Here is a 53,260-nt window from a genome sequence, read left to right on the forward strand (position 1 = left end):
CCCGCGGAGCGGGATACCGCGCGGCAAGCCGCGCGGTAGTGACGGCTCCGCTGGCGCTCCGCCTAATTCCCGCGCAAGCGCGGGAATGGAATTCCGCAAGCGGAATTCAGAACGGAATGCAATTCGCGCAAGCGCGAATTGGAGGCGACCGCGCAAGCGCGATCACCGGGGCTGGCTACGAGGGGGGTGCATCACGCGCGGGCCTGTGTAGGGCTTGGGGTTCCTGCCCACTACCCCTGCAACGAGAGTGACGGACCGTCGGTCCGATCGAGTGCCGGCCCCCACCGCAGTGACGGGCTCCGCTGCGCTCCACCCTGACCACTCCTCCACCCTCTAAACCGGCGAATCACGTTCACCAATACCCCGCCAGCATACCCTGTGAACCGTACTAGCGGGCGAGATTCAGTCAAGTATCAGCCTACAGGGGGAAGCTGCCGCGTGGATGATGCATCACTGGTGCTGGGTGTGTAGAGTCTGGGACCAGACACCACCACCCCGGGCCGCCACTTACCGCGCCGGACTCTCATTCATGTTACGCGCCGCATTCCGCGAAAAGGAGAACACGGGAATGGCCGTGAAATTGCGTGAACACCAGATTGAGGCCGTAGCCGCCATCGTGCGCGGCCTCGATATCCCGCCGGGCGGCATTCCCTGGAATGGCTTGCGCGGGCAGGTGCACGCCGCGTGCGGAACGGGAAAGACCATCATCGCGGCGGCCTCCGCAAAGCGGATCGTTCCCAAGGGGCGCGTTCTCGTGGTGGTGCCGACCCTGGATCTCCTGGCGCAGACCGTGAAGGCGTGGCACGGTGCCGGGCACAAGGGGCCGGCGGTCATGGTGTGCTCGCCGCTGGACGACCCGGAGCTGTGGCACCTGGGTGCCCGCTGCACCACCAACCCCGTGCAGTTGGCGCTGTGGCACGGGACCGGGCCGGTGACCATCTTCGCCACCTACCACTCTCTGCCCGTGCTCACGGAGGCGTTCGAGGGCGCTTACGGGCAGAAGCTCGCCCCGGTGGACTTGGCGGTGGTAGATGAGGCTCACCGGACCAGCGGTTCGATGGGTAAGGCGTGGGCGGATATCCATGATCAGACGAAGGTCCCGGCGTACCGCCGGCTGTACCTGACGGCGACGCCGAGGATCTGGCAGGAGCGGCCGCCGCACTGGGAGGTCGCCGAAGGGGTGCGCGACCCGCTGCCGCGTGAGATGGCGGCCTCCATGGACGACGAGAAGGTCTTCGGGCCCGTTCTCTACAAGCTCTCGCTGGCGTCGGCGGTGTCGCGGAAGCTGCTGGCGCGGTACCAGATCATCGTCCTGGAGCTCCAGGACCCGGTCGTGACGCCCGAGCGGCTGATGGGCGAGGAGCGGCACACCGAGGAGGTCCGCGGGCAGCGCCTGGGCGCCCTCCAGGCCGCGTTGCTGCACACCATGGAGCAGCACAACCTCCAGACGTGCATCACCTTCCACCACCGGACGATAGAGGCGCAGGCGTACGCGGAGGGGCTGGAGCGCGTGGCCAAGCGGTTGCACGCCGACCAGCCGGAGCAGTACCCGGCGAAGATCTGGGCGGACTGGCTGTGCGGGGAGCATGTCCCGGAGCGCCGGCGGGAGGTGCTGGGCGAGTTCGGGTCCACCGCCCGGCGGGCGGTGCTGTCGAACTGTCGCGTCCTGGGTGAGGGGGTGGACATTCGGGCGGTGGACTCGGTGGCGTTGCTGGACCCGAAGGGTGCTCCGCACGACATCGTCCAGGCCATCGGGCGTGCGCTGCGTCAGAAACCCGGGCAGGGAAAACTGGCTTCTTTGATCGTGCCGGTGTTCCTCCAGCCCGGTGAAAGTCCGGAGGACATGTTCACGTCGGGTTCGTACCGGCCCCTGGTGAAAGTCCTTGAGGGGTTGCGGGCGCATGACGAGGAGGCCGTCGAACTGCTCGCCATTCCTCAGGAGCCGCAGAAGAATGAGGTGCAGCCGTCCCGGGACATCGGTTCCGAGCCTCGTGACAGTGAGGAGGAAACCCGGCTGCTGCTTCGTTTCGCTGCTCCCAGGGACCCGGTGATGGTCGCGCACTGGGTGTCCTTCAACGTGATCGACACCGAACGGCAGGACTGGGCGCGCGGCTGGGCGAAGCTGAAGGAGTTCACCGAACGTGAGGGGCATGCCCGGGTGCCGTACGAGCACAGGGAGGGCGCGTTCCCGCTGGGGGCCTGGGTCGCGGAGCAGCGGCGGGCGTACGGGGCGGGGCAGATGAACGGCCGGCGCGCGGCGCGGCTGGAGAAGCTGGGCATGGTCTGGAGCGTGGCGGATGAGCGGTTCCAGGAGAACCTGGCCGCGGCCCGGGTGTACTACGAAGGGCACTGGACGCTGTGCGCGCCCCGGTCCGCGTCCGTGCTGGACCGGCCGGTGGGGCAGTGGCTGTCCAACCTGCGCCGTCCCGGAGCGTTGGACGGCAAGCCGGAGTGGGAGGCTGCGCTCCGGGCCGTGGACGAGGACTGGAACCCGTCGTGGTCGGCGGAGTGGCAGCGGCACTACGCCGCGCTGCGCGAGCTGGTGCGCGACGAAGACGGCCCTGCGGTCCTGCCCGGCTTCACCGTGCACGGGATGGACGTGGGGAAGTGGCTGGCCCGGCAGCGGAAACCCGAGGTGTGGGAGGCCCTGGCCGACGGGCAGCGCGAGCGCTTGGAGGCCGTCGGCGTCACCCCGCTCGCCGCTCCGGCCCCGGTGGAGCCGGAGGTGCCCGCGGACCCGTCCACGGCGCCCGTGAGCGCCTTCGAGAGGGGCGTTGTGGCCCTGGCGCAGTACAAGGCCCGCACGGGCTCTGTGACGGTCCCCAGGGCTCATGTGGAGGCGTTGCCGGACGGGACGGAGGTCAAGCTTGGGGTGTTCCTGTCCAACAGCAAGAGCCGACGGGCCAAGCTGCCCCCGGACAGGCTTGACGCGCTGGCCGACCTCGGGCTGGAGTGGGCTGGGGCCTAACAGCGCTCGAGGTGGCGTTTTTCCTCATCGATGCCGGGCACCTGCGATCGCAGGTGCGATCGCACGAAGCCCCCTCACGAGACAGTTGTTACGTTAGAGTGGGGCACCGACTTAGTTGTCAATTAAGTCGCCAACTATGCGCGGTGGGGCCCCCGCCCGGCATGGCGAGAGCCCCTTGCCCGCGCTCAGACGTCGTTCCCAGCTCAGCTGCTCAGAGCTGGGGGCGGCGTCAGTGGTGAGGCCAAGCCCACGTGTGGACGATCTGCCCCACCCAGTACGCGGTGGCCACCACCGGAACCATCCAGAGCCGGATGCTTCTCAGCACCCGCTTCCGCTTCTCCGGCTTCGGCCTTGCGTGCTTCCCCATCGGATCCCCCTCGGGATCGTTGGACCGACACCTGGTGCATCGGACCCCGGATCCGTGGACCCGCCAGTGCGGTCCCTCCGAAGGCTCTTCGCTAGGAAGCGGGCACCAACTTACACGGTGTCAGGGGAAGCCATCGGCGCTTTGAGGAAGGCAAGTTGGCCTTGTGGCACGTGAAGCAGCCCTGTCGTCAGCACAGCGTTACCCGGCCGGGCGGCCGGGCACAGCCCGAAGTGTGAAAACAGTTGGCACTCTAGCGGGTTGACGGGTTCCGACATTTCGGGCGGACAGGCGGCCGGGTGACTCAGCGTAAATGAAATCGCACGAGTGACTCGCATCACATGTTCGGTGCTACTTGCTGTTCGGCACCCGCGTGAAGTTCATCACCGTCAGGCCCCGGGATGGCTGACCTTCCCGGGGCCCGCGGTCTCCGAGGCGGGTCAGATATCTCCGGCCGCCGTGGCGGTGAGCCAGTCGGCGGCTTCGGCGTCGGTAATGAGCGGCACCTGGGCCGGGTGGGCGTCGCCATCCTGGACGACGTGGACGCGCCCTGGGAGCGGGCTGCTCGTGGGATCGGCGCAGACTGAGAAATCGAGCCGCGCGGTGACGGTACCTGGCACTACGGTCCAGGAATGACGACATCACCCTGGCAGCCGCTCTCCGACCGCGAGGCCGGGCTTCCTGTAGACCGGACAGTCCATGACGGAGTTCCCGAGCACCTGGAACCAGGGCTGCGGTCATGGGTACGGGAGGCGGTGGTGACGGAATCCCTTGTCCACCGCGTCGTAGCCGCGTTGAGATTGAGCAGCGAAACCCACGCCTTCGACAACGGCCGTCTCCCGTCGAGCGCACGTGATCTGTCCAGGGTGCCCGTCAACCTGCTTCTCGACGTCGTCGACTGTCTGCTCTACCTCGATGTCGGTGAGGTCGCCCATCACGAGTACCTCGTCAAGCACCCGAACTCAGCCTCTCCCCTGGCGGCAGTACTCTCTAGGCCCCCGAAGTTCGTGGATCCGGTCAACACACTGGACGCGCTCCTCGGTGATGCCGCCTCCGCCTACCAAGTTCGCGAGGCCGACGACGCCTCGCACGCCGGCCTGGAGCGGGTTGTCGACGCCACCGTCGCCGACTCCGCCGTCATGGCCATGCAGCAGGCCGAATCCTCCGGCCGCAACGATGCCAGCTTCTATCTACGCAGCTCCTGGGCCAAGGCGTACGCCCTGCACCCCGACGCAAGTGGCGCTTACGTCGATGCGGTGCGGGCAGTGGAAGATGTCGCGATCCCCCTGTACGCGAGCGCCGATCCCCGGGCGACCCTCGGCTCCGTCATCCGTGAACTGGATCGCAACGCAACGGCCTACTCGATGGTGATCCTCGACAACAATGCGGTCCCCGCCAAGGTCGAAACGATCCTCTCCCCCATGAAACTTCTCTGGCACGGACACCGCGACCGACACCCCGGAGGACAGACCAGCGCACCCATCACCCCGGAAGCCGCCAAGGCCGCCGTCCACATCGCGGTGCTCCTCGTTCAGCTCCTCAGCACTTCCGCGGTGACGAGGAGCCTTCCACCTCAACCGTGACAGCCCACGGCAAGAAGTGAAGCCGCTATCTCCTAGCACTCCGGCCGCCCTGTTTGAGATAACCACGGACGATGGCCTCCTGGCCGCTGCGAGGCCGGAAGTAGACGCGCTGCTGCGCTGCCTCGATCTGAAGCCGGTTGAGAAATCCGACCGTCTCCTCGGTGGCAGTACTCATACCGTTGCGGGGCGTCCTGCCGACCAAGAGATGCTTGGGGCCGAAAGGCAGCACGATCGCGGTGGAGTCACCAATTGCAACAGGGAAAGTGGTTCTGGTTTCACTCTGCTGAATAGCCAGGGCCGGGGTGTCGCCCAGGAGGAACTCCCCAGCGGCGGGCACCAGGATCTCCAACCCTGCGCTGCTGATCATCTCCTTCGCCTTGTCGAAGGTGACCTCGATCCGCGCCCGGAAGTCCGCGCCGTTCTCGAAGTTCGTCAGGTGCGGACTCAAGATCTGGTCCGCCGCCGCAGCCAGGCCCTGCGGTCCGGGAAGGTGAAGTCCGCTGCGTTGCAGTACCGCGAGGCGCAGCAGGTCGGACTGATCGGTAAGCAGGGCCGTGCGATGTTCGGTGTAGACCCTGGCGAAGGTACGTTCATGGACGTTGCGGAAGTGCAGCGAGCGGACCAGATGCAGGGCGATCAGGTCCTTCAGAGTCTGCACATGCTGCTCGTGCTGGAAGACGTCGCCCCGTTCCACCGCGCGCGCGGCCTCGGGTATCCGTGTCTCGAGCTTGCCCCACACCTGTTCCAGGGAGGCGGAAGCGAAGCGGGCGAAGTACTTGACCTTGCCGCACTCGCGCGGACTCGCCACCTTGTGCAAACGGTCGGGGTGGTCAAGGTCGAAGGGCACGAGCTTGAACCCATGGCTGCCAAACGGAGTGGCGAAGCGCTTGAGCAACACCTTAGAGATCACGTGCTGACCGACCACGTGGCGATCGGCCTCGGGCCGCAGTTCCTCGATCCGGGCATCGATCTGCTGCGCCGCCACCAGCCACGGATTGGATGATCCCTCGTTCATACGCCCAGTGTGGCAATCAGGTCCGACAGGCGAGACGCATTTTCCGTCTGCCCTCAGCTCGTGATCGCCCGACAGCCGTAGAGGGAGCCGATGAAACCGGGCTGGCACGCCGTCCGGATCAGCACGGTCAGCAGGAAGCCCTGACGGGGCAGGACGTGCTCCCAACCCAACACCCACCAGTCGTTGTGCATGGCCAGGTCCCGGCACGGCCCGGGAACAGACGTCCTCTCAGTCATCCGCAGCTCTTCCTCGAAGACACCTCGATGCTCGCAGCGTACGCAGCGAGACGCGGCAGGTTCTCACGGACGTCCCACCCACGCCTGGTGCTGGGGGGCGACGTGCAGCTGCTCTCGGAGACGGCCACGCAGGACACCGACGCGGGTGCGGCCCTCCAGGACCTGCAATCCGCTGTTCGCCGGATTCAGGAGGCGCCGGTCGATGAGGAGCGGCGGGCGCAGCCACGTCCCGTGGTCTTCCCAGTGCCGGCCGACTTCCGGGGGTCGCACCTTGACCCAGTGCACCGGGTGCTGTGCGACGTGCTCGATCAGTCCGGCTTCGCTCTCACCAGTCGGCATGGTGTGGAAGTCTACGGTCGGAATCGTCTGAAGCGTCCAGGTGATCGCACTCAGCTCGAGGTGGCCGTAGTCGTCCACGAAGGGGCCGTGGTCGCCGTGCTCGAAGAGGAAGTCCCGCAGCACGTCGTCCGGCCACCGCAGGTTGGCCAAGGCCGGATCAGTACGGAAAAGTTCGAAGCTGCGGCCGCCCTCCTGACGGCGCTCCATCAGCGAGCTGAGGTCGTTGAGGTTCATGCCACCAGATCTACCGGAGATCGCTGACAGTGCTCCCCCTGTTCCCGGTCTGGTGGGGTCTTGTCGGCTGCCTGGCGGCGGTCACGGCTTCTGTGAGGCGGTCCAGCCGGGCGTAGAGGGCCTGTACGAGGCGGGCGCGGTTCTGGACGCAGCGGGTGGTGCCCTGGAGCGGGGCGGCCAGGCGGCCGTCGGCTTCGCGGAGGATGACTTCGGCGAGGGCGCCGCGGCCGTCGCTCTTGGGCAGGGCGGCGGCGAGACGCCGGACGTCGGCGGCGACCGCGCGGGCGTGCCCGGTAAGCTGGAGGGCGATCTGCTCGTAGTCGCAGGGAGCGAGGTCCGGGTCCTTCCACGCGAGGACGGCGGTGACGAGGGCCTCGTGCGGGGCACGGTCCAGGGGCAGTTCGGCGTCCATCAGGCCCTCGGGATCGTGGAGCACGGCGTAGGCCCCGTTCACCGCAGGCCCGCTGCGTCGTCGGCCTGGTCGTGGTCGCCCCTGTCGGCGTCCGGGTCCGGGTCGACGAGGAAGCGGGCGTAGCCGCGTACGGCGCGCTCCAGCAGCGCGGGGGAAGGCCGGCCGAAGTCGGGTCGCTGGAGGCCGGGTCCGTCGGGTGCGGGTCCGGCGGGTGTGGGTGCGCTCATGGGCACCGCCTCCGTGTGCTGAGTGGTCGCGTCGGTGTCGTTCGACGCTACGGACGTGCCCGGTCCGTCTTCAACGAGATTGCGGGAAATTGCGGAAGTTCACCCCAGGGCGTCGATCGCGGCCGTGATGCGTTCGCGGGCGGCGTCGCTGTAGACGGCCATCTCCGCGAGGCCCGCGAACGCCTTGGCGTAGTCGGCGAGCTCGCGCGGCTGCGTCACCTTGATCTCCGCCGTCAGCGTCTCCACCACGGCCACGGTGTCGTCGTGGAGGTAGAACGCCTCCAGCGGCCACACGGTGCGCTGCGCGGTGAACGGGATGATGCCCAGTGAGACCGAGGCGAGCGGCATCACCGCCAGGAGGTGGCGCAGCTGCCCGCGCATCGCCTCGGGGTCGGCGGTGCGGAACCGCAGGACGGACTCCTCCATGAGCACGACGTAGCGGTGGCCGCCCTCGTAGAGGAACCGGGAGCGCGCGACCCGGGTGGCGACGGCTTCGGAGACGTCGTTCGGCGTGCCCTGGAACGTCGTGATCTGCCCCATCAGGGCGGTGGCGAAGGCCGGCGTCTGGAAGAACCCGGGCGGGACGTTGGAGACGTAGACCCGGCAGACGCGGGTCCGTTCGTGCAGGGTGTTCCAGTTCTGCTGGACCTTGCGCATCCCGTCCTTGTGGATGCGGCGCCACTCCAGGTACATCGAGTCGACGGCGCGGGCGGTGGCGATGAGGTCGTCGGCCTGGTCGTCCGCGCCGCACGCCGCGCACCAGGCGCGGATGTCCGCGTCGGAGGGCGGGGCGTCGCCCTTCTGGATGCGGGTGGTCTTCGCCGGGTGCCAGCCGCACCGGGCAGAGAGGTCCCTCCCGGAAAGGCCGGCGTCCTTGCGCAGGTGCTGCAAGCGCACGGCCAGCGCCTCACGGGCGGCCTGTGCACTGGACGATGGGGATGCGCTCACGGTGCTCTACTCAGCGGGCCTGGACGGTGTACTTCTCGTGCGGGATGCCGCGCTCCCACACGGTCTCAAAGGCGGCGTGGCACAGCGCGACGGCGGCCGGGTCGGTGGTGCGTTCCTTGCCGTCCGGTGCCCAGTCGCCGGTGCCGGTGAAGTGGTGGAACTGCACGAGCCGGTCGTCCAGGAGCCAGAAGTCGTTACCGGGCAGAGCGATGTCGGAGGCGCGGCGGCGGGGCAGCCAGCGCACGTCTTCCCCGGCCTGGAGGTTGAGCGGGGTGATGGCGTGCTCGTAGCGGATGTAGTCGGTGACCGGCTCGGAGACGATCCGCGTGCGGCGCATCACCACGCCGCGGGCGACCGCGCCCTGCACGAGCGGCATCCACTGCGGCCAGAACGAGCGGGCCGGGTCGAGGTTCGGGACGCCGGTGCGCAGGAAAATGGCGTAGTCGTCCCTCTCGTCACCGACGGCGTACAGGTCGCGCATCTCCAGGTGGACCGCCGTGTGGTGGGTGTCGGCGAGCAGCTCAGCGAACGTCGCGGTGTTCAGCTGCTGCGCGTTCAGCGGCATCGCACGCCTCCCTCAAGATCTGCACCATGCGGGACGGAATCCGGATCACCCGCTCGTGCGGCGGGATCCCCGTCTTGTGGCCGGCGACCCACTCGGTGGAGCCGACCAGGGACTTGAGGAGGGCGTCGGCTTCTTCGCCCTGGAGGACCAGGTCCGCGCTCTCCTCTTCCACCCAGACCGTCGGTGAACCCTCTCCGCCGGTGTTGGGGTCGATCCCGACGAACCGTAGCGTCATCACGTACTCCCCTGTGAGTCGGTTGCGCGTAGTTGCGCGATGACCGTCCCGCGCTGCGGTATCGGCGTCAAGGGCGCCGACCAGGGCGGGGTTTGGTCCGTCCGGGTGATCAGGGGACGCGACTCCGGTGTCGGAAGGCCCACTCCCCCTACCGTGCGGCCATGGAAGACTCCCAGATGCCTGAGCCTTTGCGGCAGGCGGTTCACCAGCTCGTCTCCGAAGTGGTCATGAACTGCCAGGAGGTGCTGCGCTACACCGAGCCGGACCTCGCACGCGACTGGAAGCGCATGACGCTGATCCGCGCCACGGACGCCTCCGACACGATGGACACGGCGACCATGCTGATCGCCGCGTACTGCCAGCACACCGGCATGGCTCTGGACACCCTCGCGTCATACCTCCAGACCCGGCAGCAGCGCAGCCGGGCGGCCGGCCCGCGGGATGCGGAGCGGCACGAAGTCGCCGGGATGCTCGGCACGCCGCGGCCAGCCGATGACGACCAGGACGCCCAGATGTGGTTCTCGGTCGGCCAGGGCTACGCGGGAGACGGACTGATGTCCGAGCCGGATGAGCAGCGGCTGTTCACTGAGGCGTGCCTGCACGGGCTGCGGGCCAAGCTGTGCAACGACCTCGGGTCGCTGGACCGCTTGCCTCCGGAGATGGCCGCGATGGCCCGCCGGGTCGCGGAGTGCCTCGAAGTGCCGGAGCCGGCTACTGCGTGACGGCGGGGGCCGCAGCGTCGTTGGACGGTGCGACCCCCGAGCCGGGCCCCGGGGACGTCATGGCTGATCCCCCCGGGGCCCGTGGTGTGTCCGGCCTGTCAGATCTTCCCGGCCGCCGTGGCGGTGGCCCAGTCGGTAGCTTCGGTGTCGGTCATGAGCAGGACCTGCGTCGGGTGGGCGTTGGTGCCCTGGACGACGTGGACGCGGACTGGCGCATGCGGGTGCTGGGCGACCAGCTCGGGGACGTGAAGAAGGCGATGAACGACCTTCGCCGCAAGCTGCCCGAGCGGTGACGTCCGTCAGACGGCAGCGGCGGTGCGTACCGTGGGCTCGTGACCACACCCTCCGATGACGCGGCCAGGCCGGTGCCGGTGCGGGTCGTGCTGCCCGCCGACCCGGTACTCGGGCAGCTGGAGCAGGAGGTCGTGGCGCGGTTGTGGCGGCGACGGCAGACCGGGACGGGCTGGGTGTACCTCGTGGGGCTGCCGTCGTACCGGGACCTCGAGGACGGCGGCGTGGAGGCCGCGGAGTACCGGGTGTGGGTCCGGGCGCCCGAGCACGTGCGGCCGGTCGACGGCATCGACTACGACCAGGTCCCCACCGAGCCTCTTCCGTCGGCGCCGACGTCGACGGTGCGCGAGGTCCTTGGGGAGCGCCGGCCTTCGGGCTGGGTCCTGGCGAAGGTGCGCGAGGGACGGGGCCCGGCACGCGGGGTGCTGCACGCCCCGGACTGCGAGGAAGCGCCGCAGGGCGCACCACTGCTCGATGTGCAGCGCGCCCTGGACGTTGCGGAGAACCCGGGGACGCAGCTGTGCACGCTGTGCGGGTGCGCTCAGGAGCTGACGCCGATGCTGTGCGGCTTCGACCACATCGGCGACGCCTGACGCGCGCCGGTCAGGGCGTGTCGCCGGAGTAGCAGAAGCGGCACACCACGCCCGGACCGCCCGATGGGCGCGGGTCGTCGGGGCTCGGGTCGTACAGCGCCCGGCCGCCGGGCCACCGGCCCAGCTCGGTCATCAGGGCGACACCGTCGTCTATCTCTTCCGGCCGCCAGCCCGTGATGTCGAGCAGCAGCCCGTCCAGCGGCCCGCCGACCAGGGCTGCGTACGTCTGGTGCGGCAGTGGGCCGGGGTGGGGGTCGTCGTGGTCGCAGCCGTACACCCGGCCGCGCAGCAGCTGCTCGTCATCGTCGTTCATCCGGCCAGCCTCGCAGCCACCACCGACAACCACCCCGGCCTCCGAGGCCGCCGGCTACCGGCGGCGCCCGATGCCGAACCGGCTGCGCGGCTTCACCGCCGGTGCTTCCGCGGCCGCACCGCCGGACCCCGAGCACTCCCAGGCTACGGGCCCGCCCTGCCCGCGGCATCCACCCAGCCGACGCGACGGGGAGCTGCCCCGGCCCGTATCAGGGGACTGGCCTGTCCTTGTCCGGTCGATGGCTGGCCCGGCCGCAGCCATGGCCGGGCCTGCCTGTACACGGGCGACGCGTCATAGATGGCCACTTCCCGAGAAGACGGTCCGTCGCACTGGCAGGTCCGCTAGAAGAAGAGTCATGACGCAGCCGAGTGATCCTCTTCTGGTCGAGACGATCTGGCGGGCGGCGGACCTGACACGGGCCTACCTGGCCCAGGACCGCGCCCGGGTCGCGGCCTGCCTCGTAGGCCTGGACAGCGGCCTCCTGGACCGGGTCCACGACTGGCTGATCCTCGATCACGACCAACTCTTCCAGCAGCTGGGGGAACCGACCATGACGGTCTCCCGCCTCAAAGCCACAGCAGCCCTCGCACCGGCGGAGATCGAGTTTGCGACGAGCACGGCCATCCACCGGGTCGCCGCAGGAGAGACAGGACTCGCCCTCGCACTAGAGAGCCTGGGGCAGCTGGACCGGATCCACGCCCTCACGGTGTGCATGGCGGTCATGCTGCTGGACGCCTACGGGCGCGGCGGCGCCCTCGCGGAGATCGACGAGATGACCGCGGGCTACGAGGAAAGGGGCTTCCTCCGTCCCTACCCGGCCGTCTGACCGGCCGGGCGTGCCTTGCCGACCCGCCCGGCAACAGGTGGTGCGAGGTCGCCTCGGCCTGATGTCACGAGCCCGGTCTCGGCGGGGGCCCGTCGCCCGGCTGCTGATGCTGTGTTCCTGCTCCTAATGGCGCCGGGCGGCCGGTCCGGCTGGGTCGGCGGCCGCGGCCCTGGGCCGAGCGGGAGATCGGCGTCTCGACGGTGCGCGCCACCTGCGCCGGATGTCCGGAGCGCGTGACGCGCGGGTGCGGACCAGCTCACTGCGCGGTGCGTTGAGTTGCGGACGATGTAACGCACTCCCCACCGGGGGGGCGCACCGAGGAGTTGCACGGCATCGTCGGCGGGCGCGCCGGTCCGCCCGATGCACCGCACCGAGCGCACCGGATGCCGGGATGCTTTGGGCCCCCCACCGGTGGAGCGCACCGAGTGGACCGCTCGATCCCCACCACCGTTGGTCTCCGCTCCCCTCCGTGCACGGCGCGCGGTGGAGTCCATCGCGTCCGCTCACCCCTGACGGCGCCGGCGCAGGCGCGCGGTGCGCCACGGGTTCGGCCGGCCGCCGGGGTACTGCCGGGAGTGGGAGCGGCGCCGGGCGGGTGGCGGCTTCGGCGACGGGTACAGCGCCATACGCAGCCGGGCGGCGTCGGCGAGCTGCTCCAGGCGCTCGCGCTGCTCCGGCGAAAGGTGCGGCGGGGTTGGGGCAACCATGGGGGCCTCCGTGCTTGAGGGGGCGGTCCCTGGCACCGTCACCGCTCCCGGGTGACTTCGGGGATGGGCGGCCGGTCGCATCCCGGCACCTGGCGCGGTGACTTCGTCGTCCGTCCCGCCGTGCGGACCGCGCGTCCCGTCACGGCCGGAGGCCCTGTCCTTGGCCGGGGTCGGGCTGCTGACGCTGCTGCTCGTGCTCCTGGCCGTGGCCGTCGACCGGACTGGCCGGGTCGGCGGCCGGGGCCTTCCGGTCCTCCATGACGCGGCGGCGGGCGTCGGCGGCGCGGGTATAGGCAGCGAGCCGCTCCAGGTTCTTCGGCGTGCGCAGCCACGTCGCCGCATCGGTCGTACGGCCCTCCAGGTACTCCTCGGGCATCGCGGCCTGTTGGTGGGCCTGGACGGCGGCGGCCCGCTGCGCCGGGGACTGGGCGGCGTCCCGGTCCGGGTGGTCGACGGCGTGGGGAGCGGACGCTGTCTCGCCCTCGAGTTCGCGGTGATCGGCGGATGCGGAGACAGCCGAGGTCGTCGTCGCCTCGTTGGCGGTGGCGGTGGCGGTGGCGGTGGCGGTGTCGGCTCGGATGCGGGCGTCGCGGATCGCGTTCTGCACGGCAAGGCTGGCGACCCGGGCGCGCTCGTAGCGGCTTGACTCCCGCGGCGGCGTGCCTCCGGCGGGAGCGATCCACCACCGACTAGGCAGCGGGAAGTCGGCGGTGTAGGTCATCCGGTCCGCCGCCGGCGCTTCCCGGCCGGGCTTGGTGACCGTGTGGCGGCGGGAGTAGCGGAGCAGGGCCCGGTGGGCGATGTAGTCGTCCAGGCCGCGGGTGAACTCGCGGCCGCGCAGTGTCTCCAGCAGGTGCCGGCGCGCTTCGGCCAGGATGTGGCGCCGGGCGAACTTCTCGCGCACGGTGAAGGCGACCGCGGCGACGTCGACGGCGGCGAGCGCCACGTCCACGGTGGGATCCACCCGCGCCCGGATCGCCGCTCCGGCTGCCCGGCACCTGTCCAGGAGGCCGTCGATGAGCTGCTGGCCGAAGCGGAGGATCGCGGAGGCGCGCCACCACGCGAGCAGCTGCGCGAGCGGCTTCGGTTTCTTCTTCGCGGGCCGGGTCTCCTGCGCCGCCCACCAGCCCAGTTGGTGACGGCCGCGCTCGCCGGGCAGGTGGCCGTGGTCCTTCACGTACTGGTCGGTGAGCGTCTCCAGGGCGTCCTCGATGCGCTGGCGGCGGGACGCCGACCAGTTGATGAGGTCCTCGGGCACTCCGGCGATCTCCATGACCGGCCGCAGGCCCGGTGTGACCTCGCGCGGCACGGTCGCCAGTCCCAGGGTTCCGCACACCTCGGTCGTCATCGTCAGGGTGTAGAGCGTCCCGGCGGCCACCACGTTCTGGTAGAGGCGGTAGGTGTCCAGAGCGCCCCAGACCGGATCGCCGTCGGCGCGCAGGCGCTGGACGCGGTTGAGGATCAGGCAGTGCTCGTGCAGGAGCGGCAGTCCGTCGCGGTTGTCGATGTGCCGGAAGGCGGCGACCACGAGCGCCGGTGTCTTCGCGCGGCCGCGGCCTGACGCCCACCGGGTCTCGGCAACCTCATCCTCCAGCCAGCGCAGCGCGGCGTCGACGGCCCGCTCGTGGGCCCGCTCGATGACCCGGCGCACGGTGGCGTCGCCCAGCGCCCACAGCACGACCAGGGACGCCTGCGGCCGGAAGGTGAAGTCCATGCCGAGCAGCGGCGTCTGCTTGCGGGCCTCGATCTCCTCGATCGGCTGCCCCAGCACCGTCAGCCGGCGGGCCGTGGCCGCGTCGACGCCGTCGTCCAGGAGGCCGCGCTCGATGCGGTCGGCGTCCGGGTGCCGGCCCTCGCCGAACAGCAGCTCCAGCTGACGCCCGGACACCTGGCCGCCCTCGGTGAGCCCCAGCGCACGCAGACCACGCCCCAGCCACCGTCCCGGTGGGAGCCCGGCCAGCTCCTGGGCGGCCTTCAACGACTGCCCGGCCGGGCGGCGGCCGTCCCCGAACGCCACTCCGCGTATGTAGTACCGCCACGCGTTACGCCTCTGGATCTTCGCGACACTCAGCATCGCCACAGCACACACCTGCTCTGACCAGCAAAAAAGCGCGATCCCGTGAGACGGGAGACTTCACCGGAACTTCACGGCCGATCCCGCCCGGCGGGCATCCGTGGCGACGCCGTGGCCGCCCGGCGGACACCACCAAGGCCATGTAAATGCTGCGCGGCCCCCAGTCACACGCGCCTCACCACCGGAAACCGTCAGCAGACGACTCCACCGTCAACCAGCGCACATCTACGCACCTCTCCCCCACCCGGCGGCCAAACACGCCGTCCCCCTGAACCACGTCACCGACTCTCCGCCCCCGGCAGTGCCGGGGGCTTCTTGCTGCCTGGAGGACCGACGTGCCGACCTACGAGATCCTGCCCCGCTTCACCACCGACCTGGACCGCCTCACCCCAGAGCAGCGCCGCCGCTTCCGCCAGACCGTGACCGCCTTCGTCGAGGACCTGCGCACCGGCCGCTTCCGCGCCGGCCTCCGCGTCAAGCGTGTCCAGCGCGCGCCGGGCATCTACGAGCTCACCTGGTCCATGGGCGCTGGCCCCGCGGGCCGCGCAACGTGGGAGTACGGGGCGCCGATACTTCCCGGCACACCGCACGTCATCTGGCGCCGCATCGGCGACCACAGCATCCTCACCGGCCCTTGACCCACAACCACGTATCCACGAGGCGCCTGTTTCGCCCCAGCGTTCCGGTGGGATTCCGCGACGGGCACGGCCAAGGTGATGGGCCGCTGTTCCGAGGCACACAAGGGGCCGGTGAGCGACCAACGCCTGCACTACCGATGTGACTTACCCGTCTCACGGGTGACGGGCATACCTGTTCCCGGGCGCGTCGTGCCGCAGGAGCGCTACGAAGATCGCGACCGATCGCGATCTTCGAGAAGGAGTTCCTCATGCGTGGCCGAACCGTGGCCCTGCTCGCTTCACTGACCGGCCTGCTCCTGACAACACCGACTGCCGCGGCCACCGGGCACGGCGCCGGTGCGGTCCCGCACCAGCCGGTGCGGGCGCCGGGGCAGACGGTGACCCTGCCCGTCCGCGACGCCCTGGCCCAGCTGCCCGTGCGCGAGGAGGATCGCACCGGCTACCAGCGCGCCAAATTCAAGCACTGGATCGACGCCGACCGCGACGGCTGCAACACTCGTGCCGAGGTCCTCAAAGACGAAGCTGTCGCTCCCCCCGAACAGAGCCCGAAGTGTCGGCTCACCGGGGGTGTCTGGTACTCCCCCTACGACGACCGCTACATCGAAGGGGCCAGCGGCCTGGACATCGACCACCTCGTCCCCCTCGCCGAAGCATGGGATTCCGGCGCCAGCGCCTGGACGCCCGCGGAACGCGAGGCCTACGCCAACGACCTCGGCGACGACCGCGACCTCATCGCCGTCTCCGCCGCCTCCAACCGGTCCAAGGCCGACCAGGACCCCTCCACCTGGCTGCCCCCGGCCACCGGCTACCACTGCACCTACGTCACGGACTGGATCGCCGACAAGACCCGTTGGAGCCTCACCATCGACAGTCCCGAACAGACCGCACTGGCCGAGGTCCTCGAAGACTGCCCCGATACCCCGATCACCGTCACCCTCGCCCGGTAGAAGCAGGGCCCCTGCCCGCGCCGCGTCGCCGGTGATCCCTCGCCCAGTGACGCGGCGCTGCTGGTCGGGCGGGAACTGCTCTGCGGCCAGTTCTCCAAGTGGGAAGGGGTCTGCGGTTGTCAGTAGTGCTGTTCCCGGTAGACGCCGTCGGTGTCGGTGTCCCGGCTCCAGTCGCCGAAGCTCGTGTTGCCCATCTCCAAGTTGATGACGAAGGAGCCCGCTGCCGCGAGGGTAATCCTGAACGGGGCGTCGTCCTCGCCAGGCAGGTTGTTCACCGCCAGCAGCGCGAACTCCGCCGAGGCCAGGGCCTGTTCGTCGGCGATGAGGAGGAAGGGGTTGTCGGGCCAGTCCTCGTTGTCGCGGCCGACCCGCTCCTGCAACTGCCCGGCGGTGAAGCCCGCATAGGTCGGGTTGTCGATGACGGTGACCGACTCGTAGTGCTCCGAGCCGCCTTCGAGTGACTGGAGAAGGCGCGCCCACTCGCCTGGTTGGTCGAAGGACGTGCGGACCAGGAGGGGGCCGTCGGCCTCCTCGATCACGGGGGCCGTCGGCCCAGGGGTGGCGCCGGTGCGGTCGCCGGGGATGACCTGGATGAGGAAGCGGGGCTTTTTGCCGTCCGTCGAGCGGTCGCTGGCGTGGACGCGGACCAGATACGGACCGGGCCCTGCGGTGGCGAGGTTCTCCTTGCGTACCGGTGTGTATCCGCTGTCGCACAGGGCGAGGAAGCCGGTCGAGGAAGCCACGGTGGTCTCCTCGACCTCGTCCCAGCCGCTCTCGGCCCCCGGGTCGGCGGCCCCTGCGTAGAGAGTGACGACGGGATTCTCCAGGGCGCTTCCGGCGTCGATGAGCAGCCAGTCCTTTCCGGCCGTGAGGAGTCCGCGGCCGTGCGGCTGAGGGTCGCCGGTGTCGGGATCCATGACGGTCAGGTCGCCCCACTCCTTCATCTTCAAAGGGCGGGTGCGGCCCTGCAGGTGCGGCCAGTTGGAGCGCGGCATGGAGAACCCCCGTCGTCTGTGCGGTGCCCGCCGGTCACATGCTGTCGGGTGACAGTCTGGCAGGCGCGGTGCCGGTTCTACTTGATGCGGACGTAGTAGGCGTCGCCGTTCAGGACGCGCTGGCTCTTGTAGAAGCCGCCGAGGCGGGCGCCGGCACTTCGGTTGTCACCCGCGGAGATGATGCGGGTGCTGCCCCGGCTGGGGTTGCCGCCTTCCTTGCTGGCGGCGAAGGGGTACTCGTCGCAGTCGTACTTCTTGGGGTTGGGGTTGTGGACCTTGGCGCACATGGCCTTGCGGTGGGCGGCGATGGTCTTGGCGTCGGTGATGCGGTGCAGGGGTGTGGAGGCGCCCGGGTGGCCGGCGATCTTGCGCTGGGCGTCGTAGATGTGGTTCGCGGACTGCTTCACCTGCCGGTCGGTGCGGGAGAGGGTGAAGGAGGGCGCGAAGGAGGGGAAGACGCAGCCGGGGTTCTTGGTGCGCTTCTTGGCGCCCCAGAAGGTGTCGTCGCAGCGGTACTTGGCGCTGTTGTAGGTGAAGCCGCCGGGCGTGTAGCCGGGCTTGGTGAACGTGAACCGGTAGGAGGCCGGGCTGGTGAGCTGCTTGTTCTTCGCGACGCTTGCGGCGTAGCCGACGGTGCCCTTGCGTGCCGGGCCCAGCGTGGAGCCCTGGGGGAACTTCACGGCGGTCTTGACGCCCTTGCCGCCGCCGACGGAGACGTTGATGCGGACGCCGCCGGCGTTGACCAGTGCGGCTTTGCCGACGGTGAAGCTCTCGCCCCACTTGAGCTTGCTGGACTGCAGCGTCATGGAGTGCTTGATGTCGAAGGTGGCCGAGCCGACCGGCTTGCCGTTCTTCAGGATGTTGACCCGGGCGCCGATGTCCATGCACATGCTCGTGCGGGTGAGGGTGATGGTGTTGATCCTGCAGCTCGCGGCTGCGGCCGTGGAGGTGTAGGCGGTCTTGACCGGGGCGGTCCGGGTGACGGTGATGCTGTACGTGGCGGGTGCGGCCTGCGCGCTGGTGGCGCTGATGCCGGTCAGGAGGAGCGTCGCGAGAGCAGTTCCGACGGCTGCATTTCGTGGTGCGCTGGTCCGCATGAGCATGTCCCCTCGTTGGTGGAAGGACGGCACCGGGTCAGGGCAGCCGTCCGTGCGGCGGAAACACTAAGCGCCCCAACGTCCGCGTGTTCAAGCTTTTTTGGGGATGTGCGCATTTTCGGACATGCTGAGGCTCTGACTCCGCATATGGAGGAAAAGCCCGTTCGGGCACAGCCTGAGATGGAGTGTCCTCCAGGTACGCCAGGCCTCATTCATCCGTCCCAGCACACTTCGGAGCGCGCGGTCACGGCCTCGCGCGGCCGCGGACCGGACCGGATCAGATACCGGGAACACGGCCGAAAAGCCGGTCTTGACGCAGCAGTGAGGTCCCCCGCCGGCGCTCGCCCCACACCGGGCTCCCCTGCCCACGCGCGAGTGGGCCTGGTATCACCGCTGGTACCAGGTGGCGCGATGACCGCCGAGGCCGGCGTCATCTCCGCCAGCAGGCCCAGCGCCCGCGACCAATACGTCGAGGCCGGCGACGCTGCCCAGCCGCCGGGTGACGCTGCGGACAGCGGCTACCCTTCCGATCGGAAATTGATCAGGCGAGCTGGGTAGGGGCTGGGACAGGTAATGAGACGTCAGCAGCGTTGGTGGGGCGTGACGGTGACGGCGGGCGCAGTCCTGGTCGCGGTGGCCGGGTGCTCGGACAGCGGCGTCGGCGGCGCGTCGGCCGGGGCAGGGGACGACAAGCCGTCCGCGGCCCCGACCCGCGGGGCCGGGGGCGGTCGCCAGACGGAGAAGTCGGCGCTGCCCGGTCTGCCCACCGCGTCGGTCGCGCGGAAGGAACTGGCCGGGCTGAAGACGGCGGCGCCGGCGTCCATGCGGGGATACTCGCGGGCGAAGTTCCCGCACTGGGCCGAGCAGGGCGAGCGCTGCGACACCCGCGAGACCGTCCTCGGCCGGGACGGGACCGCCGTGAAGCGTGACGCCCAGTGCCGGGCCGTGTCCGGGAAGTGGGTCTCCGTCTACGACGGCAAGAAGGCAACCGCCGCCTCCCAGCTCGACATCGACCACACCGTTCCCCTGGCCAACGCCTGGCGCTCCGGCGCCGCCGCCTGGACCCAGGAGCAGCGCAAGGCGTTCGCGAACGACCTCGCCCACCCGCAGCTGCTGGCGGTGTCCGCGTCCTCGAACCGGCAGAAGGGCGACCAGTCCCCGGACCAGTGGGCGCCGCCGCTGCGCTCGTACTGGTGCACCTATGCCCGGTCCTGGGTATCCGTGAAGTCCACCTACCGCCTGACCATCACCGCGGCCGAGCGGACGAAACTCAGAGAGATGCTGGACACCTGCTCATGACCCACGACAACCACAGCAGCAGTAGCGACGACACGGTCCCGCCGCAGAACGGCGACCGGCTGGTCGATGGCGTGCAGGCCGGGCCGGGCGGTGCGATGACCGACGAGGTCGGCGTCATCACCGGCGACCTCACCCTCGCCACCACCGCCCTGCCCGACGGCCGGGCCCGCCTCGACATCCAGTACACGGACGCCGACGAGTGGTACACCCTCACCGGCAGCCCCGCCCCCGTCCCGCCCGGCGGACTCCAGGCCCTGCACCACGAGGCACTCAACCGCATCCGCCGCGGCGACGGCGCCCAGGCCCCGCACTGACCCAGCCGCTCGGGCACCAGCACCGGCTCAGCACGTACAGCACGGCAGCGCAGCAGCAGGCACTCGCCCCAGGAGCCCATCAGCGCCGGCGCTCGCCCGCCGCTGTACGTGCTCGTCCGGCGGGAGCGGCCGGGCGCCGGGTTCGCTGCCGGGGCATGCTCGAGGTGAGCTGAGGGGCGGTAGACAGGACGGTGTGAGTCCAGGCGGTGATCTGCCCGATGAGCGTCTTCCACCGGCCGGGGCCATCGGCGGTGAAGGACGTCACCAGCAGGGCCGGCACACTGGCCAGCACGACCGGCGCGATCAGCGCCGCACTCAGCGCAGCGATCAGAGAGCGAGCAGGAAGAGCGGCCAGGCGCAGGAGGATAGGCATCAGTTTGTCCCGTCGGTAGACGACTCGGCCCCGGTCGGGCCTGGCAGCACCATGACCCGCACTCCAGCAGTCCCCTCCCGGGCACGCCCCGTTTCAGGGCGGACAAGCTTCCACCCCGGCATCCGATGCCGAGGGGAAACACAGCGCCAGGGACCGACGACGAGCCGACCAGGCGGGCAGTCACACGTCAGCGTGGACTCGGCGCGCCGACCGGAGCAGTCGTTCACTACGCGCACGGCAGTACCAGGTCCAATGCCAGGACGGCTGTGCCCCGCGCATGCGCCAAGAAGGCAGGGGGCCGAACCAGTGTGCGCGGTGCGGCCCCGGTCTCAGTGTGCTGGTGCGGTGCGGATCCGCGGGCCGCCTCCCAGGAAGCGGTGCAGGTAGTAGGCGAGGGTGCTGCCCCGTCCCTCGGACCGAGCGTCGGTGGTCTCTTTCCAGCACACCGCGCTCGCCTCCTTGAAGAACTGGGGCGCGGACTCGCGGTCGTCGGCGGTGACTTCCACCAGCAGCCGTCGCGGTTCCGCGGCGAACTGCGGCGCAGGAGCGCGTCCGTGAATGGCGTCCGGGGTTGTCCTGTTGGGCAATTCCTCAGCGCGCACTGCCTTGCCGGTACGAGAAGCGGTGGTGGCTGGGGTCGCGGAGGTGTCCAGGACCGACTGGGCTGCGGCGAGGATGACTTGGAGCTGTTCGGCGAAGTGGGTGCCGGGTGCGGGGATTTCGAGGTCGGGGTGGCGGTCGTAGCCGATGGTGACGGCGCGGGAGACGAACTGGATGACGGCGGTTGCGGCCTCGGTGTGCTGGCGTGGGCCTGCCGGGGTGAGGCGGCTGAGGATCCGCAGCAGGGTGGGCACGCTGGTGTCCACGTTGACCACGTTGGAGGCGGGTGAGTTCTGTTCGTAGAAGGAGGCGGTTGCCTCTCCTCGTGCGTACAGGCTGATCTGGGTCTGCCACAGGGCGGCGGCGTGGGCGTCACCGCGGGCGAGGTGGTGCAGGTAGAGGCAGTAGGAGGCGGGGGCGTCGTCCGCGCCGGCTGCGTACTGCCACCAGAAGCGAGCCCCGTCGTCCGCACCGGCGATTCGCAGCACGCACCCGAGGATCCAGGCGGCGCGTGGCTCGGGTACCTGGTCGGTGAGGAAGTCGACGAGCTGTGCGGCGGTGCAGTGGGCGACGGCTGTCTCGCACAGGGCGGCGAGCTCTTTGGCTGCGTCGTGGTCGGCCGGATCGTGACGGGAGTTCTGCTCGGCTCGGCCGGTCTCGTCGAAGGTGTAGTAGGCGCAGTCGTCGTCGTAGGGGACCACGTCGGCGGGCACGTGGGCGTCCAGCAGGCGGGACTGGGCGAGGAGGTCATCGATGGCGCTCATGGCGGGGCTGATCACTCCAGAGTGTCGGTGTCGGTGCCGGTGTCGGGGTGGAGGCTGTGGAGGGCGCCCCGGGCGTGGCGCGTGAGGCTGTGGGTGATTGCCGGGGGCAGGCCGATGATGCCGGGGACCGCCTCCTCGTCGATGTTGCACAGGAAGCGCAGGACGGTGACGTCCATCTGGTCGTCGGGAAGGCGGGACACGGCCTCGAAGAAGATGGTCATCCTGGCTATCCGGTCCATCTGGTCGTCGAGGCTGATGGACTGGGCCACAGCCGTGGTTCGCAGGGCCGTGGCGCGCAGGTCGGGGTGGCCGTCATGGGTCTCGGCGCGTGCCATGACCTTGCTTCGCAAAAGGTCCCAGGCGTGGCGAGGGGTGTTGCTGCTGCTGGTCGCCTCGGGCCAGTTCAGCCACAGGATGTCAAGGGTCTCCGCGACGACACGGCGGGCCCGTCCGTGGGTCTGCAGGAATGCCTGTGCGTAGGCGGTGTAGGGATGGGTCATGACCTGCCGGAACGCGAGGTGTGCGAGGGGCGGGGCTTCCGGGCCCAGCGGCTGAACGGCGTGGATACCGTCCTCGATCCAGGTGTCGTTCTTCTCCGCCTCCCGCGCGGCTGCCGTCCACAGGCGCCGTAACGGCCACGGAGGGATGTCGAGGACCTTGACCACGCTGTAGGTCATCTCCCAGCCCGGGTAGTAGCCCTTGCCTCGCAACAGTTCGGACAGCCTGGTCTTGGAGTATCCGGAACGGCTGACGAGTTCGTCGAGAGTGAGTCCGCTGGCGGCGAGGCGTCGGCGCAACGGTTCCAGCCAGGTGCGGTGCGTGACGCCGACGGTGTCGCAGATGGGCTCCGGAGGGCGTCCTCTGCGGCTGGGAGGTTCACCGTCAGTCTGGTCAGGGATGCGGGGCATGTTCACCGTGACAGCTCCTCGCTCCCGGCCGCCGAGCCGCGCCGTGAAGCGACGCCGTTGCACGCGGAGACGATCTGCTGGATCAGTAGCCCGAGGGAGGGCAGCAGCGCGGCGACTGCCGCGAGATACCCGAGCACGGTCATCAGCGTGCTCCACGCGAGGACCGTTGCCAGGACGGCCACGGTCATCACCTGCCTACTCTTCATGACACCCTTCCGTAGGGAAATGAGTCCGGGAGCTCCCCCGCATCGGTGCTGACGCCTCCGGGGAAGTTGGACCACAGCATGGCGCCCGCGCCTCGCATCACTCAACGTGATCATGAAGTTGCGGAACAATGGCCCCGCGCTCCTGTCACAGCTCAGGGCCTCAACGCATCAACGTCGGACTTCAGCGACACCAAGCGGCCGCCGACTGAACACTTTTGGCGTCCAATCTGTCCTACGCAGCACGGGGCAAGCCGGAAGGCGCACTATGGGGCGTGACGCTCCGGCGTCGCACCTTCCGGTCCGGGAGGTCACGCAGTTCCCTTGTGCTGAAGAACAACCGAAGGGGACCGCCCCGCTTCCGTCCAGCCATCCACGCGCTGGGCGGAAGCGGACCGTGATCGGGCGTTGCCGGAGTCGGCTCCTTGAGCGGGCCTGGGAGCCAGTCCGCCGCAGCGGATCGCCGCGCGACGGCCAAGACCGGCGGAGCGGCCGGAGGAATTGGGGGGCGGAGCATCGCCCCTCCCAGGTGACAGTCTCGGCTGTCGGAGCCGTGCGCTGTCGCAGGCCAGGATCGGCATGTGCCAGGTGACGGCCACTCAAGCTGCCGTGCCCGACTCGTTTGTTGTCCGCGGAAAACAAACGACACCATGCCCGCCTTGCTGTTCCCTCCACTGTGATGGTTAGTAAGGTAGCGCCATGACCGCCCCATACGATTCCGGAGATCGGGAAAAGGTAGTAGCCAAGCTGCCGGCAGAGCTCCGCAAGGAGCTCAAGGTCCGTGCTGCCGAGGTCGACACCGACATCCAGGACGCTGTGACCCAAGGCGTCACCACTTGGCGCAAGGCGAAGACGACGAGCCGGCCTCTCGTTGACACGACGGGTGGAACGTCCTTCGCGACGTATCTGCCGACCGGGCTGTACGACAAGCTGAAGCAGGACTGCAAGGCCCGCGGCATCACCTACAACCAAGGCATCGCCCAGTCGATCCGCCTGTGGCTGGACGAGCACCCCTCCCCGCGGCCCAAACCGCAGCGTGTCACCGGGGCCCGGCGCATCATCTTCGGCAACCAGAAGGGAGGCGTCGGCAAGACCTCGGTCTCCGCCGGCGTCGCCCAGGCCCTCGCCGAGTCCGGCCGCCGCACCCTGCTGATCGACTTCGACCCGCAGGGGCACCTGTCCAAGCAGCTCGGTCACCCGCTCATCGAGATCGACGCCCCCAGCCTCGCCAAGCACATGCTCGGGGAGGTCAAGGACGGGGAACTCGCAGACCTGCTCGTCCCGATAAAGGGCGGTGACTTCGAGGACCACCTCTGGCTGCTGCCGGCCTGCAAGGACGCTTTCCTCCTGGACGCCAAGCTCGCCACGAGCCGCTTCGTCCGCATCAAGGAGACGGCACTGGAGAAGGCTCTGGAGCCGCTCGAACGCGACTTCGACTTCATCGTCGTCGACTGCCCGCCCAGCCTCGGCTACAGCATGGACACCGCCATCTACTACTGCCGCACCCGCGACGGCGAAGAAGACGGCACCTCCGGCATCGTCGTGCCCGTCCTCTCCGAAGACTCCTCAGCCGACGCCTACGACATGCTCGAAGAGCAGATCGAGGACCTGACCGAGGACATGGAGGTGACCATCGGCCAGCTCGGATTCGTCGTCAACATGTACGACAGCCGCAAGGGCTACGTGGCGACCTCCTCCCTCGAGGAGTGGAAGAAGATCGGCGAGCCCCCCGTCCTGGCCATCGTGCCCGAACTGAAGGACCAGCGTGAGGCGGTGCGTCTGAAGGCGCCCTTGCTCGCCCACGCCCCCTACTGCGAGCAGGCGGAAGCAATGCGGACCATCGCACGGAGGATCAGCGGATGAGCGTCGCCGACCGGCTGGGAACCGGCTCCTCGTTCAACAGCGCACGCCGCGGTCGCAGCGCCCGTGGACGTGCCAAGGCCGTCACTCAGGGGGACGTACCCGCCTACGAGCTGGTCAGGCTCCATCTGGACGAGGTCTCCCCCACTCCCCTCAACCCGCGCCGCAACTTCGGCACCGACGAGGACAAGACCCGCTTCGGTGAAGAACTGCGTCAGGCACAGCTGGCCGCGTGCGTCGCCGTGTCCCGCACGGCCTACCTGGCTCTGTGGCCGGACCACGAGGAACAGATCGGCGATGCCGCCCATGTCCTCGTCAACGGCGAGCGCCGCTTCCGCAGCGCCGTCCACGTCGGCCTGGAAGCCCTGGACTTCGTCATCCGCGACGATCTCGCCTCCAGCCGAGAGTCGTTCATAAACCACCTGCTGAAGGAGAACCTCGAGCGGGAGGACTTCGACGTCATCGAACGAGCCCGCGGCCTCCAAGAACTGGTCGCCGTGTGCGCGGAGACCTCGGAGCGCGGTGCGCGCACCCGCGCCGCCGAGCAGCTCGGCCGAGACCGCTCGTGGGTGACCAACCAGCTGGTCCTGCTGGAGCTGCCCGAAGAGCTGCAGCTCATGCTGAGCGCGGGGACGCTCGCGGAACGCGACGGACGGATGCTGGCTCGGTACGCCAAGGACACTCCCGGAATCTCCGCACCCGCTCTGCTTGACCACCTGCAGGCGTCAAAGGAAGCAGCGGCACGGGCGAAAGCCGAGGAACGCAGCCGGCTTGAGGCCCTGCGCGCCCAGGACAGCGGTGCTTTGTTGTCCGCGGACAACAACTCGGAGACAGCCCAGGCCTCCCAGGCGGCCGGCCCCCCGCACGTGGACGACGGCGAACGTTCGTTGTCCGCGGACAACAACAGCAGCACGCCCTCGGCGCAGGAGCAGCCCGGTGAGGGTTTGTTGTCCGCGGACAACAAACCATCGGCCATCACGGCGAAGCCCCCTGCTCAACGCCAGCCCGCTCGCCCCGCGCCTCCTGCCCCTGCTGAAGCGGCAGCCGGTGCTGCGGACCAGGATGCCGCCCCGGCAACGGACGGTAAGGCAATGGGTCCTCGTCAGCTTCCGTACGACAACGCCGCATTTGTCGCGAATCACTTGCACCGCAAGATGGGCCAGCCCGTCTTCACCGAGACCACACGGCTCATGCTTGAGATCCTGCGTGAGCAGCACACTGCCGCGTACGACGACCTGGTCCATCAGCTCGTTGCGCGGGAACAGCAGCAGTCGGCCTGAGCAACGGACCACCGGCTCTACACCGAAACGGGCTCGTGCTCCCGGCGCAGGGAGCACGAGCCTTCACCGTCCCGTCCAGCGGCCTGCGGCCTGCGGCCCGAGCACGACCACCTAGAGCACCCGGGTGATCCTCGTTCCGTATGGCCGTTATCGGAGCCAGCTACGGGAACACGTCCACTGAATCAGCGGGTCAGATTGGCGAGGAACGACTCGGCTGCCGACCACGGGGTCAGTTCGATACCGAAGCCGTCGTGCGCACCCGGCCCCTGAATGTGGACCAGCCGTCCGGACAGGTAGACGACGTCGCCCGTGCGGAACGCCCCGGTGTAGGCACCGAGGTAGCTGCGGAGGTGGGTGATGCGGCGGGCGAACACGGACGGCTCGTCGACCGTGGACTCCGTGACCGTGTCCACCTCGATTCCGTATAGGGCCGGCGTGACCAGCCCCTCTGAGTGATCCGTGATCCGGGCAAGGACAGAGATCGCCCCTACCTCCTTGGCCACCACCCCGGCGAACGTCTTGTCGCCGTCGACCCTGAGCGGCTCACAGTTGATGTGCGCACCGGCCCCTGCGGTCAGGCCCTGCAGCTTGCGGGACTCCTGCCGCATGAGCGCGTCGAAGCTGCCGCCCACCATGTACTTGGCGCGCCGCAGGTACAGCCGGGTCAGGGCCTCTCCCTCGTACGGACGGATGAGGGTGCGTTCGGCGAACAGTGCCTGCGCCGCCTCGTAGCCGCGAGGCCCGTAGCAGACGAGGTCGATGTCGGAGCGGGCGTTGCAGGCACCGACCAGGAACGACCCGGTCACACCGATGACGTCCATGGCGCCGGCCGCGGCGATCCAGTCGATGACGGCGAGCAGGTCCTTGCCGACCGGCGTCGTGTCCAGGAGGCCGGGTGTCTGGTGCAGTGCGGCGAGGGTCTGGCGGCAGGAGTAGTGGGTGGCGATGTCCTCGCGGGGAACGCCGGTGATGACGCATCCCACGGCGGGGGAGTAGAGGTAGCACTCGGGCCGGTCGGCGAGGATGCCGAAGGCTTTGGAGACGACGCTGTTCTGCCGGTAGGTGCGGCCGAACAGCAGGCGGTCGCCGCGGGCGTCCGGGTAGTACTTGACGTAGCCGAGGAAGTGCGTGCCGGGATGGACGTCGCCGATGACCTTGAAGATCACTCCGGCGCGGTCCAGGAGGTAGTCGCGGTCACGGATGGTCGCCAGCGCGGTGCCCAGCGGTGAACTCGTCGAGGCTGGGGAAGAGGGCGGTATCGACCGTCCGGTTGCGCTCATACTGCCCAAGTCCCTTCGCGAAGAGGTGTCGGCGGTACTGCCACTTCAGGTGCTTGTCCGTGCGGGCGGGGTCGGTAGGCCGCATCAGGGCCAGGAAGAACAGGGCCTTGACGAGCAGATAGGGGCCCAGATTCTGGCTGACGGGCTGCCCGGTTGCGTGCCGGCTCGCGTCGTCCAGCGCGGCGAGGTAGCGCCGCCGTTGGCCGGGGTCGGCGGTGTAGCCCTTGGTGCCGCCCTTGAAGGCGATGATCTCCAGGGCCGGCAGGACGTCGTATCCGAGCGGGACCAGACCGTGGTGCTGCCAGTCGATGACGCCTGCCGGCAGGACGTTGGGCAGCCCGTAGTCGAGATGGCCTGGCACCAGCGGAACGGCGGCAAGACGGCCCAGGGCGTCCTCGAGCGCGACGTGCGTCCGGGCGTTGTCCAGGTCGGGGTTCTCCTGGAACACGTTCTGGGTGAAGCCGGCACTGTCCAGCCACTGCCGCAGCGCGCAGGGCGTGGACGGGGCAAGGTGGGCGGCCTGGGCGCGCAGCAGCCGGGCGGCCACCTGCGCGGCGGTGTCGATGATGTCGTCCGCCAGGGCGCGGCCGCCGTCCAGGGCGGCCATCGCCCGCTCGTGCAGGGTCTGTCCTCCCAGCGACTCCTCCACCACGTAGCAGTGGCCGTCGTCGGTGAGGCCTTCCTCCAGGAGGTGGGGGACCGGGTAGTCCAGGGCGGCGATCCGGCGCTGGAAGGCGGCCTCCGCCCGAAGCTCAGGCCCGCCGGTACGCCGGTACCGGGTTCCGTCGGCGGAGACGTACACCGCTCCGTCAGCGGCGGTGCGCTCCTTGACGAACCGCCAGGTGGTCTCGTTCATCAGCTCGCTCCTTCCGGCCCCTGCGCGAAGCCGTGGGTGACCGGGTGCTCAGGGATCGCCAGGGACAGGGTCCTCACGTCCATGACCCAGCGCATATCACCTGCGGCGACACGCCGTCGCAGTTCAGCGAGAGCGTCACTCCCAGGTGCGTCCGGCCGGGCCAGGTGGGCGCGGCGCCAGAACTTCAGCAGCCCCGGAAGCTGTGCCGCAGCGATGCCCGCGCGGGTGTGCAGTGAGCACAGGGGCAGGAACCAGGCGAGGAACAGCTCGCGTTGCGGCGGGCTGACGCGGTGTACCTCGCACCACTGCAGCAGTGCCGCAGTGTCGTCGTACGGGATCCGTCCGTGCAGCGCGTACCGCAGCCGCGTACCGTCATGCCGGCGGTACAGGGCTCCGTAGGCGGCGACGTTCGCCGCGGCGTTCTCGGTGACCGTCATCACCGGCTGCCCGGCTCCGGCCTGGGCGGCCGCGGCCAGCACGGTGACATGCACGCCGGCCCGCGGATCCAGGACCAGGCCGTCGAGCCCGAGTGGCGCGAGACTGATGCCGTGGTCACGGGTACGGGAAAGGACCAGCCGCTGCGGGACGTTGCGCGCGATGGTCAGCAAATGCCTGGGGGTGCTGGCCCGGTGGGCGTGGAAGTCCTCACGTGCGAGCACGGGGGCGGCCGTAGGCCGGTCCCAGACCAGCAGCCGCCGGGTGTGCGGCCGGCATTCCTGATGCCCGCACCTGCGGCAGCCATGCACGGCAGCGCCGGTCATGTGTCCGCAGCGGGCGCAGAGATGAACAGCGGCGGCCCTGACGCTCAGGACGCCGTCGTGCAGAAGGCGTTCGGTCGTCTCCAGCGCGAGGGCGGCCACGACGGGCGCGGTGTCGGTGAGAATGCCACCGGCCGGCGCTGCGTCCGACGCGTACTTGGCGGCGATCGCGCGTTCTTCTCGCTCCTGCCGGCTGGTGTTCTGGTCGGGGGCGTCGCGGTGGCGCTGGTCTCCGGCCAGAGTGACGGTGTTCCACAGGTGCGGGGCCGGCCCGGTGCCGAGAAGGGTGTTGAGTGCTTCGGCCGCGCGGATGCCTGCCGCCTTGCCTGGCCGTCCGGCGATGGTGAACGGCCCGTTCTGCACGGGCCCGTTGAGGTACAGGACGTTCATGGGCTGTCTCGTCTCCTCAGCAGTCCGGGCGGGCGGTGCCGCGGGCGTGGAACAGTCCACCGGCCTGTTCGTAGGCCAGGACCGCGGCGTTGGGTGTCTTACGCGCACGGGCCTCATCGACCAGCTCGGTCACCGGACGGCGCTCCAGGACCGCACGCAGCGCGAGGATCGCGGTGTGGTGCGTGAACGCCACGACATCCCGCTTGGGCGCGGTCAACAGTCCGTCGACGAACGCTGTGGCCCGCCGCAGGACACCGTTGGCGAGCGACTCTCCGCCGCCGGGAGGCGTCCACAGGTGCTTGCGGATCTGCCGGTCCTCCCTGCCCTCGGGGTAGGTGGCATACAGCTCTTGCCTGGTCATGTAGGTGGCTGCCCCGTAGTGCTGCTCGTTGAGGAGCGCGGTCACCTCGTAGGGCGTGCCGGGCAGGGCAAGCGCGGCGGTGTCGCGGGCACGGCGGTACATCCCGGGACAGTGCATGCGCCGCCGGGCCGGTCCACGGACGAGGGTTCTCGTAGAAGCCGGTGTACTTGGTGGCATTCTCGACGGACTCGGCGTGACGAACGAGAAAAAGCATCTTCATCCTCTCTACAAAGACGCGGGTGCCAGCCGACGCCGAGCCCACGCAACGCAGCGGGCGTGACCGCCGCTTACCCGGACGGCCGGGCAGGGCGCACTGGGACATCAGCGGCGGAAGAACCCGTTTCGCGGGTGATCTACGGGGCGTTACGGGTACTCACCCGGCTCAAGCCGTCACGCGCTCGCCCCGTGTCGGCGGCCTCGAGGAGCGTCACGGCGTCGGTCTCGTGTGGGTCGGTGAACAGGTGGTGGTCGCTGACGTCGAACGGCCCGAACCGCGCGGTGACACGGTGGCCGGGCACGAGGGTGGTCTCGCGTCCGTCCAGTGCGGCAGTGATCCGGTCGTGGTCGTGCTGGGCGTGCCGGGTCTGGGTGTACGGGCCGAGGCGCAGCAGGGTGTGGCCGTCGAGGCTGTCGTCGCGTTTGCGGGCCTCGATGTAGAGGGCGTAGTGGGCGGGGGCCATGCCGACGTCGTCAGGCAGGGGAAGGCCTGCGGCGGCGTGGGTGAGCATCGCGTAGCCGGGCTGCCAGCAGCCGAGGACCGCGGTCGTCTGGCAGCACAGCCAGCCGCGCTCGGTGTAGCCGAGCTGGCGGCCGCGGAGGGAGGCGGCGGCATGCGGGGTGTCGGGGTGGACCAGGGCGACGGCGATCATGTCGGTGCCATGGTCGTCACCGGGCCGGGTGTGCGCTCGCTCGATGAACGGGCCGACACGCACGGTGATGTCCCGGGCGCTGCCGGGTGTCCAGGGCTCGGGGTTGCGCAGGGCGGTGAGCGTCGCGCGGTACTGGTCGATGACGGCCTGGTCCTCGGGAGTGAGGGTGCCGGGGGCGCGTCCGCAGCGGCGGAAGAAGGGGCGGTTCATCGGGTCGGCTCCTCGGAGGTGGGGCGCGGGGTGGCCGGCGGCATGTCTGGGCTCAGGTAGCGGGCGGCGGTGTTCACGAAGTCGTCGTGGGCGGATTTCGCGGTCTCGCGGGCTTCGGTGAGCCGTTGCCTGGCCGTGTCCTGGTTGGCGCCGGCGGCAGTGGGGATCGCCTGGCGGATCGCGTACGTCAGGGTGATCATGCGGTCGGCGGCGGCGCGTACGGCCGGGTCCTCGATGAGGACGCGCAGGGCGACGAGCGGGCGGGTGACCGCGCTGCGGGTCATGTGGCTCTCGCCGCGCAGGTCGTCGATCCGCTCGGTCGCGGTGCCCTTGAGGACGGCGTCGCCGCGGACCCAGAGTGCCCGGCGGTGGTCGCTGGCGGCGCAGGCCAGCGCGGTGATGGCTTCCAGGCGGTCGCGGCGGACCGCTTCGCCGTGGGTGACGCGCACCGACCGCTCGGCCGCGCGTTCTTGGAAAAGGCCGGAGACGATCGCGCCGAGCAGGGTGGCGACGATGGTGAGTCCGGCGGTGATCAGGGTGGCTGACACGGAGGGGGTCTCCTGTGCGAGGTGTCGGGCGGGCATGAGGAAAAGCCGGGCCTCGCGTTCGGGTGGGGCCCGCGTTCGGGCGGGGCCCGGCTGGCGGTCAGGAGTCGGTGTCCCCGGGCGCGGGGACGTCGCCGAACATGTCGTCCAACGCGCGGGTGACCGCCGGCCTGTGTTCGGGTCGGGTCGCGTTGAGGACGTCGCGGGTGAGGCCGGTCAGGTCGATGTCCTCGAACAGCTCGGTCAGGTCGGCGACGGTCTCCGGGGCCAGGACGGTGCCGTCGGGGCGTTCGCTGTCGAGGTAGCAGCTCATGGCGTCGACGTAGTCGGCGAGCCGCTGGGCCAGCGCGGGGGTGATGCCGATGCTGTGGCAGTGCTCCAGGCCGGATCCGAGGGCGCCGGCCGGGCTGATGTGGATGCGGACGCTCCGGCCGGGCCCGGGGGAAGTCTGTTCCAGGCCGGTGAGGGCTTCGGCGAGAGCGGCGATCGCACGGTTGCGGTCCGCCTCCGCTTCTGCCGCGGCCGCGTCCACGACTGTCGTGACCGCCGTGTCCCCGGGGGCGTCCAGCAGGGGTGCTTCCCAAAGGACTTCGAGGTGGTCGGCGTGCAGCCGGACGACCCCGTCGGCGGTGTCCGGGAGGACGAGGCGGCCGGTGACGCGCAGGAGGTCGCCGGGCTGCCGGTCGGTGAGCAGCGCGTGCGCAATCTCCGGCTCCGAGGTGATGCACGGGATGACCGCTTCTTCCACCAGGTGGTCGGTGGCACTGGAGCAGGCCAGCCGCCAGGAGACAGTCCCGTCCCGGTCGCCCGGCTCGGGCTCGGCGGTCAGGTAACCGTCCAGCGCGAGGGGTATGGCGTTCACCGGCCTGCCTCCGCCCGGTCGGTGGTGCCGTGGGCGGCGTTGTAGGCGTCCAGCACCTTCTTGGCCGGGGTGCCCCGGTCGGCGACCTGGTAGCCGTTGGCGCGCGCCCAGGTGCGGATCGCGGCCAGCTCTTCCTTGCTGCGCCCGGCCGCCGGAGCCGGGTCTCCGCCCGGGGGCGTGGTGTCCTTCACAGACGTGGTGATGCGGTCGCCGACCTTCACCCGGCGCAGCCGCTCTTGCGCGGCGTCCAGTTCGGCCCTGGCCCTGGCAACCTGTTCCTCTGCTTCCTGCTGGGCGATGGCCACGGCGCGGCGCACGGTCAGCTCGATGAGGTCGCCGCGGACGCGGGCGGCACGGTTGCGGATGCCGGCGGCGGGTTGGTTCTGCGCCCACTCGAGCAGTTCCTCGGTCCTGTCGGTGTCCGCCGTGCGGCCGGACGCCGGGCTTTGCGTATGCCCGGTGCCGGAGCTGTCGTCCGTGGCCGGTGCGGGAGCGGTGTCGAGGCGGGGGAGGCGCGCGTGCTGCACGGCCTCGGCGAGTTCGCTGTCCGAGAGTCCGAGGGTGCTGCGGACGTGTTCGGGGCTGTCGCCGTTGGTGAGCATGGAGGCGGCCGTGGCGGTGAAGGCGCTGATGGTCATGGACTCTCCGTGTGGGGCGTCGTCGGGGCTGGTCAGGAGGGGGAGCAGGGGGGCGAGGGTGTCGTCGTCGCCGGGCAGGCCGACCGCGTCCAGGAGGAGGACCAGGTCCTCCTTGCTGCTCGCTCGACGGGCGACGGTGCGGGCTGCGGCGGCCTGCTGCTCCACGGGGTTGGGGTTCAGGGGCAGGCCCTCGGCTTCGAGGGCCTGCTGCCAGTCGTTGAACATCGCTATGCCGCCGCCTTGGTCGACAGCGCGGCCTTGAGGACCGCCCAGTTCTGCGCCTGCCGGGCCGGGGTCATCGGCTCCTTCCACGGCTCGTACGGCGCGGGCCGGGTGGGGATGGCCTCCAGCTCCAGGCGGGCGAGGGCGAGTTCGCGGGCGGTCGGCGGCACGGCGCGGGCCGCGCGGGCCCGCTCCCTGCGGAGCCGGTCCTGTTCGGCGACCACGCTGACCCAGTCCTCACCGAGCCGGGCCACGAGCTGCTTGCGCAACTGCGTGCGGTCGCGCTTGGTGGTCGCCGCCCACACGCCGGTCTTCGTCAGGGCGGGGTTGGCCAGCGCCCACTTCAGGCAGTCCTTGACGATCGGGCAGCCGGAGCAGGCGTGCTTGGCCTGGGCGAGTGCCTTCTCGCGGGCGCGGGGTTCCTTGTCGGTGTTGTGGATGTCCTCGATCTGGAACAGGTCCGGGTTCGTACGGCAGCGCAGGGTCTGTTCGGTGTCGGGGAAGAGGATCCGGTCGTCGGCGAGGACGAGGGTCGGCGGGTAGGCGACGCCGGTGCGGTTGCCGCTCATGAGGTGGCCTCCGGAGCGAGGTGGGGGAGCTGGAGGAGGACCTGGTCTACGAGGTCCTGCGGCGGGCGCCATGGCCCGAGCTGCCCGTGCAGCCAAGGGATGGGCAGCGCGAGCTCTTGGACGTCGGCGAGGACCAGGTGGAACGCGTCGGCCTGCGCCCACTTCGAGCACGGGGCGGTGCTGGCGGCGTCCTGGTGGCAGTCGATGAGGCGGGCGACGCCGATGACGGCCCGGGTGTGCAGGGCGCGGCCGCGGATCGCGGTGGCGACCAGCGGGTCGCGCATCGGGGCCCGCTCGGTGGCCTGCCCGGCGTGCAGCAGCAGCCAGCCGCGCCAGGACCAGAGGGCCGGCCTGTTCTCCACGTCCTTCCCGGCGAGGATGCAGGTCGTCCAGGGCTGGCGGATCGTGATGCCCCGGATCCAGGTGCCCGGGTCGACGGCGGTGGTGTCGCTCATGCCGCCCGCCCCAGGGTGTGGGTGCCCGGACGTCCGGCGCGGCGCCCGTTGATGGAGGGGATCGTGGCGTGCTGCGGTCCGGCAAGAACGGCGCGGCCGGTGTGCTTGCCCGCGTACATCGCGGCGTCGGCGGCCCGCTGGAGCAGGGACAGGTCCGTGGTGCCGAGGGCGTCGGGGGAGGCGGCGCCGACCGACGCGGCGACGTCGACCAGGGCGCCGCCGTCGACCTCGACCGGCTGGGCGAGCAGGGTGGCCAGCTGGGCGAGCCGGAGTTCGCGGCGGGCCGGTGCGATCCGGACCGTGACGGCGAACTCGTCCCCTCCGAGCCGGCCGACCGCGCCGCGGCTGCCCGCCCAGGCGGTGAGGCGCTGCGCGGTGGCGGCCAGGACGCGGTCGCCGGCGGCGTGCCCGCCGGGGCCGTCGTTGATCGCCTTGAAGTGGTCCAGGTCCACGAAGACCACCAGGGCGCTGTCGCCGTACCGGTCGGTGATCTGGCGGGCCCGGGTGGTGTAGCCGTCGCGTCCGAGCACGCCGGTGAGGGGGTCGCGGCGGTCGGCGAGCTCGCGGCGGGCGACGACGAGCTTGCGGTGGAGGCTGACCGCGTGCACGGTCCAGCCGGTCAGCGGCACGGCGAGCGTGGTGATGAACAGAGCGCGATTTCCCGAAGGGGCCTGTACGCGCGCGATGGAGGCCATACTGAGGATCTCCCTCTCGTCTTGCACGGGATGGGTGACCCGGGGCGGCCGACTGGTTTTCCGGCCTTGGCGGCCGTCCCGGGGCGGAGCTACAGGGCGAAGTCGCCGCGAGCGGCACTCCAGCTGACGGGGTTGATCCAGCGGCCGGCCTTCGCAGCGGGCCACTCCATCTGCCAGCCGGGCCTCAGCCCGCTGACTCCCCAGTTGTCCGGCTGCTTGCCGGGGATCTCGTGTCCGGCCTGGTGCGCGGCGAGTGCGGCGTCGTACACCTCGTGGGCGCGCCGCAGGGCCGTGGTGGGGGAGTCCGCCTCGCCGGTGAAGACGTGCAGACCCCGCCGGGCCGGGTTGGTGGTGTCGTGTATCGGGACATCTACCTCGTAGAACTCGTGGTTCGGCATCATCAGGCAGCTGCCGGGACGGGGGAGTCGAGGCCGACGCCGCGCAGCGCGTCGAGGACGTACGGCTCGAAGCGGGCCTGGTGCTGAGCGGCGACCGCGCAGCCGGTGGCGCGGCTGTAGGCGTAGCAGCGGGCCATCATGCTGGCGTCGGTGACGGCGAGGGCCTGGTCGACGGTGTTGCGTGCCAGGTGCTCGATCCAGGTCTGGGCGGCCGACTCGCGGCGGTTGTGCGAGACCGCCGTGGCGAGGGAGTCCGCCCATCGGCCGCTGCCGCAGGTGGGGCCGCCGCACTGCTCCCAGTTCCACTTCCGGTCGCGCATGCCCTCGGGGTCGGCGTCCCAGTCCGCGGCCCAGCGCGCGGCCCGCTCGGGGATCTCCTGCTGGACGACGTTCAGGACGTCGCGGCCAGCGGGACCGAGCGCGATGTGGGCGTCGGTCTCCTCGATGACGCGGATTTGGTGGGAGAGCAGCCGGTAGGGGTAATAGCGCTGGCTCCAGTTGCCGGTCGCCCCGAGCGGCTCCACGATCCACAGCCGGACGGGCCAGGTGACGGGCCAGATACCGGTGTCCTCCAGCGCCTCCCCGACGCGCTTGACCATGCGGAAGTAGGAGAAGCGGCTCTCGTCGTACCACTTATTGCGGCAGGGGTTGGGGTGGTCGATGACCTTGCCGACGCTGGCGGAGAGGTTCACCGGGGTTCCGGCCTCGCGGGACATCTCGATGATGCCGTCGGCGGGGGTGGCGATGTACCAGGTGACGGGGTTGCGGGCCATGCGGTCCTCCATGAAGGGGTGTTGGCGGCCGAAGCCGGTCATAACCGGATGTTGATCAGGCTTGGGCACGTACGCGGTCAGGCGCGGCAGGGGGAATATTGCGACCGCCCCGGCCCGCGGGCGCGGGCCGGGGCGGCACAGAGTGCGCTCAACTCAGGTGCGGGATCAGCTGGCCGTCGCGATGCCGTCGCGCAGGTGGGTGCGCGCCCAGGCCAGCAGCGAGCGCTGGTCGCCGTCCACGCCGGTCAGGGCGTCGGCGAGGTGGCTGGCCGCGCGGTCCAGGTCCTCGCTGGCGTCCTGCCAGGCGCCGATGCTGGACGCCCCGAGGACGTCGCGGACCTCTTCGACCAGGTCGATGAAGGCGTTCGGGGTGTCATCGCGCTGCGCCTGGTCGCCGATGAGGGCAGCGAGGTCGGCGGCGAAGCAGTCGCGAAGCGCGGCGAAGGTGTCGGTCTGGGTCTGGGTCTGGACGGCCATGATGGGTCTCCTTGTCAGAAGTCGAGCCGGATCGTGATGGGGATGCGGCGGTCGCCGTAGTCGCGGCGGGGGTTGTGGACGGTGCTGCGGTGCGCGGCGAGGCCCGCGCCCCCGCCCTGGACGGGCAGGTGGCAGTCCAGGCAGCCGTGGAACCAGTCGTCGCCGTCGGGGAGTTCGGCCGGGGTGAGCGGGTGCGGGTGGGGCCCGTCGGCGGCGCGGCTCACTCGCGGACCGCGGCCGCGAACTGCTCTTCCAGGTCGGCACGGCCCTCGGGGTCGTCGTCCTGGAGGTCGTGGTCGTCGGCCTCCTGGTCGGCGGCGGCGGCGCCGTGGACGGTGCAGCGCACGTCCGGGTCGTTCATCAGCTCGCCGGTCAGGGCGCGCAGGAGGTCAGTCACGTTGTAGACCGGCGCCCACGCCTGGCCCTCGCAATCGTCGTCGGCCGGGCAGCCCACCAGGACCTCAAAGCCGACGTCGCCCGCCCCGTCGACGTCGTTGCGCTGGGCGAGGACGATGCGGTCGGCGCCGAGGCGGATCTCCGCGACGCGGTCGCCGCCGGCGAGCTGTGAGCCGTCGCGCCAGCACCACAGCGGCAGGATCTCGGGACCGAAGGTGCGGCGCACCAGGAGCAGCTCGCCCAGGCCGTCGCTGCCGTCCCATCCCAGGTCCGCGCGCCGGGCGTCGCTGAGCGGCCTGAGCATCGCCTCTAGGCGGTAGAGGTTCTCCGCGACGACGACGTGGTCGAACCCTTCGGCGGGCAGGCCGGGCCAGGCATCGACCATGGCGGCGTGCTGCGCGCGGACGACCGGCTCGGGCACGCGCCGGTTCGCGGGCCGGCGCTCCTGGCGTTCGACGCACACGGAGGCCGGGGTGGGCACGACCAGCGCGACCGTGGGCACGCCGTGGCGGCGTGCGGTGGCGACCAGGTTGGCCCGCACGGCGGCCTCGGTGTTCGTCGCGTCGGCCACCGTCATCTTCCGGCGGGCGAGGCGCGCTTCGAGGACGGCCTGGAGCGCGAACACGGCGTCCTCGGTCGCCTCTTGGTCTCCGGCGTCGTCACTGACCAGGGCGCGGAACTTGTCGAGCTCCAGGACCTGCGTGGTGGGCCAGGTGCGCGCCCACGTCGACTTGCCCGACCCGGCCGCGCCGATCAGGATCACGAGCGAGGGGTCGGGGATCGTCGTGTCGACGGGCAGCGCGTTGTCCAGGCGGAAGGGCTTCATGCGGATTCTCCTTGTGTCAGCGGACGATCATGTGGTCGGGGTGGCCGTTCTTCATGTGGTCCACGCACTGGGGGCAGTCCTGACGCGGCCGGAGCCCGGCGTGGGCCTCGCGGCTGGCGTACGCGTGGAACCAGCACTGGGTGCACTCGCCGCGGGGCGGGTTTGTTGCCTTCGCGCTCGCCATCTCAGATCGCTCCTTGCGGGTGGAGGGCGCGGGCGGCCCAGATAAGGCGCTGCCCGGCGTCGTCGGTGAGCAGGGCGGCGGCCTCGTGCAGCGGGCAGGAGGCGTCACCGTCGCGGTCGGGCTCGATCTGCTGGAGGGCCAGCGAAGCGATCCCGGCCGCTGCGCGGACGCGTTCGATGCGCGTCCGGGGCTGGCCGGTCACCGGATGGTCGCCTTGGTGGTGGCGATGAGGGCAGCGACGGTCTCCCAGCCGTAGTGCCACGTGCTGTCGAGGTGGAAGGCGCCGTTCATGCCGAAGTCGGCGAGGCGGTAGAAGTTGCTCTTGCCCGTCTTGTCGGCGAGCTTCTCCAGGAGGCCGTGCCCCGGGATGCGGCGGTCGGCGATGTAGTGCGTGCCGAAGGACAGGGCGAGCGCGGCCGCGGCGGCGCCGGGGCGGACCCGGATGCCCAGCGCGCGGGCCCCGGCCCCGGCGACGATCGCCTGCGTGGCCGTGTAGGTGAGGCAGTGGTGCAGGCACGCCTTGCGGCCGTCGGCGGTGCCGTGGGTGGTCTTCTCCTGGGTGGCCGGGTCCTCGTAGGTGACCGGGACTTCGTCGCAGGCGCCTTTCACTCGGGCGCAGAAGTCGCTCTGGACCCAGAAGTCGCCGATCGCGCTGGCGGCGCGGGTCAGCCCGAGCAGGGCGGCGAAGACAGCGGGACGGTGAGCATGCATGCTGGAGGTCTCCTGATCTCGAAGGGGTGAAGGAGCCGGGTGGCCGGCCCTTTGCCGATGCGCGGCCACCCGGCGATCCCGACCCCGACCACAACGGCCGGGGTCGGGTCGTTCAGAACGGGGGCTCGTCGTCCGGCCAGGCCGGGACGGGCAGGAGCCGGACGCGGAGCTCGCGCCGGTCCGACCAGCAGCCGCACGCCTCCATCTCCGGGTTCGCGCCGTCGACCCACCAGCCGCCCGCGCCCCGGCAGTCGGGGCAGGAGCGGCGGGGCTGGGGCTTGAGCTCGACGTGGTGCCGGTCGGCGTACAGCCGCCAGTGGCCGGCGCGGAGCGCGGCGGCGGCCGTCGCCGCGGCGAGCGGGACGGCGGCGGCGAGCAGCAGGGCGGCGCGCAGGCGGCGGGTGGTCACGTCAGCGGGATCGCGCGGCAGGCGGTGGCGTGGTCGTTCGCCTTCTCGCGGATGCTGAACAGGTAGTCCTCCTCCGGGAACTGCGAGGTGGCCTTGCAGCCGTGGCACTTCCAGCGGTTCTTGAAGTGCTCACCGAGGCCGGTGACGTCGACGAACGATCCGCCGGTCGTGATGAACCGGATCTGGAGGTTCTTGGGCCGCTCGGGCTCGGTGAAGGCGGAGGCGCGAACAGCGGTGCTCATGGGCGGTGGTCCTCTCGGATCAGGCGGCCAGCAGGTGCTTGGCCGGGGGAACGATGTAGGAGGCAGGGTCGGCGGGCGTGCCGTCGAAGCACTCCAGGCAGGACCCCAAGGTCTTCAGCGGGAGGCAGTGGAAGTAGCGCCGGCCGCACGGGCCGGGGCACGTCTGGCGTGCTGCCATCGCCTTGTCGAGCGCGGCTTCCTTCGCGAGGGTCATCGGCTGCCTCGGCTTGGCCAGGTCGATGCGGTACAGCCACGCCCATCGCTTCCCGCCGCGGCATTCGATCCGGGCGACGGGCTCGTGGCCGCCGGGGCGCAGTCCCATCTCCCGCAGTTGGCGGCGGGTGGCGAGGTTGGCGCGCCCGGCCTGCTTCCACCGGAAGACCGGTAAGGAGCCGTCGGCGGGGTCGTACGGGTCGACGTCGACCTGGTCCTGGTAGGCCATCACCTACTCCAGGCGCCGGGGAGCTGGTGGGGACGCTGCGGGTAGCGGGGGCCGGGGCGCTGCGGGCGGGGCCGGCCGATCCGGCGGCGCGGGCGGGGGATGAGCACGAGCGGTTCCTCCTGATGTCGGTGGACAGCGAGCGCCGCGCCCCGCCGACGGCGTGCTGGTGTCGGCGGGGCGCGATGCGAGGTGGCCGGTCGGCCTGTCCAGCCCTCGCCCGCCTCGGGAATGGGGTGGACGAGGACTAGGCGGAGCGACCGGAGGTCAGTCCCGGAAGGGGCAGCCGGTGTGCGGGTCCTGTTCGGCGGCCGGGGCCGGGGGCTGCACGGGAACGTGGATCTCGGGCTTGACGGTGACCTTGGCCGGGCGGCCAGCGACGACGCGGAGGCGCAGGGGCAGGCCGCGCATCGCGAACGCGGACAGGAACGTCCAGGCGAGGACGGCGAGCCCGGCCGCGACGGGGCGGCCGGCCTCCGGGGTGGTCGTCCAGACCATGAACACGGTGGCCGCGCCCCACGCCGTCCACATCGCGCGCACCCCGTTGTTCCGGGAGAGGTAGCCGAGGACCAGGCCGGTGATGCCGGTGAGCAGCCACAGCGTGTAGACGGTGGAGCCTTCGACGGCGAGGCCGGCGGAGTGCTGGGCGATGTACGTACGGACCGGCTGGTCGACGACGGCGGCGACGCCGCTGGAGGTGTCGACTCCGACCTGCACCTTGGGCACGGCGGTGAGGATCTGGTGCAGCGCGTCCAGGGCGACTTCGTCGGCGGCCTTGGCCATCAGCACGACGAAGGACACCCCGGCGACCATCAGCACGGCCCGGATCCAGGGGGCCATGTGCCGCGGGCCGTCCTCGGGGACGCGCAGGACGTCCTGCCACATCTCGTAGAGGACGCCGTCGACGTCCCAGGCCCGGTTCCACCCCTCGCGCAGCCGCTCGCGCAGCACGGCGAACCGAGGCGGCTTCGGCGGCGCCTTCGGAAACGGCACGGGGAGGTAGGTGAGCTCCTGGCGGTTCTGGCCGGGGTTGTTGTCGTTGGACGGCACGGTCAACTCCAAGGTGTCGATGAGGTGTTCACGGAACGTGCGAGTGGGACAAGCTGTGTGCGACAGGACCGGAGAGGGGAGGCGGCTGCGATGGGGTGGTTCACCCGCGATGAGCCGGAGGAAGTCGTCTTCGAAGAGGTCGTGGACACGGACGGGACGATCTGGCCCGCGTTCACCGACGACGACGGCGTGCTGTGGATCGACGTGGACTACGACGTCGAGGTGACGATCAACGGGGCGATCGTCGGCGGCCAGATCCGGGGTGCCGAGGTCGACGGCGACGGCCGGATCTGGATCGACTACGACTGATCCGCCAGGCCGGACGGCCTGTCCCGCACCCGAAGCCCGGCCTGCGGGCGAGTCGGATACGAGGCAGGGCGCCCGGGTCAGCGGACGTCGTTGCGGGTGCGGGAGAACATCCCGCGCTGGTTGCTGGTGTTGTTGATCTGCGTGTTCTGCACGACGGGCGCCTCGTACACGTTGTTCGTGACGGCGCTGCGGGCCCTGTTGATCGCGCCGCCGATCGCGGTGGCGACCATGGCGACGCCCGCGAACGGCAGGGTGACCATGAGGACGCCGTAGAGCGTGACGGAGGCCAGGCCCTGGAGCACGAGCCAGGCCCCGCAGCCGATGCCGGTGATGCCGGCGCCGACGCCGATGGAGGCGACCGCGATCCCGGCAGCCCACGCGGGCACGATCCGCTTGTCGTCCTGATGGACGGGCGGGGTGTCGCCGTACGCCGGGACCTTGGTGTTGTCGCGGAACGACGTCGGGAACTGCCGCACGGGCGGCGTCTCGGTCTGGAAGGACTGCGTGATGATCCGCTCGGCTTCGGCCTTGGCTTCGGCGTCGGTGAGCGGGCGGGTGATGTGGTCGAAGTCCACGGTGTTCTCCGTTTCGGGGCAGACGCGGGGCGCCCTCCCCGCCGGATCGGCGGGGAGGGCGCAGGGGCGGGGGAGCGGGCGGGGCTACTGCTGCCGGTCGGCGGCGGCCTCGAGCGCGGCGGCCGTCGGGTACTGCGTCAGCGGCCGACGGTCCTCGGTGCGGACCGCCAGGCCGTTGCGGCGGCTGGTGCGCAGCAGCTCGGTGACGAGCGCGCGGGCCTCGGGGCTGGCCGCGAGGACGGCGGCGGCGTCGACCACCAGGACCAGGGGGTGGTTCATCGTCGTGTTCTCCTTCTCGGTTCGGCGGGTCGGGCGGGACTGGTCAGAAGCTGCTGATCCAACCGGTCAGCGAGGACACGGCGCCGGTGATCGTGGGGGCGATGCCGGTGTTGGCGAGGAAGAAGCCGAACAGGCAGACCGCGATGCCCGGCATGATCCGCTGGTAGCCGGTGCGCACGAGGACGAAGACGATGATGCCGAGCAGGACGACCAGGGAGATCGACAGGGCCACGGGGATCGGTTTCCTTCGGTGAGTTGGGTGGTGGGCGGGTCAGCTGTCGGCGAGCTGCCAGACGCCGCGCTTGACGGTCTTGGCCAGACCCTTCGCCTTGAGCTGGGAGCAGGCGTTGCTGACGCTGGAGGGCTGGAAGCCAGGCAGTGCGGCGCGCAGGTCCTTGAGGCTCAGGGGACCGTCGGCGAGCAGGTCGAGGATCTGGTCCTGGAGGCCAGGCTCCTCGCCGGGGTCGTTGGCGAGGCCGAACGGGATGTCGCCGAACGGGCCCGAGAAGGGCGCCGCGAGCTCCCTGCCGTCGCCGTCGACGACCGGGGCGGGGATGCTGGCCGCCGGGGCGCTGTCGTCGGTGCCGACGAACGCCTGGGCGAGGGTGTCGCAGTCGGCGTACGGGTTGGTGTGCCGCACGCCGTAGATCGCGGCCCCGGCCTGCGCGGCGCGGGCCTCGCCCTCGGTGAGCCCGTTGGCGGGTTCGTCGCCGTACAGGGCGATCAGGTCGGGGTAGACGCCGTCGACCTTCTCGGCGAAGAAGGTGCGCATGAACTTGGCGCGCCCGTCAAGGAACATGTAAGCCATGCCCGCGGTGGACTCGCCGTCCTCGTCGTCCTTGCCGGAGAACAGCGCCTCGATCTGCCCGTTCTCGTAGATCCGGGCGGGGATGTTCTCCATCTGGAAACCGGCCGGGGCGATGCCGTCCAGGCCCATCTCCTTGGTGGAGGAGGAGGCGGTGCGCATGAGGAACAGCGCGCCGACCTTGCCCTGCTGGCGGATCGCGTCGTCGTCGCCGAGGTCCTTGAGGTGCAGGGACTGCACGGCGAGCCGGATGCCGATGCCGACCTTGCGGCCGGTCTTCTGGATGTCGGCGATGAGGTAGGCGGCGGCCTTGCGCATCGCTTCGTCCGGGTGGGACAGCAGCCGGTTGATCTCGTCCAGCGTGATGTTGATGAGCGGCCACGGCTTGTTGAGGGCGAAGTCGCCGCGGCCCATCTCGTTGGAGATCCGCTCGCGGTACTTCATGACCGCGTGGGCGGCCGTGAGCATCAGGAGCGTCTCGACCGGGCCCTTGGCGAACCAGTCGACCCGGCCCTCCGCCTCCGGGAGGCTCATGCCGCCCTGGACGTCGCCGACCCAGGAGACGACGCCGGAGCGCTTCTCCGCGGCGAGGATCAGGTTCTGCAGGACGGACTTGCCCGCGCCGGTGACGCCGGCGGTGATGCCGCGCAGCGCGCCCTGGCTCGGGTCCCACAGCCGCATCCGGGCGGGCTTGCCGTCGTGGCAGACGCCGATGGTGACGCGGCCCTTGGAGTCCATCGTCAGGTCTTCGACGGTGGCCTTGCGGACCTTCATCAGCGGGTTCGTCTTGTAGATGGAGACGACGCCCTGGCGGATGCCGTCGGTCTCGATGACCAGCCGGGAGGGGTCGTCGATGCCGAAGGCGGAGCAGATCGCCGTGTGCGGCAGGTGGATCTCCTTGCCCGGAGGGGAGGCGACCAGCAGCACGATGCGGTGCGGTTCGGCCCGGTAGTCGAGCAGTTCGACACCGGGTGCGGCCTTGCCCGGGGCGCAGACCGCGGTCTCCCACAGGCCCCGGATGCCTTCGGCGACGGCTTCGACGTCCTCGGAGGTGGGGCGGGCGACCAGCCGCATCCGGCCGGGCCCGGAGCCCTGGACCGGGCGGATCTTCACGGTGCCGACCGGGAAGTCGAACGCGGCGGCGAGCTGCACGTCGGTGAAGGTGGGCACCGCCTTCCCGGCCTGGGCGACGACGACGGCCTCGAAGTCGGGCCGGTCGGCGCGGTACGGGGTGATGGACACCAGGCGGGTGCCGTCGCCGGTGGCCTGCTGCCACTTCGCGGCGAGGAACTCGGTGTACGTCAGCTCCCCGGGCCCGGCGCCGTGCTGCGCCTGGTGCTCGGTGAGCTCCAGGACCAGGCCGGCGCTGCGGGTGAGCGGCGCCATCCATCCCATCAGGGACGCCCACGCGGCCGGGGCGACGACCTCCCACCAGTTGAAGCCGGGGGTGATCAGGTTGGCCACGTAGGTGCCGGCGGCGCTCAGGAAGGGGATCGCCCGCTGCGCCCGGGTCAGGACGCTCAGGCCCTGGTCGGGGTCCTTGGTCTTCGCGTACAGCCAGGCAAGGGTGCCCAGTCCGATCCCGCCGGAGGCGAGGTAGGACCAGGCGCTGTCGTCCAGCTGCGGGCCGACGGCCATCCCGGCCGCGGCGAGGGCGTAGGAGGTGCGTTCGGCCAGGACGCGCCGGTAGATGACGTGGCCCGGGACGCGCTTGGTGGTGTCGACGGCCGGGGCCGCCTGGTCGATGGTGCTCAACACAGCCTCCGTTTCGGGGCAGGCAGCGGCAGGGGCCGCGCCCGGGTGTCCGGGTGCGGCCCCTGCCGCTGCGGGGGTGGGGTGGGTCAGCTGCGGCGGCCGGTGCGCCGGTAGTAGCCGGGCTTGGCCTGCCGGACGCCGGAGCCGTTGGAGGCTTCGTAGCCGGGGCGGTACTCCTGCTCGTGCGCGCCGTTGAAGCCGCGGGCGTCGGTGTCGACGGCGTCGGCGGCGTTCACCATCTCGCCGGACGCCTCCGCCACCGCGTTGAGGTGGGTGGAGACGTCCGCGATCATGGAGATGAACTGGGGCTCGACTTCGGCCTGGTGGTTCATCTCCGACAGGCGACTGGCCGCGTTGGCGTTGGCCTTCATGTGGGAGCGGAGCAGGTGCATGCCCTCCTTGAGGAGAAGGGCGGAGGCGGCGAGTTTCGCGGTGCGGCCGGCCAGGGCGAGGAAGCCGTTGCCGCTGCTGGCGCTGCCGGTGCTGCTGGCGCTGCCGTTGTTCATGCCCGGGATGGCGGGGAGGTTGTCGCTCACGTGGTGATCTCCTCTCAGTTCTCGTTGTGGATGCGGGCGGCGGGCACGAGCAGACCGGCGTCCTCGGTGGCCTGCTGCAACGGCCGGTAGGCGTCGAACATCGCGTTCTCCGTCGTCTCGGAGACCTCCGCGGCCGCCAGCGACTTGACGGACATCTCGTCGGCCTTGCGGGCCAGGAGCTCCATGGACTCCGCCAGCTTCGCCATCGCGGCGCCGGTCAGACGGCCGATGACGTTGTGCGTGGAGCGCAGATCAGCGGCGAGTTCGTCCAGCTCGTGCCGGATCTCCCGCGCCTTCGTGGCCAGCTTCAGGCACGTCTCGTGCGCGCTGAAGGACTGCTTGGTGAGCTCCTCCAGGACGTCGAGGGTGTCGTCGAGGGTGACCTCGGTTTCGTGCTGCGCGTCCATGTCCGCGATGCCGCCGCTGCCCCATCGCTGGATCCAGGAGTCGCGCTCCGGGTTCGCGGCTACGAGGCCGCCCGTCTTGGACGCGTCACTCACGCTGTTCTCCTTCGTGCTCGAGGTGCCGTCGGACGCGCCCGCCCCGGGGGAGTCGGCCCGCTCGACTGTGATCGGTTCAGCCGGAGCGGACCCCGCCGTCGCCAGGCCCATCGCCTCGAACGGCGACAGGCGCGGCGTGCCGGTGCCCGGCACCGTGCCGCCGCCCGGCGGGGCCGGGGCGGTGGTGGCGGCGACCGCAGCGGCCGGAGCCGGTGGGGCCGTCGGCACGGTCGGGCCGGGCGTCGGTCCCGGGCCTGCGACCGGGACGGTGGTGGTGCGCATCCGCGCACGCTTGCGGGCCCGCGCCTTGGCCGTGGACCAGGGCGTGCGGCGGGTCGCTGCGGTCGCCGCACCGGTCGGCACCTTCACGCTGGGACCGGTCGAGGCGGCGCCCGCCGGCTTGGTGCTCCCCGCCTTGGTCGTCTTGGTCTTCGGGCCGGTCTTCTTCTTCGGCTTCCTGACCTTGACCTTCGTGACGATGGGCGAGCCCATCTTCTTGCGGCGGCGCCGGAGCCGCTTCTCCGCGGTCTCGTGCACCGCCTCGCCGAAGGTGGTCCGGCCCCGGGCGGCCGACTTCATCGCCCCCAGGACCTTGCGGCTGTACTCCTTCCGGAAGCGCCGGCACTTGCGGCAGCGGCAGCCGTACTTGTCGGTCGCCGCGAACGTGCCGTGCGCGATGCCCGGCGTGAGCGTGACCTTCTTGCCCTTGCGGGACTTCCCGCCCGGCGTCTTGGGCACCGAGGCCGGGCCGGTCCCGCCCTTGCCGGAGCCAGTCTTGCCCTTCTTCCCGCCGCCGCGCTTGCTGCCGGGCGCCGTGGTGCCCGCGCCGCTACTGCCCTTCCCCTTCGGCTTCGTCTTCGGGCCGGTGCCGGAGGTGGTGGTGCCTGGCTTCTTACGCAGAATCCCGGACGGTCCGGTCGTGCCGCGCGGCGACTTCTTCGTGCCGCTCTTCGGGCCGGTGCCCGAGCCCTTGCCGGTGCCGGGCCCCTTCGAGCTGGTGGCGCCGGGCGTGGTCTTCCCGCCCGATCCCGTGCCCTTGCCGGGGCTCTTGGTGCCGGGGCCGGTCGTCTTGCCGGTGCCCGTTCCGGAGCCCGGTCCGCGCTTCTTGCCCGGACCGCCGGACGAACCGCTGGCCCCGCCCCCGGCGCTGCCGGGCCCGCGCTTGCGGTTCGTGATGGAGCCACCACCACCGGAGCCGGAACCGCCGCCGCTGCTGGGGGAGCACTTGCGCCCGCCACCACCACCGCCGCCGCTGCCCGGTCCCTTGCCGCCGCCCGACCCTCCCGAGCCGCCGGACCCGGAGGAGCCGGGGCCGCGGTTCTTCTTGAGGTTCACGCCGCCGCCCTGCGAGGTGCGCTTGAGCGGGGTGACCCCGGAGCCGCCCTTGCCGCCGCCGGAGCCGGAGTTGGAGCGGCCGGGCCCGGAGCCACCGCCGCCGCGCCCGCCGCCAGAACCGCCGGAGCCGCTGGGCGAGCGGGTCGTCGACCCGCCGCGCCCACGGTTGCCCGAGCCGCTGTACGACCCGCTGCCGCCCCGCCCGGACCTGCCCGGACCGGAGCCGCCGGAGCGGCCTCCCGGCCCGCCAGGACCGCGCTGGAGCGTCTTGCGGCCGTACTCGTGGCTGGGCTGCACCTGCTTCTTCGAACCGCCCCCGGAGGAGCCGTCCTTGGCGGTGCTCGCAGTCTTCGCAACCGCCTCGCGCTGCTCCCGGTTGGCCCGGCCCGCCGCGACGGCGGAATGAATGCCGCGCATGGCCGCCAGAGACACCGCGAGGATCGCCGCCAGGGACAGCGAACCCAGACGCGGCGCAGCGGGCTGCGCACCCTCCGAACGGAACGTCGCCGGGACCATCGCGCCCCCCGCCGCGGGCGCCGTCGCGGGGGTCGCGGCGGTGGCGAACGGGGTGCCGAGGCCGGGCTCGGGCAGGGCCGCGATGACGTCCATCGGGTCGGTTCGCGTCGCGGGTGCAAACGCTTCGGGCGTGGCCGGGGAGGCGTCTGCGGGGGCGGCGAACGGCACGTCGACCGGGGCCGAAGCGGGGGGCTCCGCAGGGGGTTCAGCAGGTGCGGTGTAGCCCACGCGGGGGAAGTGGATCAAGTTGTTCGGGCCGTCGTCGTCAGCCATGACGTCTCCCTCTCGGAGTTGACAGACGGTCACCGCCTAGGGCAGCCTCGCGCGCACGACACGCGCGCGCCTTGGGGTGCTCCAGGCGGCGAGGAAGAGGCGGTGATGAAGAAGAACTTCGTCACCCTCCGTTGTTCTTGTAGAAGTCGTGCAGCGCCTTGGTGAGCGCGGGCCACACGTTCGGCTTCCCGTCGCGTTCGGCCTGGCGGGCCAGGGTCCGGCACGCGTCGTACCAGACCCCGGCCCGCTCCTTCTCGGTCGCGGCTTCCGCGATCCGCGTGTTCCAGTGCTTCGCGCGGTTTTGCGTCTGCCGAGGCGTGCTCACCCCTGCTCTCCCTTCGGGAAGTAGTCGTTGATCGAGGCGGGCGGCCGCTCACCGCCAGCCGCCATCGGCCACTGCTGCCAGGGGTTGTCCGGGGCCACGAACTCCGCCGGCCTCGCCTGCGGAACCGCGCCCGGAGCCTGCTCCTGGGGGGTGTTGAGCGCGGTCACCGTCCGGTTCAGCGAGCTGGCGACGGCCGCGCCGACGGCGGCCTGGCGGCCGTTCTTGCGCTCCAGCTTCTTGGCCTCCGCGACCGCCCGGCGCTGCGGGAGCTCCAGGACCTCGTTGACATAGGTCGCGTACAGGGCCTCCGCCTTGCTCGCGGCCTCGCCGGACGCCTTCTGCATGGCCTTGAGCTGCCGCGACACCTTCCAGGCGCGCAGCTTCTTGGCCATCCAGCGGTCGCCCTCGATCGGCGTCTGCTCCAGGCGCCGACGCACGATGTCGGCGATCTGCCCGTACTGCTGGGCGTCGCGAACGTGCTGGTCGCGGACGGTGGCGGTGAAGGCCCGCAGGCCCTCATCGGTGAACAGTGCGTTGATATCCATGAGCTGCGGCTTCTCCTTCTCCGGGCACGCCCGGCGGGGATGGGAGGGGAAAGGGGGCCCGCAACCGATCGGCAGGGCCAGGGATGTGCGCTCCACCGCGCTCGGGATGCGGTGGAGGTGTGTCCGGCCTGCCGGCCGTGGCCGCCACCGGTCCGCGCTCACGCTCGGGAGCGTGGGCGCGGACCGGGGACGACCATGAGCGGCAGGGGTTCTACCGAGGGGGGTGAGCGCGTCGGCGCTCACCGGGCGCTCACCTACGCGCCCGGGGTGACCTCTTCGACCTGAGCGCGCAGACGCTGCGCGGTCGGACGGGAGACCGGCTCGTCGGACAGGCCCGCATCGGTGAGCGCGTCGCGGATCTCCGTCCACTGCGGACGGCGCCCGAGCTCGGTGTAGAGCAGACGGATTCGAGAGTGGCGGCGCTCGGTGAGCGCGTCACTCTCGCTGCGCGTGAGCGCCCCGTCCGCTCGCTGAGCGTCGTCCTCCTCCGTAGCGCGCTCACCCTCGTGAGCGCCGGAGGTGAGCGCCGGACGCTCGCGCTCGCCATCCGTCTCCCCGGGGGCGAGCGCGCTCACGTCGGGGTGAGCGCGGGCACTCTCCTCCACCCGCTCGATGGTGTGAGCGTCCTCGGGGGTGAGCGTGTCGGCGAGCGCGGCGGGCGCGGAGCCGAGCTTGAGCGCCATCCGCTGCTCCAGCGGAGCCTTGCTCCGCCACCGCCACCCGTACTCCTCCTTGAGCTGCGCTCGCAGGTACGTCTGCTCCTGGAGGCGGGTGAGCGCCTCCTCGTAGGAGGTGATCTCCCACAGGATCATCCGGCGGCGCAGGCGGGCGGTGGGGATCGGAGCGAGGATCCAGCGGGAGCGGCGCACCGTCTCCATCCGGACCTTGCCGGTGACCGCGCCGATCCGCGTCGCGTAGACGTGGGAGGCGATCTCGGAGAACACGACCCACAGCAGCGTGAGGGCGGCGTGCCCGAGGCGGCCGGAGGCGGAGTCCGAGGCGTTCCAGTTCAGGTACACGGTCACCGCCGTCAGCGCGCGGGGCACCCAGCGGATCCAGCGCAGCTCCATGCCCATGCGGATCAGGACCAGGTTGGCGCCGGTGAAGGCCGGGATGGCGACGTCGATGCCGACCGGCAGCAGCCACGGCCACTCCCAGCCCCACCCCGCGGCCTTGGTCTCCAGCGCCGTGTAGGAGGACAGCAGACCCAGGGTGGAGACGACCGCGGCCGCCAGGACGATCCCGACGACCAGGACCAGTTCCTGCCCGGACAGCGGCGGGACACCGCCGGCGGGCCGGGCCTCGTCACGGGCCTTGCGCCGTGCGGCGCGGGATTCGGCCCGAATCTCCCGACGCCGCGCCCGCTGCACGGTGCGCTCCGTCGCCGCCTCGAGGACCCGCTCGGCTTCGGCCAGGGCCTGCGCGGCAGCGGTCTGGTCGGCCGTGACCTTCGCCGCTGCCTCCCGGGCCGTCGCCGCGTCCGTCTCCGCCTGCTCGCGCAGCCGGGTGACGTCCCTGTCCGTGGCGGCCCGCAGCTCCTCAGCGGAGGTGCGGGCGTCGGCCAAGGCACGGTCCGCGTCGGCACGAAGACCGGCGGCCATCCGCTCCGCCCCGGCCCGGACCTGCGTTGCCTGGCCGTCCGCGCTCTCTCGCATCCGGTCGGCCTCGCCCCGCGCCCGCTCCAGCGCCTCTTCGGCGTCGGTGGCGGCGCGGCTGCGGGTCTCCGCCGCGGTGCGCTCCGCAGCCGCGAGCAGCTCGGTGCGCGCGGTCTCCGCGTCAGCGAGGGTCTTCGCCGCGGCCTGCTTGGCCTCGGTGCAGACCTGCTCCGCCTGCGCGGCCGCCGTGGCGGTGACCTCATCGGCCTGGCGGCGCCCGTCGGCGAGCAGCTGCTCGGCAGCCGTGCGGGCGTCAGCGAGGGCCTGGTCGGCCTCGCCGGTTGCCTTCACCATGACGGTGTCCGCCTCCGAGCGGACATCGGCGAGCAGCTGCTCGGCAGCCGCTTCGGCGTCGGCACGAACCTGGTCGGCGTCGGCGGCCGCGGTGCTCGCGGCCTCCGTGCGGATCTGGTCGGCGACGGCCTGGGCGACGGCCAGGAGGCGGGACTGCTCGCTCGCAGCGGAATCGGTGATCGAGGCCGCCTCGGTGCGCGCGCCGTCCAGCAGCTCAGTCGCGCGCGCCTCGCCGTCGGCGAGGATGCGGGCGACGGCGGCGGCGGCCTGGTCCCGAAGGTCGGCGGCGCGGTCGGCGGCGTCGGCCAGGACCGGGTCGGCCTCCGGGTGCACCAGCGGCACCGTCCCCTCGGGGGCGGCGGTCTGGGCGGGGATGGAGGCCGGCGCGGCGGGCGCCTTGGCGCGCCCGGTGCTGCGGGGCTTCGCGGCCGGGGCGGGCTTCCGCCTGCGCCGGGTGGTGGTGTTGGCCACGGGGGATGTCCTCTCTTGCGTTCCGGCGCCTCGTGCAAGAGGTCACCGCGGGTCGGCGTCGGTCGGTAGGGTCGTGACCAGGCCCTCCGGGGCCCCGGCAGCTCAAATGCCGGGGACTCGGAGGGCCGTCTGCGTGGGGCAGGTGGTCAGGGCCGGGCGGGCAGCGCGCTGCTGTCCCGCCCGAGGTGCTGGCGCAGCCAGGCGACGGCAGCCGGGGTCATCGCCCCGGTGTCCGGCTCGCTGAGCGGCGCGGTGTCGATGTCGTGCATCGCGTCCGTCGCCGGGAGCGGCCGCATGTAGTCGGGGTCGATCCCGGCGCGGTAGCTGAGACTGCCCAGCTCGGTCAGGTCGTAGAGGACCTTGCCCGTGTCGACGTGCCGCCAGGACCGCTCCACCCGGCCGATGAACGTGTGGCCGGACTTGCCGAGCCAGAACCGTTCGACGTCGCGGAACAGGACGATGTCGCTCTTGATGTAGACGGTCTTCGGCTGAACGGCCTGCATCTGCGGCTGCTGTGCCACGTTGTTGTCCTTCCGTCGAGTGCAGAGTTCCGGGCTGTGCCCGATCTGCGGACACGCCAAAGGCCAGCCGCCCGTGCGACGGGCGACCGGCCTGGTGGAGCAGCGTGGTGCGGGAGGGAAGTTGGGTTCGGCTCCCGTACGGCGGGCGGTCAGGCGGCAGCGCGCTGACGGGCCGCGCGACGCTTGAGGGAGCGGCGCTCCGTCGCGGACAGCCCACCGAAGACGCCGTAGTTCTCGCCGCGCTCCAGCGCGTCCCGGAGGCACGTCTCCATCAGCGGGCAGCGACGGCAGACAGCCTTCGCTTCCTCCTCCTGGAGGAGCGCCGGGCCGGTGTCGCCGATCGGGAAGAACAGCTCGGGGTCCTCGTCGGCGCAGAGCGCGCGGGGAGCCTCGGTGTCACTCGTGGCGACGGCGCCGTAGTAAGGGGTGCGTACGATGGAGCGGTTCATCAGGGCCTCCCAGAAGGTCCGTACGACAGCCCCGGGGGCGCAATCCCCGGGGCTGTCTCGTGTGTGGCGGCCGGACGGCCGGAGCGGTGGGTGATCTCCCGGCGCTCTCCGCCGGCCCCGCCCGTGAGGACGCGGGGGCGACGGGCAATGCCGGGGGTCAGCGGCGGTTGTTCTCCGACCGCTTGTTCTGCTCGCTGTTCTTGCGCGAGAGCTCATTGCGCTCCGCGTCGGTCAGTCGCGTGACGGCGTTCACCGGACCGTCTCCATCTCCGCGAGGGTGCGGCGGGCGCGGCGGCCGGCCTTCGCCGCCCGGACGTCGCCGTCGGCCACCAGGTGGCGGACCAACTGGTGAAGGGCGGCGGAGCGCTCGCGATCCTGGCCGTTCGCCGGGGCGGGGATGGTGCGTGTCATGCTGTGCATCAGGTCCTCCGAGTCAGGTCCTGGACAGCCCCTCAGGCCGCAATCCCTTGGGCTGTCGCGATCACTCCCCGATTGGGGAGTCGACTGCTGTACGAGCAGCCACGGCCCCGGCCGCCCCCTGTGAAGCGGGGCGGCCGGGGCCGTGGTCGTTCGTCTCGGTGCGGTTCAGGCCGCCGACGTCGCCGGGGCCTTCCGGGCGTACTGCTCGTACTGCCTGCCGAGTTCGGCCTGCCGCCGCTCGTGCGCCTCGATGTCCTGGGGCAGCATCGGCAGGTCGGGGCCGCGGAACTCGGAGACCGTTCCCGAAGTCCGCTCCGTGCAGCGGTTGTTCGCCTTCTCGACTGCCGGGCCACCGTGCTTCGCCCACTGCGCCTTGCGGACCGCCGGCGCGGACTGCTGCCGCGCGGTGCGCTGCTCCTGGCGCTCCATCTGCTCGCGGGCCTCACGGCGGGCGGGCTCCTGCTGGAGGGCGAGGACGAAGCGGCGGGCCAAGATCTCGCCGTCCGGGCAGTGCTGGCCGCCGACGCACCGCGTGCACCCCTGCGGCTGTGTGACACTCCGCCCGCGGCCGACGTGTCGGGTGCGGTGGGCGAGGTATGCCTGGCGGGCCGACTCCAGCGTGATCTCCGCGTTCATCCGGGAGACCGGTGCGGCCGGGGCCGGGAGCGGCTTGTAGAACTGCTGCGCCGCGCGGCGGTTGTCCTGCGGCATCGCCTCCCGCAGGAGGCGGTCCTGCTTGACCTGCCAGCGCCGGACGTCGATGTCGAGTTCCACGAGCTGGTCGCTGCCGGGGCAGGTTGTGTGCTTCTCGCCCTCCGCGACCTTGTCGGAGATGCAGTGCTCGCGGATCTTGAGGACCTTGTCGCCCATGATCCGGCGCCAGGTGCGGCAGTCGGGGCAGGCGATCGACTTCACTTCGCCGGGACGGACGTTGTAGTCCTCCGGGGCCATGCTGCTGAGCTTGAGCGCCTCACGGCGGTTCGTGTTCTTGGTCCGGACGCGGCCGGGACGCTTGCGGGGCATCGAATCCTCCTGACGTGGGATCGGGTGCGGGTGCTGCCTTCTCTGCCGCGCCAGGCCGGCCTTTCGGCAGGTGGGTCCTGGCGGACAGACAGCGCAGCAGCGCCGTTCGAGATGGATCAGGTGGAGCTA

65 protein-coding genes are annotated in these 53,260 nt (G+C 71.0%); 12 read left to right on the forward strand and 53 right to left on the reverse strand.

Features of this window, described 5'->3' with window-relative positions; translation table 11 throughout:
* Window positions 1–568 precede the first annotated feature (568 nt).
* Complete coding sequence (locus tag B086_RS0125105; protein ID WP_018569192.1) at window positions 569–2,968, forward strand: DEAD/DEAH box helicase; 2,400 nt, start codon at window positions 569–571, stop codon at window positions 2,966–2,968.
* 996 nt (window positions 2,969–3,964) lie between these two features.
* Window positions 3,965–4,915, forward strand: a complete 951-nt coding sequence (locus B086_RS0125115) for a hypothetical protein (RefSeq protein ID WP_158690416.1) — start codon at window positions 3,965–3,967, stop codon at window positions 4,913–4,915.
* 25 nt (window positions 4,916–4,940) lie between these two features.
* On the opposite strand, the gene B086_RS0125120 is transcribed toward B086_RS0125115, so the two are convergent.
* The 8 genes from B086_RS0125120 to B086_RS0125155 all read right to left on the reverse strand — a co-directional run bounded on the left by B086_RS0125120 (window position 4,941) and on the right by B086_RS0125155 (window position 9,126).
* Complete coding sequence (locus B086_RS0125120; RefSeq protein WP_037873880.1) at window positions 4,941–5,930, reverse strand: DUF4238 domain-containing protein; 990 nt, start codon at window positions 5,928–5,930, stop codon at window positions 4,941–4,943.
* A 53-nt stretch (window positions 5,931–5,983) separates the two neighbouring features.
* Window positions 5,984–6,166, reverse strand: a complete 183-nt coding sequence (locus tag B086_RS0125125; protein WP_018569197.1) for a DUF6042 family protein — start codon at window positions 6,164–6,166, stop codon at window positions 5,984–5,986.
* Window positions 6,167–6,229: 63 nt separating this feature from the next.
* Window positions 6,230–6,739, reverse strand: a complete 510-nt coding sequence (locus B086_RS0125130; protein ID WP_018569198.1) for a hypothetical protein — start codon at window positions 6,737–6,739, stop codon at window positions 6,230–6,232.
* 10 nt (window positions 6,740–6,749) lie between these two features.
* Window positions 6,750–7,193, reverse strand: coding sequence for a hypothetical protein (locus B086_RS0125135; protein WP_018569199.1), 444 nt, complete (start codon window positions 7,191–7,193; stop codon window positions 6,750–6,752).
* Window positions 7,190–7,378, reverse strand: coding sequence for a hypothetical protein (locus B086_RS0125140; protein ID WP_018569200.1), 189 nt, complete (start codon window positions 7,376–7,378; stop codon window positions 7,190–7,192). The genes B086_RS0125135 and B086_RS0125140 overlap by 4 nt, the downstream gene beginning before the upstream one ends.
* Window positions 7,379–7,477: 99 nt before the next feature.
* Entirely contained in the window at window positions 7,478–8,326 is an 849-nt protein-coding gene (locus B086_RS0125145; protein WP_026252750.1) for a helix-turn-helix domain-containing protein, read from the reverse strand.
* 10 nt (window positions 8,327–8,336) lie between these two features.
* Entirely contained in the window at window positions 8,337–8,891 is a 555-nt protein-coding gene (locus B086_RS45090) for a DUF6879 family protein (RefSeq protein ID WP_018569202.1), read from the reverse strand.
* Window positions 8,848–9,126: a hypothetical protein gene (locus tag B086_RS0125155; protein WP_018569203.1), complete on the reverse strand. Its 279-nt coding sequence runs from the start codon at window positions 9,124–9,126 to the stop codon at window positions 8,848–8,850. Before B086_RS0125155 ends, B086_RS45090 begins: the two co-directional genes overlap by 44 nt.
* Window positions 9,127–9,287: 161 nt before the next feature.
* Between B086_RS0125155 and B086_RS0125160 the strand changes: the two genes are divergently transcribed.
* On the forward strand, window positions 9,288–9,848 hold the full coding sequence (locus B086_RS0125160; protein WP_234029360.1) for a hypothetical protein: 561 nt from the start codon (window positions 9,288–9,290) through the stop codon (window positions 9,846–9,848).
* Window positions 9,849–10,180: 332 nt separating this feature from the next.
* Window positions 10,181–10,732 carry a DUF6233 domain-containing protein gene (locus B086_RS40715; protein ID WP_234029361.1) on the forward strand — a complete coding sequence of 184 codons (552 nt, stop codon included), beginning with the start codon at window positions 10,181–10,183 and terminating at the stop codon, window positions 10,730–10,732.
* Window positions 10,733–10,742: 10 nt separating this feature from the next.
* Here the strand turns inward: B086_RS40715 and B086_RS0125175 are convergent, their stop codons facing one another.
* A complete protein-coding gene (locus tag B086_RS0125175; protein ID WP_018569207.1) occupies window positions 10,743–11,045 on the reverse strand; it encodes a hypothetical protein in 303 nt (100 codons plus the stop codon).
* Between the two features lie 355 nt (window positions 11,046–11,400).
* On the opposite strand from B086_RS0125175, the gene B086_RS45095 reads away from it, so the two are divergent.
* Window positions 11,401–11,871, forward strand: a complete 471-nt coding sequence (locus B086_RS45095) for a hypothetical protein (RefSeq protein WP_018569208.1) — start codon at window positions 11,401–11,403, stop codon at window positions 11,869–11,871.
* Between the two features lie 503 nt (window positions 11,872–12,374).
* Here the strand turns inward: B086_RS45095 and B086_RS43140 are convergent.
* Together B086_RS43140 and mobF are read right to left on the reverse strand one after the other, a co-directional pair.
* Window positions 12,375–12,578, reverse strand: coding sequence for a hypothetical protein (locus B086_RS43140; protein ID WP_078531187.1), 204 nt, complete (start codon window positions 12,576–12,578; stop codon window positions 12,375–12,377).
* A 139-nt stretch (window positions 12,579–12,717) separates the two neighbouring features.
* The gene (mobF, locus tag B086_RS43145; protein WP_078531192.1) at window positions 12,718–14,652 is read right to left on the reverse strand and encodes a MobF family relaxase; all 1,935 of its coding nucleotides are present in this window, start codon (window positions 14,650–14,652) and stop codon (window positions 12,718–12,720) included.
* Window positions 14,653–14,987: 335 nt separating this feature from the next.
* Here mobF and B086_RS0125190 point away from each other — a divergent pair, with 335 nt between their 5' ends.
* Window positions 14,988–15,290 carry a hypothetical protein gene (locus B086_RS0125190; RefSeq protein WP_018569210.1) on the forward strand — a complete coding sequence of 101 codons (303 nt, stop codon included), beginning with the start codon at window positions 14,988–14,990 and terminating at the stop codon, window positions 15,288–15,290.
* A 248-nt stretch (window positions 15,291–15,538) separates the two neighbouring features.
* The gene (locus B086_RS40725; RefSeq protein ID WP_026252751.1) at window positions 15,539–16,237 is read left to right on the forward strand and encodes an HNH endonuclease family protein; all 699 of its coding nucleotides are present in this window, start codon (window positions 15,539–15,541) and stop codon (window positions 16,235–16,237) included.
* Between the two features lie 119 nt (window positions 16,238–16,356).
* Here B086_RS40725 and B086_RS0125200 read toward each other — a convergent pair whose 3' ends face one another.
* Both B086_RS0125200 and B086_RS42060 read right to left on the reverse strand, forming a co-directional pair.
* Window positions 16,357–17,232, reverse strand: coding sequence for a DUF6924 domain-containing protein (locus B086_RS0125200; protein ID WP_018569212.1), 876 nt, complete (start codon window positions 17,230–17,232; stop codon window positions 16,357–16,359).
* A 77-nt stretch (window positions 17,233–17,309) separates the two neighbouring features.
* Window positions 17,310–18,335 carry a NucA/NucB deoxyribonuclease domain-containing protein gene (locus B086_RS42060; RefSeq protein WP_018569213.1) on the reverse strand — a complete coding sequence of 342 codons (1,026 nt, stop codon included), beginning with the start codon at window positions 18,333–18,335 and terminating at the stop codon, window positions 17,310–17,312.
* A 567-nt stretch (window positions 18,336–18,902) separates the two neighbouring features.
* Here B086_RS42060 and B086_RS0125215 point away from each other — a divergent pair.
* Window positions 18,903–19,628, forward strand: coding sequence for an HNH endonuclease family protein (locus B086_RS0125215; protein ID WP_026252752.1), 726 nt, complete (start codon window positions 18,903–18,905; stop codon window positions 19,626–19,628).
* Complete coding sequence (locus B086_RS0125220; protein WP_018569216.1) at window positions 19,625–19,942, forward strand: hypothetical protein; 318 nt, start codon at window positions 19,625–19,627, stop codon at window positions 19,940–19,942. Before B086_RS0125215 ends, B086_RS0125220 begins: the two co-directional genes overlap by 4 nt.
* Window positions 19,943–20,021: 79 nt before the next feature.
* Here the strand turns inward: B086_RS0125220 and B086_RS0125225 are convergent, their stop codons facing one another.
* The 4 genes from B086_RS0125225 to B086_RS0125240 all read right to left on the reverse strand — a co-directional run bounded on the left by B086_RS0125225 (window position 20,022) and on the right by B086_RS0125240 (window position 22,793).
* Complete coding sequence (locus B086_RS0125225) at window positions 20,022–20,315, reverse strand: hypothetical protein (protein ID WP_018569217.1); 294 nt, start codon at window positions 20,313–20,315, stop codon at window positions 20,022–20,024.
* 329 nt (window positions 20,316–20,644) lie between these two features.
* Window positions 20,645–21,679, reverse strand: coding sequence for a hypothetical protein (locus B086_RS0125230; protein ID WP_018569218.1), 1,035 nt, complete (start codon window positions 21,677–21,679; stop codon window positions 20,645–20,647).
* An 11-nt stretch (window positions 21,680–21,690) separates the two neighbouring features.
* Window positions 21,691–22,587: a helix-turn-helix domain-containing protein gene (locus tag B086_RS0125235; RefSeq protein ID WP_037873894.1), complete on the reverse strand. Its 897-nt coding sequence runs from the start codon at window positions 22,585–22,587 to the stop codon at window positions 21,691–21,693.
* Between the two features lie 2 nt (window positions 22,588–22,589).
* Window positions 22,590–22,793, reverse strand: a complete 204-nt coding sequence (locus tag B086_RS0125240; protein WP_018569220.1) for a hypothetical protein — start codon at window positions 22,791–22,793, stop codon at window positions 22,590–22,592.
* Between the two features lie 696 nt (window positions 22,794–23,489).
* Here B086_RS0125240 and B086_RS0125245 point away from each other — a divergent pair.
* Together B086_RS0125245 and B086_RS0125250 are read left to right on the forward strand one after the other, a co-directional pair.
* Window positions 23,490–24,653 carry a ParA family protein gene (locus B086_RS0125245; RefSeq protein ID WP_026252754.1) on the forward strand — a complete coding sequence of 388 codons (1,164 nt, stop codon included), beginning with the start codon at window positions 23,490–23,492 and terminating at the stop codon, window positions 24,651–24,653.
* Entirely contained in the window at window positions 24,650–25,930 is a 1,281-nt protein-coding gene (locus tag B086_RS0125250) for a ParB/RepB/Spo0J family partition protein (RefSeq protein ID WP_018569222.1), read from the forward strand. Before B086_RS0125245 ends, B086_RS0125250 begins: the two co-directional genes overlap by 4 nt.
* Window positions 25,931–26,112: 182 nt before the next feature.
* On the opposite strand, the gene B086_RS0125255 is transcribed toward B086_RS0125250, so the two are convergent.
* From B086_RS0125255 to B086_RS0125370, 23 genes are all read right to left on the reverse strand, one after another.
* Window positions 26,113–27,210 (reverse strand): hypothetical protein, encoded by a 1,098-nt coding sequence (locus tag B086_RS0125255; RefSeq protein ID WP_106436157.1) that lies wholly within the window; start codon window positions 27,208–27,210, stop codon window positions 26,113–26,115.
* Complete coding sequence (locus B086_RS0125260; protein WP_018569224.1) at window positions 27,125–28,066, reverse strand: phosphotransferase; 942 nt, start codon at window positions 28,064–28,066, stop codon at window positions 27,125–27,127. Before B086_RS0125260 ends, B086_RS0125255 begins: the two co-directional genes overlap by 86 nt.
* Window positions 28,066–29,214 carry a hypothetical protein gene (locus tag B086_RS0125265; RefSeq protein ID WP_018569225.1) on the reverse strand — a complete coding sequence of 383 codons (1,149 nt, stop codon included), beginning with the start codon at window positions 29,212–29,214 and terminating at the stop codon, window positions 28,066–28,068. The genes B086_RS0125260 and B086_RS0125265 overlap by 1 nt, the downstream gene beginning before the upstream one ends.
* A gap of 16 nt (window positions 29,215–29,230) precedes the next feature.
* Complete coding sequence (locus B086_RS0125270) at window positions 29,231–29,677, reverse strand: histidine phosphatase family protein (RefSeq protein ID WP_018569226.1); 447 nt, start codon at window positions 29,675–29,677, stop codon at window positions 29,231–29,233.
* Window positions 29,678–29,928: 251 nt separating this feature from the next.
* Window positions 29,929–30,654 (reverse strand): hypothetical protein, encoded by a 726-nt coding sequence (locus B086_RS0125275; protein WP_018569227.1) that lies wholly within the window; start codon window positions 30,652–30,654, stop codon window positions 29,929–29,931.
* The gene (locus B086_RS0125280; protein ID WP_018569228.1) at window positions 30,651–31,202 is read right to left on the reverse strand and encodes a hypothetical protein; all 552 of its coding nucleotides are present in this window, start codon (window positions 31,200–31,202) and stop codon (window positions 30,651–30,653) included. The genes B086_RS0125275 and B086_RS0125280 overlap by 4 nt, the downstream gene beginning before the upstream one ends.
* Window positions 31,203–31,299: 97 nt before the next feature.
* Entirely contained in the window at window positions 31,300–32,061 is a 762-nt protein-coding gene (locus B086_RS40735; RefSeq protein WP_018569229.1) for a hypothetical protein, read from the reverse strand.
* Window positions 32,058–32,924 (reverse strand): Lsr2 dimerization domain-containing protein, encoded by an 867-nt coding sequence (locus B086_RS0125290; RefSeq protein ID WP_018569230.1) that lies wholly within the window; start codon window positions 32,922–32,924, stop codon window positions 32,058–32,060. Before B086_RS0125290 ends, B086_RS40735 begins: the two co-directional genes overlap by 4 nt.
* A 2-nt stretch (window positions 32,925–32,926) precedes the next feature.
* On the reverse strand, window positions 32,927–33,490 hold the full coding sequence (locus B086_RS0125295) for a WhiB family transcriptional regulator (protein ID WP_018569231.1): 564 nt from the start codon (window positions 33,488–33,490) through the stop codon (window positions 32,927–32,929).
* The gene (locus B086_RS0125300) at window positions 33,487–33,945 is read right to left on the reverse strand and encodes a hypothetical protein (RefSeq protein ID WP_018569232.1); all 459 of its coding nucleotides are present in this window, start codon (window positions 33,943–33,945) and stop codon (window positions 33,487–33,489) included. Before B086_RS0125300 ends, B086_RS0125295 begins: the two co-directional genes overlap by 4 nt.
* A complete protein-coding gene (locus tag B086_RS0125305; protein ID WP_018569233.1) occupies window positions 33,942–34,640 on the reverse strand; it encodes a GGDEF domain-containing protein in 699 nt (232 codons plus the stop codon). Before B086_RS0125305 ends, B086_RS0125300 begins: the two co-directional genes overlap by 4 nt.
* Window positions 34,641–34,729: 89 nt before the next feature.
* Complete coding sequence (locus B086_RS0125310; protein WP_018569234.1) at window positions 34,730–35,041, reverse strand: hypothetical protein; 312 nt, start codon at window positions 35,039–35,041, stop codon at window positions 34,730–34,732.
* Window positions 35,041–35,811 (reverse strand): hypothetical protein, encoded by a 771-nt coding sequence (locus B086_RS0125315; protein ID WP_026252755.1) that lies wholly within the window; start codon window positions 35,809–35,811, stop codon window positions 35,041–35,043. Before B086_RS0125315 ends, B086_RS0125310 begins: the two co-directional genes overlap by 1 nt.
* Window positions 35,812–35,976: 165 nt before the next feature.
* Window positions 35,977–36,288: a hypothetical protein gene (locus B086_RS0125320; RefSeq protein WP_018569236.1), complete on the reverse strand. Its 312-nt coding sequence runs from the start codon at window positions 36,286–36,288 to the stop codon at window positions 35,977–35,979.
* 14 nt (window positions 36,289–36,302) lie between these two features.
* The gene (locus B086_RS0125325; protein ID WP_018569237.1) at window positions 36,303–36,512 is read right to left on the reverse strand and encodes a hypothetical protein; all 210 of its coding nucleotides are present in this window, start codon (window positions 36,510–36,512) and stop codon (window positions 36,303–36,305) included.
* Window positions 36,509–37,510: an ATP-binding protein gene (locus B086_RS0125330; RefSeq protein ID WP_018569238.1), complete on the reverse strand. Its 1,002-nt coding sequence runs from the start codon at window positions 37,508–37,510 to the stop codon at window positions 36,509–36,511. The genes B086_RS0125325 and B086_RS0125330 overlap by 4 nt, the downstream gene beginning before the upstream one ends.
* A gap of 16 nt (window positions 37,511–37,526) precedes the next feature.
* Window positions 37,527–37,694 carry a hypothetical protein gene (locus tag B086_RS0125335; RefSeq protein ID WP_018569239.1) on the reverse strand — a complete coding sequence of 56 codons (168 nt, stop codon included), beginning with the start codon at window positions 37,692–37,694 and terminating at the stop codon, window positions 37,527–37,529.
* A 1-nt stretch (window position 37,695) separates the two neighbouring features.
* Window positions 37,696–37,896: a hypothetical protein gene (locus tag B086_RS0125340; protein WP_018569240.1), complete on the reverse strand. Its 201-nt coding sequence runs from the start codon at window positions 37,894–37,896 to the stop codon at window positions 37,696–37,698.
* Window positions 37,893–38,405 carry a hypothetical protein gene (locus tag B086_RS0125345; RefSeq protein ID WP_018569241.1) on the reverse strand — a complete coding sequence of 171 codons (513 nt, stop codon included), beginning with the start codon at window positions 38,403–38,405 and terminating at the stop codon, window positions 37,893–37,895. Before B086_RS0125345 ends, B086_RS0125340 begins: the two co-directional genes overlap by 4 nt.
* Window positions 38,406–38,517: 112 nt before the next feature.
* Window positions 38,518–38,814 (reverse strand): hypothetical protein, encoded by a 297-nt coding sequence (locus B086_RS0125350; RefSeq protein ID WP_018569242.1) that lies wholly within the window; start codon window positions 38,812–38,814, stop codon window positions 38,518–38,520.
* Window positions 38,811–39,056, reverse strand: coding sequence for a hypothetical protein (locus B086_RS0125355; protein WP_018569243.1), 246 nt, complete (start codon window positions 39,054–39,056; stop codon window positions 38,811–38,813). The genes B086_RS0125350 and B086_RS0125355 overlap by 4 nt, the downstream gene beginning before the upstream one ends.
* Before the next feature lie 19 nt (window positions 39,057–39,075).
* Window positions 39,076–39,498: an RRQRL motif-containing zinc-binding protein gene (locus B086_RS0125360; protein WP_018569244.1), complete on the reverse strand. Its 423-nt coding sequence runs from the start codon at window positions 39,496–39,498 to the stop codon at window positions 39,076–39,078.
* 264 nt (window positions 39,499–39,762) lie between these two features.
* On the reverse strand, window positions 39,763–40,545 hold the full coding sequence (locus tag B086_RS0125370; protein ID WP_018569246.1) for a hypothetical protein: 783 nt from the start codon (window positions 40,543–40,545) through the stop codon (window positions 39,763–39,765).
* Between the two features lie 90 nt (window positions 40,546–40,635).
* On the opposite strand from B086_RS0125370, the gene B086_RS0125375 reads away from it, so the two are divergent.
* Complete coding sequence (locus B086_RS0125375) at window positions 40,636–40,854, forward strand: hypothetical protein (protein WP_018569247.1); 219 nt, start codon at window positions 40,636–40,638, stop codon at window positions 40,852–40,854.
* A 77-nt stretch (window positions 40,855–40,931) separates the two neighbouring features.
* Here B086_RS0125375 and B086_RS0125380 read toward each other — a convergent pair whose 3' ends face one another.
* The 13 genes from B086_RS0125380 to B086_RS0125445 all read right to left on the reverse strand — a co-directional run bounded on the left by B086_RS0125380 (window position 40,932) and on the right by B086_RS0125445 (window position 53,131).
* Complete coding sequence (locus tag B086_RS0125380) at window positions 40,932–41,429, reverse strand: hypothetical protein (protein WP_018569248.1); 498 nt, start codon at window positions 41,427–41,429, stop codon at window positions 40,932–40,934.
* An 84-nt stretch (window positions 41,430–41,513) separates the two neighbouring features.
* Window positions 41,514–41,708 (reverse strand): hypothetical protein, encoded by a 195-nt coding sequence (locus tag B086_RS0125385; RefSeq protein WP_018569249.1) that lies wholly within the window; start codon window positions 41,706–41,708, stop codon window positions 41,514–41,516.
* 43 nt (window positions 41,709–41,751) lie between these two features.
* Window positions 41,752–41,940: a hypothetical protein gene (locus tag B086_RS0125390; protein ID WP_018569250.1), complete on the reverse strand. Its 189-nt coding sequence runs from the start codon at window positions 41,938–41,940 to the stop codon at window positions 41,752–41,754.
* A 39-nt stretch (window positions 41,941–41,979) separates the two neighbouring features.
* Window positions 41,980–44,268, reverse strand: coding sequence for a winged helix-turn-helix domain-containing protein (locus B086_RS42065; protein WP_020573047.1), 2,289 nt, complete (start codon window positions 44,266–44,268; stop codon window positions 41,980–41,982).
* 86 nt (window positions 44,269–44,354) lie between these two features.
* A complete protein-coding gene (locus B086_RS0125400) occupies window positions 44,355–44,804 on the reverse strand; it encodes a hypothetical protein (protein ID WP_018569251.1) in 450 nt (149 codons plus the stop codon).
* Window positions 44,805–44,818: 14 nt separating this feature from the next.
* Complete coding sequence (locus B086_RS40745) at window positions 44,819–47,428, reverse strand: hypothetical protein (protein WP_158690418.1); 2,610 nt, start codon at window positions 47,426–47,428, stop codon at window positions 44,819–44,821.
* Window positions 47,429–47,549: 121 nt separating this feature from the next.
* Window positions 47,550–47,753 carry a hypothetical protein gene (locus B086_RS0125410; RefSeq protein ID WP_018569253.1) on the reverse strand — a complete coding sequence of 68 codons (204 nt, stop codon included), beginning with the start codon at window positions 47,751–47,753 and terminating at the stop codon, window positions 47,550–47,552.
* Window positions 47,750–48,298 carry a hypothetical protein gene (locus tag B086_RS0125415; RefSeq protein WP_018569254.1) on the reverse strand — a complete coding sequence of 183 codons (549 nt, stop codon included), beginning with the start codon at window positions 48,296–48,298 and terminating at the stop codon, window positions 47,750–47,752. The genes B086_RS0125410 and B086_RS0125415 overlap by 4 nt, the downstream gene beginning before the upstream one ends.
* A 254-nt stretch (window positions 48,299–48,552) precedes the next feature.
* Window positions 48,553–50,718, reverse strand: coding sequence for a DUF2637 domain-containing protein (locus B086_RS0125420; protein ID WP_018569255.1), 2,166 nt, complete (start codon window positions 50,716–50,718; stop codon window positions 48,553–48,555).
* A gap of 146 nt (window positions 50,719–50,864) precedes the next feature.
* Window positions 50,865–51,239 carry a hypothetical protein gene (locus tag B086_RS0125425; RefSeq protein ID WP_018569256.1) on the reverse strand — a complete coding sequence of 125 codons (375 nt, stop codon included), beginning with the start codon at window positions 51,237–51,239 and terminating at the stop codon, window positions 50,865–50,867.
* A 149-nt stretch (window positions 51,240–51,388) separates the two neighbouring features.
* On the reverse strand, window positions 51,389–51,688 hold the full coding sequence (locus B086_RS0125430) for a WhiB family transcriptional regulator (protein ID WP_018569257.1): 300 nt from the start codon (window positions 51,686–51,688) through the stop codon (window positions 51,389–51,391).
* A 249-nt stretch (window positions 51,689–51,937) separates the two neighbouring features.
* Window positions 51,938–52,099, reverse strand: coding sequence for a hypothetical protein (locus tag B086_RS44690; protein ID WP_158690419.1), 162 nt, complete (start codon window positions 52,097–52,099; stop codon window positions 51,938–51,940).
* Window positions 52,100–52,273: 174 nt separating this feature from the next.
* Window positions 52,274–53,131 (reverse strand): hypothetical protein, encoded by an 858-nt coding sequence (locus B086_RS0125445; RefSeq protein WP_018569260.1) that lies wholly within the window; start codon window positions 53,129–53,131, stop codon window positions 52,274–52,276.
* Window positions 53,132–53,260 lie beyond the last annotated feature (129 nt).

The organism is Streptomyces sp. PsTaAH-124 (assembly GCF_000373685.1).
Lineage (GTDB): Bacteria > Actinomycetota > Actinomycetes > Streptomycetales > Streptomycetaceae > Streptomyces > Streptomyces andamanensis.

What these genes read in the sequence shown, in the direction of transcription:
- B086_RS0125250 (WP_018569222.1), top strand. Translation starts at nt 24,650, where the DNA reads ATGAGCGTCGCCGACCGGCTGGGAACCGGCTCCTCGTTCAACAGCGCA.
- B086_RS0125235 (WP_037873894.1), bottom strand. Translation starts at nt 22,587, where the DNA reads ATGCCCCGCATCCCTGACCAGACTGACGGTGAACCTCCCAGCCGCAGA.
- B086_RS0125215 (WP_026252752.1), top strand. Translation starts at nt 18,903, where the DNA reads ATGAGACGTCAGCAGCGTTGGTGGGGCGTGACGGTGACGGCGGGCGCA.
- B086_RS0125445 (WP_018569260.1), bottom strand. Translation starts at nt 53,131, where the DNA reads ATGCCCCGCAAGCGTCCCGGCCGCGTCCGGACCAAGAACACGAACCGC.
- B086_RS0125225 (WP_018569217.1), bottom strand. Translation starts at nt 20,315, where the DNA reads ATGCCTATCCTCCTGCGCCTGGCCGCTCTTCCTGCTCGCTCTCTGATC.
- B086_RS0125430 (WP_018569257.1), bottom strand. Translation starts at nt 51,688, where the DNA reads ATGAACCGCTCCATCGTACGCACCCCTTACTACGGCGCCGTCGCCACG.
- B086_RS0125335 (WP_018569239.1), bottom strand. Translation starts at nt 37,694, where the DNA reads ATGGCGAGCGCGAAGGCAACAAACCCGCCCCGCGGCGAGTGCACCCAG.
- B086_RS0125115 (WP_158690416.1), top strand. Translation starts at nt 3,965, where the DNA reads ATGACGACATCACCCTGGCAGCCGCTCTCCGACCGCGAGGCCGGGCTT.
- B086_RS0125375 (WP_018569247.1), top strand. Translation starts at nt 40,636, where the DNA reads ATGGGGTGGTTCACCCGCGATGAGCCGGAGGAAGTCGTCTTCGAAGAG.
- B086_RS42060 (WP_018569213.1), bottom strand. Translation starts at nt 18,335, where the DNA reads ATGCTCATGCGGACCAGCGCACCACGAAATGCAGCCGTCGGAACTGCT.
- B086_RS0125220 (WP_018569216.1), top strand. Translation starts at nt 19,625, where the DNA reads ATGACCCACGACAACCACAGCAGCAGTAGCGACGACACGGTCCCGCCG.
- B086_RS0125275 (WP_018569227.1), bottom strand. Translation starts at nt 30,654, where the DNA reads ATGAACCGCCCCTTCTTCCGCCGCTGCGGACGCGCCCCCGGCACCCTC.
- B086_RS0125385 (WP_018569249.1), bottom strand. Translation starts at nt 41,708, where the DNA reads ATGAACCACCCCCTGGTCCTGGTGGTCGACGCCGCCGCCGTCCTCGCG.
- B086_RS45090 (WP_018569202.1), bottom strand. Translation starts at nt 8,891, where the DNA reads ATGCCGCTGAACGCGCAGCAGCTGAACACCGCGACGTTCGCTGAGCTG.
- B086_RS0125230 (WP_018569218.1), bottom strand. Translation starts at nt 21,679, where the DNA reads ATGAGCGCCATCGATGACCTCCTCGCCCAGTCCCGCCTGCTGGACGCC.
- B086_RS0125240 (WP_018569220.1), bottom strand. Translation starts at nt 22,793, where the DNA reads ATGAAGAGTAGGCAGGTGATGACCGTGGCCGTCCTGGCAACGGTCCTC.
- B086_RS0125125 (WP_018569197.1), bottom strand. Translation starts at nt 6,166, where the DNA reads ATGACTGAGAGGACGTCTGTTCCCGGGCCGTGCCGGGACCTGGCCATG.
- B086_RS0125310 (WP_018569234.1), bottom strand. Translation starts at nt 35,041, where the DNA reads ATGATGCCGAACCACGAGTTCTACGAGGTAGATGTCCCGATACACGAC.
- B086_RS0125295 (WP_018569231.1), bottom strand. Translation starts at nt 33,490, where the DNA reads ATGAGCGGCAACCGCACCGGCGTCGCCTACCCGCCGACCCTCGTCCTC.
- B086_RS0125255 (WP_106436157.1), bottom strand. Translation starts at nt 27,210, where the DNA reads ATGAGCGCAACCGGACGGTCGATACCGCCCTCTTCCCCAGCCTCGACG.
- B086_RS0125160 (WP_234029360.1), top strand. Translation starts at nt 9,288, where the DNA reads ATGGAAGACTCCCAGATGCCTGAGCCTTTGCGGCAGGCGGTTCACCAG.
- B086_RS0125130 (WP_018569198.1), bottom strand. Translation starts at nt 6,739, where the DNA reads ATGAACCTCAACGACCTCAGCTCGCTGATGGAGCGCCGTCAGGAGGGC.
- B086_RS40745 (WP_158690418.1), bottom strand. Translation starts at nt 47,428, where the DNA reads ATGGCTGACGACGACGGCCCGAACAACTTGATCCACTTCCCCCGCGTG.
- B086_RS0125300 (WP_018569232.1), bottom strand. Translation starts at nt 33,945, where the DNA reads ATGAGCGACACCACCGCCGTCGACCCGGGCACCTGGATCCGGGGCATC.
- B086_RS0125355 (WP_018569243.1), bottom strand. Translation starts at nt 39,056, where the DNA reads ATGAGCACCGCTGTTCGCGCCTCCGCCTTCACCGAGCCCGAGCGGCCC.
- mobF (WP_078531192.1), bottom strand. Translation starts at nt 14,652, where the DNA reads ATGCTGAGTGTCGCGAAGATCCAGAGGCGTAACGCGTGGCGGTACTAC.
- B086_RS0125290 (WP_018569230.1), bottom strand. Translation starts at nt 32,924, where the DNA reads ATGTTCAACGACTGGCAGCAGGCCCTCGAAGCCGAGGGCCTGCCCCTG.
- B086_RS0125200 (WP_018569212.1), bottom strand. Translation starts at nt 17,232, where the DNA reads ATGCCGCGCTCCAACTGGCCGCACCTGCAGGGCCGCACCCGCCCTTTG.
- B086_RS0125140 (WP_018569200.1), bottom strand. Translation starts at nt 7,378, where the DNA reads ATGAGCGCACCCACACCCGCCGGACCCGCACCCGACGGACCCGGCCTC.
- B086_RS0125270 (WP_018569226.1), bottom strand. Translation starts at nt 29,677, where the DNA reads ATGTACCGCCGTGCCCGCGACACCGCCGCGCTTGCCCTGCCCGGCACG.
- B086_RS0125360 (WP_018569244.1), bottom strand. Translation starts at nt 39,498, where the DNA reads ATGGCCTACCAGGACCAGGTCGACGTCGACCCGTACGACCCCGCCGAC.
- B086_RS0125155 (WP_018569203.1), bottom strand. Translation starts at nt 9,126, where the DNA reads ATGACGCTACGGTTCGTCGGGATCGACCCCAACACCGGCGGAGAGGGT.
- B086_RS0125330 (WP_018569238.1), bottom strand. Translation starts at nt 37,510, where the DNA reads ATGAAGCCCTTCCGCCTGGACAACGCGCTGCCCGTCGACACGACGATC.
- B086_RS0125320 (WP_018569236.1), bottom strand. Translation starts at nt 36,288, where the DNA reads ATGGCCGTCCAGACCCAGACCCAGACCGACACCTTCGCCGCGCTTCGC.
- B086_RS0125345 (WP_018569241.1), bottom strand. Translation starts at nt 38,405, where the DNA reads ATGCATGCTCACCGTCCCGCTGTCTTCGCCGCCCTGCTCGGGCTGACC.
- B086_RS0125265 (WP_018569225.1), bottom strand. Translation starts at nt 29,214, where the DNA reads ATGAACGTCCTGTACCTCAACGGGCCCGTGCAGAACGGGCCGTTCACC.
- B086_RS0125120 (WP_037873880.1), bottom strand. Translation starts at nt 5,930, where the DNA reads ATGAACGAGGGATCATCCAATCCGTGGCTGGTGGCGGCGCAGCAGATC.
- B086_RS0125175 (WP_018569207.1), bottom strand. Translation starts at nt 11,045, where the DNA reads ATGAACGACGATGACGAGCAGCTGCTGCGCGGCCGGGTGTACGGCTGC.
- B086_RS43140 (WP_078531187.1), bottom strand. Translation starts at nt 12,578, where the DNA reads ATGGTTGCCCCAACCCCGCCGCACCTTTCGCCGGAGCAGCGCGAGCGC.
- B086_RS0125315 (WP_026252755.1), bottom strand. Translation starts at nt 35,811, where the DNA reads ATGGCCCGCAACCCCGTCACCTGGTACATCGCCACCCCCGCCGACGGC.
- B086_RS45095 (WP_018569208.1), top strand. Translation starts at nt 11,401, where the DNA reads ATGACGCAGCCGAGTGATCCTCTTCTGGTCGAGACGATCTGGCGGGCG.
- B086_RS44690 (WP_158690419.1), bottom strand. Translation starts at nt 52,099, where the DNA reads ATGACACGCACCATCCCCGCCCCGGCGAACGGCCAGGATCGCGAGCGC.
- B086_RS0125260 (WP_018569224.1), bottom strand. Translation starts at nt 28,066, where the DNA reads ATGAACGAGACCACCTGGCGGTTCGTCAAGGAGCGCACCGCCGCTGAC.
- B086_RS0125305 (WP_018569233.1), bottom strand. Translation starts at nt 34,640, where the DNA reads ATGGCCTCCATCGCGCGCGTACAGGCCCCTTCGGGAAATCGCGCTCTG.
- B086_RS0125415 (WP_018569254.1), bottom strand. Translation starts at nt 48,298, where the DNA reads ATGGATATCAACGCACTGTTCACCGATGAGGGCCTGCGGGCCTTCACC.
- B086_RS0125245 (WP_026252754.1), top strand. Translation starts at nt 23,490, where the DNA reads ATGACCGCCCCATACGATTCCGGAGATCGGGAAAAGGTAGTAGCCAAG.
- B086_RS0125105 (WP_018569192.1), top strand. Translation starts at nt 569, where the DNA reads ATGGCCGTGAAATTGCGTGAACACCAGATTGAGGCCGTAGCCGCCATC.
- B086_RS40725 (WP_026252751.1), top strand. Translation starts at nt 15,539, where the DNA reads ATGCGTGGCCGAACCGTGGCCCTGCTCGCTTCACTGACCGGCCTGCTC.